This is a genomic window from Micromonospora sp. NPDC049301, from assembly GCF_040678715.1.
In the GTDB taxonomy this organism is placed as follows: Bacteria; Actinomycetota; Actinomycetes; order Mycobacteriales; family Micromonosporaceae; genus Micromonospora.
In genome coordinates, this window is record NZ_JBFAQO010000014.1 from 1 (window position 1) to 55,613 (window position 55,613).

57 protein-coding genes and 1 riboswitch (1 of these 58 running past the window's edge) are annotated in these 55,613 nt (G+C 73.6%); of the genes, 9 read left to right on the plus strand and 48 right to left on the minus strand.

From position 1 onward, the window contains the following. Positions 1–563 precede the first annotated feature (563 nt). A complete protein-coding gene (gene tyrS / locus AB0K07_RS28335) occupies positions 564–1,856 on the minus strand; it encodes a tyrosine--tRNA ligase (protein WP_363759831.1) in 1,293 nt (430 codons plus the stop codon). Between the two features lie 106 nt (positions 1,857–1,962). Here tyrS and AB0K07_RS28340 point away from each other — a divergent pair, with 106 nt between their 5' ends. Beyond that, positions 1,963–2,346, plus strand: coding sequence for a PaaI family thioesterase (locus AB0K07_RS28340; RefSeq protein ID WP_363760067.1), 384 nt, complete (start codon positions 1,963–1,965; stop codon positions 2,344–2,346). 42 nt (positions 2,347–2,388) lie between these two features. Here AB0K07_RS28340 and AB0K07_RS28345 read toward each other — a convergent pair whose 3' ends face one another. The 3 genes from AB0K07_RS28345 to AB0K07_RS28355 form a co-directional block, all read right to left on the minus strand. After that, complete coding sequence (locus tag AB0K07_RS28345; protein ID WP_363759834.1) at positions 2,389–3,714, minus strand: hemolysin family protein; 1,326 nt, start codon at positions 3,712–3,714, stop codon at positions 2,389–2,391. 125 nt (positions 3,715–3,839) lie between these two features. Then, the gene (locus tag AB0K07_RS28350) at positions 3,840–4,469 is read right to left on the minus strand and encodes a hypothetical protein (protein WP_363759837.1); all 630 of its coding nucleotides are present in this window, start codon (positions 4,467–4,469) and stop codon (positions 3,840–3,842) included. 9 nt (positions 4,470–4,478) lie between these two features. Then, positions 4,479–4,979: a GNAT family N-acetyltransferase gene (locus AB0K07_RS28355; protein WP_363759840.1), complete on the minus strand. Its 501-nt coding sequence runs from the start codon at positions 4,977–4,979 to the stop codon at positions 4,479–4,481. Positions 4,980–5,102: 123 nt separating this feature from the next. Here AB0K07_RS28355 and AB0K07_RS28360 point away from each other — a divergent pair, with 123 nt between their 5' ends. Continuing rightward, positions 5,103–5,990, plus strand: coding sequence for a universal stress protein (locus tag AB0K07_RS28360; protein WP_363759843.1), 888 nt, complete (start codon positions 5,103–5,105; stop codon positions 5,988–5,990). On the opposite strand, the gene AB0K07_RS28365 is transcribed toward AB0K07_RS28360, so the two are convergent. Both AB0K07_RS28365 and AB0K07_RS28370 read right to left on the minus strand, forming a co-directional pair. Beyond that, positions 5,920–6,618, minus strand: a complete 699-nt coding sequence (locus tag AB0K07_RS28365) for an FMN reductase (protein ID WP_363759846.1) — start codon at positions 6,616–6,618, stop codon at positions 5,920–5,922. The two genes, AB0K07_RS28360 and AB0K07_RS28365, sit on opposite strands and share 71 nt — an antisense overlap. Beyond that, complete coding sequence (locus tag AB0K07_RS28370; protein ID WP_363759849.1) at positions 6,615–7,754, minus strand: LLM class flavin-dependent oxidoreductase; 1,140 nt, start codon at positions 7,752–7,754, stop codon at positions 6,615–6,617. Before AB0K07_RS28370 ends, AB0K07_RS28365 begins: the two co-directional genes overlap by 4 nt. A gap of 179 nt (positions 7,755–7,933) precedes the next feature. Here AB0K07_RS28370 and AB0K07_RS28375 point away from each other — a divergent pair, with 179 nt between their 5' ends. After that, complete coding sequence (locus AB0K07_RS28375) at positions 7,934–8,332, plus strand: DUF3224 domain-containing protein (RefSeq protein WP_363759852.1); 399 nt, start codon at positions 7,934–7,936, stop codon at positions 8,330–8,332. Between the two features lie 19 nt (positions 8,333–8,351). Here AB0K07_RS28375 and AB0K07_RS28380 read toward each other — a convergent pair whose 3' ends face one another. The 3 genes from AB0K07_RS28380 to AB0K07_RS28390 all read right to left on the minus strand — a co-directional run bounded on the left by AB0K07_RS28380 (position 8,352) and on the right by AB0K07_RS28390 (position 10,440). Next, positions 8,352–8,627, minus strand: a complete 276-nt coding sequence (locus AB0K07_RS28380) for a ubiquitin-like small modifier protein 1 (protein ID WP_363759855.1) — start codon at positions 8,625–8,627, stop codon at positions 8,352–8,354. A gap of 1 nt (position 8,628) precedes the next feature. Continuing rightward, on the minus strand, positions 8,629–9,714 hold the full coding sequence (locus AB0K07_RS28385; protein WP_363759858.1) for an exo-alpha-sialidase: 1,086 nt from the start codon (positions 9,712–9,714) through the stop codon (positions 8,629–8,631). Positions 9,715–9,801: 87 nt separating this feature from the next. After that, the gene (locus AB0K07_RS28390; protein ID WP_363759861.1) at positions 9,802–10,440 is read right to left on the minus strand and encodes a DNA-3-methyladenine glycosylase; all 639 of its coding nucleotides are present in this window, start codon (positions 10,438–10,440) and stop codon (positions 9,802–9,804) included. A 78-nt stretch (positions 10,441–10,518) separates the two neighbouring features. On the opposite strand from AB0K07_RS28390, the gene AB0K07_RS28395 reads away from it, so the two are divergent. Then, a complete protein-coding gene (locus AB0K07_RS28395) occupies positions 10,519–10,944 on the plus strand; it encodes a DNA-binding protein (RefSeq protein ID WP_363759864.1) in 426 nt (141 codons plus the stop codon). A gap of 100 nt (positions 10,945–11,044) precedes the next feature. Further along, positions 11,045–11,398: an MmcQ/YjbR family DNA-binding protein gene (locus AB0K07_RS28400; RefSeq protein WP_363759867.1), complete on the plus strand. Its 354-nt coding sequence runs from the start codon at positions 11,045–11,047 to the stop codon at positions 11,396–11,398. 46 nt (positions 11,399–11,444) lie between these two features. On the opposite strand, the gene argH is transcribed toward AB0K07_RS28400, so the two are convergent. From argH to AB0K07_RS28455, 11 genes are all read right to left on the minus strand, one after another. After that, complete coding sequence (gene argH, locus AB0K07_RS28405) at positions 11,445–12,908, minus strand: argininosuccinate lyase (protein WP_363760070.1); 1,464 nt, start codon at positions 12,906–12,908, stop codon at positions 11,445–11,447. An 8-nt stretch (positions 12,909–12,916) separates the two neighbouring features. Further along, complete coding sequence (locus AB0K07_RS28410; RefSeq protein WP_363759870.1) at positions 12,917–14,128, minus strand: argininosuccinate synthase; 1,212 nt, start codon at positions 14,126–14,128, stop codon at positions 12,917–12,919. Beyond that, complete coding sequence (locus AB0K07_RS28415; protein WP_363759873.1) at positions 14,125–14,640, minus strand: arginine repressor; 516 nt, start codon at positions 14,638–14,640, stop codon at positions 14,125–14,127. Before AB0K07_RS28415 ends, AB0K07_RS28410 begins: the two co-directional genes overlap by 4 nt. Beyond that, the gene (gene argF, locus AB0K07_RS28420) at positions 14,637–15,581 is read right to left on the minus strand and encodes an ornithine carbamoyltransferase (RefSeq protein WP_363759876.1); all 945 of its coding nucleotides are present in this window, start codon (positions 15,579–15,581) and stop codon (positions 14,637–14,639) included. Before argF ends, AB0K07_RS28415 begins: the two co-directional genes overlap by 4 nt. Further along, complete coding sequence (locus tag AB0K07_RS28425) at positions 15,578–16,837, minus strand: acetylornithine transaminase (RefSeq protein ID WP_363759879.1); 1,260 nt, start codon at positions 16,835–16,837, stop codon at positions 15,578–15,580. The genes argF and AB0K07_RS28425 overlap by 4 nt, the downstream gene beginning before the upstream one ends. Continuing rightward, positions 16,834–17,721, minus strand: a complete 888-nt coding sequence (gene argB, locus AB0K07_RS28430) for an acetylglutamate kinase (protein WP_363759882.1) — start codon at positions 17,719–17,721, stop codon at positions 16,834–16,836. Before argB ends, AB0K07_RS28425 begins: the two co-directional genes overlap by 4 nt. Next, positions 17,718–18,890, minus strand: coding sequence for a bifunctional glutamate N-acetyltransferase/amino-acid acetyltransferase ArgJ (gene argJ, locus AB0K07_RS28435; RefSeq protein WP_363759885.1), 1,173 nt, complete (start codon positions 18,888–18,890; stop codon positions 17,718–17,720). The genes argB and argJ overlap by 4 nt, the downstream gene beginning before the upstream one ends. Next, a complete protein-coding gene (gene argC, locus AB0K07_RS28440; protein WP_363759888.1) occupies positions 18,887–19,888 on the minus strand; it encodes an N-acetyl-gamma-glutamyl-phosphate reductase in 1,002 nt (333 codons plus the stop codon). Before argC ends, argJ begins: the two co-directional genes overlap by 4 nt. A 167-nt stretch (positions 19,889–20,055) precedes the next feature. Then, positions 20,056–21,081, minus strand: coding sequence for an NAD-dependent epimerase/dehydratase family protein (locus AB0K07_RS28445; protein ID WP_363759891.1), 1,026 nt, complete (start codon positions 21,079–21,081; stop codon positions 20,056–20,058). An 8-nt stretch (positions 21,082–21,089) separates the two neighbouring features. Next, the gene (locus tag AB0K07_RS28450; protein WP_363759894.1) at positions 21,090–21,884 is read right to left on the minus strand and encodes a glycosyltransferase family 2 protein; all 795 of its coding nucleotides are present in this window, start codon (positions 21,882–21,884) and stop codon (positions 21,090–21,092) included. Further along, positions 21,881–23,092, minus strand: coding sequence for a nucleotide sugar dehydrogenase (locus AB0K07_RS28455; protein ID WP_363759896.1), 1,212 nt, complete (start codon positions 23,090–23,092; stop codon positions 21,881–21,883). The genes AB0K07_RS28450 and AB0K07_RS28455 overlap by 4 nt, the downstream gene beginning before the upstream one ends. A gap of 318 nt (positions 23,093–23,410) precedes the next feature. Between AB0K07_RS28455 and AB0K07_RS28460 the strand changes: the two genes are divergently transcribed. Further along, positions 23,411–25,246 (plus strand): BTAD domain-containing putative transcriptional regulator, encoded by a 1,836-nt coding sequence (locus AB0K07_RS28460; RefSeq protein ID WP_363759899.1) that lies wholly within the window; start codon positions 23,411–23,413, stop codon positions 25,244–25,246. Here AB0K07_RS28460 and AB0K07_RS28465 read toward each other — a convergent pair. From AB0K07_RS28465 to AB0K07_RS28475, 3 genes are read right to left on the minus strand one after another with little or no spacing between them, the layout of a single operon-like run. Then, the gene (locus AB0K07_RS28465; protein ID WP_363759902.1) at positions 25,216–27,060 is read right to left on the minus strand and encodes an ABC transporter ATP-binding protein; all 1,845 of its coding nucleotides are present in this window, start codon (positions 27,058–27,060) and stop codon (positions 25,216–25,218) included. The two genes, AB0K07_RS28460 and AB0K07_RS28465, sit on opposite strands and share 31 nt — an antisense overlap. Beyond that, positions 27,057–27,596 (minus strand): hypothetical protein, encoded by a 540-nt coding sequence (locus tag AB0K07_RS28470; RefSeq protein ID WP_363759905.1) that lies wholly within the window; start codon positions 27,594–27,596, stop codon positions 27,057–27,059. Before AB0K07_RS28470 ends, AB0K07_RS28465 begins: the two co-directional genes overlap by 4 nt. A gap of 37 nt (positions 27,597–27,633) precedes the next feature. Continuing rightward, entirely contained in the window at positions 27,634–28,188 is a 555-nt protein-coding gene (locus AB0K07_RS28475) for a MauE/DoxX family redox-associated membrane protein (protein WP_363759908.1), read from the minus strand. Positions 28,189–28,342: 154 nt separating this feature from the next. Between AB0K07_RS28475 and AB0K07_RS28480 the strand changes: the two genes are divergently transcribed. After that, a complete protein-coding gene (locus AB0K07_RS28480) occupies positions 28,343–28,558 on the plus strand; it encodes a hypothetical protein (protein WP_089016564.1) in 216 nt (71 codons plus the stop codon). Between the two features lie 71 nt (positions 28,559–28,629). Here AB0K07_RS28480 and AB0K07_RS28485 read toward each other — a convergent pair whose 3' ends face one another. The 17 genes from AB0K07_RS28485 to rpe all read right to left on the minus strand — a co-directional run bounded on the left by AB0K07_RS28485 (position 28,630) and on the right by rpe (position 44,330). Further along, positions 28,630–29,097 (minus strand): S26 family signal peptidase, encoded by a 468-nt coding sequence (locus AB0K07_RS28485; protein ID WP_363759911.1) that lies wholly within the window; start codon positions 29,095–29,097, stop codon positions 28,630–28,632. Positions 29,098–29,106: 9 nt separating this feature from the next. Further along, on the minus strand, positions 29,107–31,653 hold the full coding sequence (pheT, locus tag AB0K07_RS28490) for a phenylalanine--tRNA ligase subunit beta (protein WP_363759914.1): 2,547 nt from the start codon (positions 31,651–31,653) through the stop codon (positions 29,107–29,109). Positions 31,654–31,693: 40 nt separating this feature from the next. After that, positions 31,694–32,761, minus strand: coding sequence for a phenylalanine--tRNA ligase subunit alpha (gene pheS, locus AB0K07_RS28495; protein WP_363759917.1), 1,068 nt, complete (start codon positions 32,759–32,761; stop codon positions 31,694–31,696). A 217-nt stretch (positions 32,762–32,978) separates the two neighbouring features. Beyond that, entirely contained in the window at positions 32,979–33,830 is an 852-nt protein-coding gene (locus AB0K07_RS28500) for an RNA methyltransferase (RefSeq protein WP_363759920.1), read from the minus strand. 29 nt (positions 33,831–33,859) lie between these two features. Continuing rightward, entirely contained in the window at positions 33,860–34,252 is a 393-nt protein-coding gene (rplT, locus tag AB0K07_RS28505; RefSeq protein ID WP_030335718.1) for a 50S ribosomal protein L20, read from the minus strand. 32 nt (positions 34,253–34,284) lie between these two features. Continuing rightward, on the minus strand, positions 34,285–34,479 hold the full coding sequence (gene rpmI, locus AB0K07_RS28510; RefSeq protein ID WP_363759923.1) for a 50S ribosomal protein L35: 195 nt from the start codon (positions 34,477–34,479) through the stop codon (positions 34,285–34,287). Between the two features lie 20 nt (positions 34,480–34,499). Next, positions 34,500–35,150, minus strand: coding sequence for a translation initiation factor IF-3 (gene infC / locus AB0K07_RS28515; protein WP_363759926.1), 651 nt, complete (start codon positions 35,148–35,150; stop codon positions 34,500–34,502). 863 nt (positions 35,151–36,013) lie between these two features. After that, entirely contained in the window at positions 36,014–36,487 is a 474-nt protein-coding gene (locus AB0K07_RS28520) for a PH domain-containing protein (protein WP_363760073.1), read from the minus strand. 399 nt (positions 36,488–36,886) lie between these two features. Further along, entirely contained in the window at positions 36,887–37,732 is an 846-nt protein-coding gene (gene hisG / locus AB0K07_RS28525) for an ATP phosphoribosyltransferase (protein ID WP_363759929.1), read from the minus strand. Between the two features lie 46 nt (positions 37,733–37,778). Further along, positions 37,779–38,060, minus strand: a complete 282-nt coding sequence (locus tag AB0K07_RS28530) for a phosphoribosyl-ATP diphosphatase (RefSeq protein WP_197701276.1) — start codon at positions 38,058–38,060, stop codon at positions 37,779–37,781. A gap of 8 nt (positions 38,061–38,068) precedes the next feature. Further along, entirely contained in the window at positions 38,069–38,566 is a 498-nt protein-coding gene (gene ribH, locus AB0K07_RS28535; protein WP_363760076.1) for a 6,7-dimethyl-8-ribityllumazine synthase, read from the minus strand. Between the two features lie 2 nt (positions 38,567–38,568). Beyond that, complete coding sequence (locus AB0K07_RS28540) at positions 38,569–39,834, minus strand: bifunctional 3,4-dihydroxy-2-butanone-4-phosphate synthase/GTP cyclohydrolase II (RefSeq protein WP_363759932.1); 1,266 nt, start codon at positions 39,832–39,834, stop codon at positions 38,569–38,571. Positions 39,835–39,880: 46 nt separating this feature from the next. Beyond that, a complete protein-coding gene (gene pnuC, locus AB0K07_RS28545; protein WP_363759935.1) occupies positions 39,881–40,570 on the minus strand; it encodes a nicotinamide riboside transporter PnuC in 690 nt (229 codons plus the stop codon). Then, the gene (locus tag AB0K07_RS28550) at positions 40,570–41,217 is read right to left on the minus strand and encodes a riboflavin synthase (RefSeq protein WP_363759938.1); all 648 of its coding nucleotides are present in this window, start codon (positions 41,215–41,217) and stop codon (positions 40,570–40,572) included. Before AB0K07_RS28550 ends, pnuC begins: the two co-directional genes overlap by 1 nt. 1 nt (position 41,218) lies before the next feature. Then, a complete protein-coding gene (gene ribD, locus AB0K07_RS28555) occupies positions 41,219–42,280 on the minus strand; it encodes a bifunctional diaminohydroxyphosphoribosylaminopyrimidine deaminase/5-amino-6-(5-phosphoribosylamino)uracil reductase RibD (protein ID WP_363759941.1) in 1,062 nt (353 codons plus the stop codon). Between the two features lie 162 nt (positions 42,281–42,442). Then, positions 42,443–42,613: riboswitch (FMN riboswitch) on the minus strand. A gap of 78 nt (positions 42,614–42,691) precedes the next feature. Further along, positions 42,692–43,648, minus strand: a complete 957-nt coding sequence (locus AB0K07_RS28560) for a response regulator (protein WP_363759944.1) — start codon at positions 43,646–43,648, stop codon at positions 42,692–42,694. A 1-nt stretch (position 43,649) separates the two neighbouring features. Next, positions 43,650–44,330: a ribulose-phosphate 3-epimerase gene (gene rpe, locus AB0K07_RS28565; RefSeq protein ID WP_363759947.1), complete on the minus strand. Its 681-nt coding sequence runs from the start codon at positions 44,328–44,330 to the stop codon at positions 43,650–43,652. 254 nt (positions 44,331–44,584) lie between these two features. Between rpe and AB0K07_RS28570 the strand changes: the two genes are divergently transcribed. Together AB0K07_RS28570 and AB0K07_RS28575 are read left to right on the plus strand one after the other, a co-directional pair. Further along, positions 44,585–45,475: a septum formation family protein gene (locus tag AB0K07_RS28570; RefSeq protein ID WP_363759950.1), complete on the plus strand. Its 891-nt coding sequence runs from the start codon at positions 44,585–44,587 to the stop codon at positions 45,473–45,475. Positions 45,476–45,560: 85 nt separating this feature from the next. Beyond that, positions 45,561–46,451: a septum formation family protein gene (locus AB0K07_RS28575; RefSeq protein WP_363759953.1), complete on the plus strand. Its 891-nt coding sequence runs from the start codon at positions 45,561–45,563 to the stop codon at positions 46,449–46,451. Between the two features lie 70 nt (positions 46,452–46,521). Here AB0K07_RS28575 and AB0K07_RS28580 read toward each other — a convergent pair whose 3' ends face one another. The 8 genes from AB0K07_RS28580 to coaBC form a co-directional block, all read right to left on the minus strand. Further along, a complete protein-coding gene (locus AB0K07_RS28580; RefSeq protein ID WP_363760079.1) occupies positions 46,522–48,000 on the minus strand; it encodes a transcription antitermination factor NusB in 1,479 nt (492 codons plus the stop codon). Further along, a complete protein-coding gene (gene fmt / locus AB0K07_RS28585) occupies positions 47,955–48,881 on the minus strand; it encodes a methionyl-tRNA formyltransferase (RefSeq protein ID WP_363759956.1) in 927 nt (308 codons plus the stop codon). The genes AB0K07_RS28580 and fmt overlap by 46 nt, the downstream gene beginning before the upstream one ends. Positions 48,882–48,886: 5 nt before the next feature. After that, the gene (gene def / locus AB0K07_RS28590) at positions 48,887–49,447 is read right to left on the minus strand and encodes a peptide deformylase (RefSeq protein WP_363759959.1); all 561 of its coding nucleotides are present in this window, start codon (positions 49,445–49,447) and stop codon (positions 48,887–48,889) included. Positions 49,448–49,492: 45 nt separating this feature from the next. After that, on the minus strand, positions 49,493–50,764 hold the full coding sequence (locus AB0K07_RS28595; protein WP_363759962.1) for a cytochrome P450: 1,272 nt from the start codon (positions 50,762–50,764) through the stop codon (positions 49,493–49,495). Between the two features lie 163 nt (positions 50,765–50,927). Beyond that, positions 50,928–51,911, minus strand: a complete 984-nt coding sequence (locus tag AB0K07_RS28600; RefSeq protein WP_363759964.1) for an AAA family ATPase — start codon at positions 51,909–51,911, stop codon at positions 50,928–50,930. Between the two features lie 245 nt (positions 51,912–52,156). Next, positions 52,157–54,079: a primosomal protein N' gene (locus tag AB0K07_RS28605; RefSeq protein WP_363759967.1), complete on the minus strand. Its 1,923-nt coding sequence runs from the start codon at positions 54,077–54,079 to the stop codon at positions 52,157–52,159. Positions 54,080–54,138: 59 nt separating this feature from the next. After that, positions 54,139–55,332 carry a methionine adenosyltransferase gene (gene metK, locus AB0K07_RS28610; protein ID WP_363759970.1) on the minus strand — a complete coding sequence of 398 codons (1,194 nt, stop codon included), beginning with the start codon at positions 55,330–55,332 and terminating at the stop codon, positions 54,139–54,141. An 87-nt stretch (positions 55,333–55,419) separates the two neighbouring features. Continuing rightward, positions 55,420–55,613, minus strand: the 3' portion of a protein-coding gene (gene coaBC, locus AB0K07_RS28615) for a bifunctional phosphopantothenoylcysteine decarboxylase/phosphopantothenate--cysteine ligase CoaBC (RefSeq protein WP_363759973.1). 1,015 nt of this gene lie beyond the right edge of the window; 194 of the gene's 1,209 nt are visible here — the last part of the coding sequence; the start codon falls outside the window, past its right edge; it ends in the stop codon at positions 55,420–55,422.

Genomic DNA, 55,613 nt, shown 5'->3' on the forward strand with positions numbered 1-55,613 from the left:
GTCCGGGGTATAAATCATAATTGGCACTGGCTTATCAAGCACCCTGTTGAGTTCTCAAAGAACAACCACACACCGATCAAAAGCCCCACACCGTGGGGCCCCATCTCGGGGCTTTCCGTTCTGGTGCCTGACGCTCACTGGCGCCAGGCACTTTTACTACGTTACCCGCGGGTTTTCGCCGTGTCAAACCGGTGTTTCCCGGTCCGTCGTGCGTCACCCCGTATTGCGGGCACCATGTCGCGATCGGCTTGCGCCGCTCTCGTCACGGATTTGGCAGGCCGGCCGTTGCGGTGTCCCGCAAGCTCGCCCGGTGCCCTGCCGGTCGTCAACCTTACCCGGTCGGTTCCGCCTCGCCAAATCCGCCTTGCGGCGAATCCGGGGGCACCACCCGGTACCGGGTCCGAGAAGCACAACTGCTCCGACCCGGTGGTCATTCCCGCGCTCCGGCCTTCAGGCTTTCGCCTGTTTCGTCCGTTCCGCGCTGGCAGAGAGAAAGTTACGCGTCCGGCGGGATGATCGTCAAATCCGCCGGACGCGTCCCCCGTCACATCGTCGACAGGCAACTATTCGCGCAGCTCAACGCCCGCAAAGGAGCGCTTGCCGCGGCGCAGCACCAGATACCGTCCGTGCAGCAGGTCGTCCGGTGACACCGTGGCGTCCACCTCGGCCACCCGGTTGTTGTTGACGTAGGCGCCACCCTCGGCGATCACGCGACGGGCTTCCTTGACGCTGGGCACCAGGCCGGAGTCGCGCAGCAGGCCCGCCACGTCCGGCAGGTCGCCGGCGAGCTGCACCAGGCCCGCCTCGGCCAGCGCCGCGCGCAGCGTCTCCGGGGACAGGTCGTCCAGTGAGCCCCGACCGAACAGCGCCTGGCTGGCGGCGATGGCCTGCCGGGTCTCCTCCGGCCCGTGCACCAGGGTCGTCAGCTCCTCGGCGAGCGCCCGCTGTGCCAGCCGGGCCGCTGGCCGTTCGGCGGTCGCCTTCGCCAGCTCCTCCAACTCGTCGCGCGACCGGAAGCTGAAGTACCGCAGGTAGCGGTCGACCTCCCGGTCGTCGACGTTCAGCCAGAACTGGTAGAACGCGTACGGGCTGGTCAACATGGGGTCGAGCCAGACGGCGCCGCCCTCGGTCTTGCCGAACTTCGTGCCGTCCGACTTGGTGACCAGGGGCGTGGTGAACGCCTGCACCGGCCCCGCGCCGCGTCGTCGTACGTAGTCGACGCCGGCGGTGATGTTTCCCCACTGGTCGGAACCGCCGAACTGGAGCTGACAGCCATGCCGGCGGTGCAGCTCGAAGAAGTCGTTGGCCTGCAACAGCTGGTAGCTGAACTCGGTGAAGCTGATCCCCGTCTCCAACCGGGCCCGCACCACCTCCCGCGCCAGCATCTTGTTCACCGGGAAGTGCTTGCCCACGTCGCGGAGGAACTCGACCACCGACATCTCGCCGGTCCAGTCCAGGTTGTTCACCAGTCGCGCCGCGTTGTCGCCGGTGTACGACACGAACGGGGCCAACTGCTCGCGGATCCGCGCGACCCAGCCGGCGATCACCTCGGGCGGGTTGAGCGTCCGCTCGGCGCTCTCCTTCGGGTCACCGATCTGCCCGGTCGCCCCGCCGACCAGCAGCAACGGGCGGTGGCCCGCGAGTTGCAGCCGGCGGGCCATGGTGACCTGCATGAGGTGGCCGACGTGCAGGCTCGGCGCGGTGGGGTCGAAGCCCACGTAATAGGTGGCGGCGGCCCCGCCGTCGAGCAGCTGGCGCAGCTCGTCGAGGCCGGTCGAGTCCTGGATCAGGCCACGCCAGAGCAGGTCGTCGGTCAGGGAGTCCCGCCCGGGCGGCGGGGGGCTGCTGTCGGTCACGGTCGCCAATTCTCCCCCATCGCCGGCACCGACCCGTACCGGGTTTGCCGGGAACCGCCCCGGCTAGGCTTACGACTTGTTGATCGAGGAGGGGTTTGTCGTGGAGATGCCTGACCTGACCGGTGGCTTCGTCGCCCTGCTCGGCCTGACGTTCGAGGAGGCGACCGCCGACCGGGTCGTCATCAGCTGGCGCGTCCGGCCCGAGCTGCACCAGCCGTTCGGCATCCAGCACGGCGGGGTGTACTGCTCGGTGGTGGAGACCGCAGCCAGCGTCGGCGGCTCGCTCTGGCTGGCCGACCGGGGCACCGTCGTCGGCGTCAGCAACCAGACGGACTTCCTGCGGGCGGTCCGGGAGGGCGAGCTGACGGCAGTCGGCACGCCGGTGCACCGGGGCCGCAGCCAACAGCTCTGGCAGGTGGAGATCACCGACGCCGACCAGCGGCTGGTCGGCCGCGGTCAGGTCCGGTTGCAGAACCTCTCCCCCGCCTGACCCGGCACACCCGCGTGTCGCGGCGAGCCCCGGCGCACCGGATCAGCTGCGCGCCTCGTCCAGCACCGGCTCGACGTCCTGGTCGGCGTCAGCCTCGTCGGGGGCTCGGCTCAGCCGTACCTCGGTGATCGCCCGGTGGTCGATGCCGGCCACCACCAGCACCCAGCCGTCCAGGGTGACGTCCTCCCCCACGACGGTGGGGATGTGACCGAGTCGGGCCAGCACCAACCCGGCGACGGTGGTGTAGTCGCCGGCCGGCCGGGACGGCAGCTCGACGCCGATGTCGGGCAGGTCGTGCACCGGGAAGGTGCCGGGCAGCATCAGCGCGCCGTCGGGGTCGCGGCGCACCGAGTACCCGTCCCGGTCGGTCTCGTCGTAGATCTCCCCGACGATCTCCTCCAGGATGTCCTCCAGCGTGACGATGCCGTCGACGGCGCCCCGCTCGTCCACCACCAGCGCGATGTGCTGGCGTTCGGCCTTGAACTGACGCAGCGCGTCCACCACCGGCAGCGAGTCGGGCAGCAGCATCGGAGGGCGGGCGATCTCGTCGACCGGCCGGTCGTCCGGCACCCCCACCAGGTCACGCAGGTGGATCACGCCGACGGTGTCGTCCAGGCCGCCGTGGCGCACCACGGGCGCCCGGGAGTGCCCGGTGGCGGCCAGCACCAACCGCGCGGACTCCGCGGTGGTCCCGCTGTCGAGCGTGAAGACCCGCAACCGGGGTACGAGGACCGCCCGCAACCGCCGGTCGGCGATCTCCACGGCGCCGGCGATGATGGTCCGCTGCTCCTTGGTGAAGCCGTGGTTGCCGGCGACGATGTCGCGCAGCTCGTCCGGGCCGATCTCGTCCGGCTCGTGTTTCGGGTTGAGCCCGACCAGACGGACCACGAGGTCGCTGGTGGCGCCGAGCGCCCAGACGGCCGGTCGGGTCACGGTGGCGAGCAGGTCGAGCGGGCGGGCCACCAGCAGCGCCCACCGCTCGGCGGACTGCATGGCGATCCGCTTGGGCGCCAGCTCGCCGAAGACCAGGGTGACGAAGGTCAACGCGAGCGTGACCACCACGATGGCCACCGTCTCGGCGGCGCCCCCGAAGACCCCGAGCAGCGGCACGAGGGGCTTGGCGAGCGAGACCGCCGCGGCGGCGGAGGCCAGGAAACCGGCCAGGGTGATGCCGATCTGAATGGTGGCCAGGAACCGGTTCGGGTCCTTGGCCAGCCGGGCCAGCACCCGGCCGCCCCGGCTGCTGCGCTCCAACCGTTGGATCTGGCTGTCCCGCAACGACACCAACGCCATCTCACTGCCGGCGAACAGCGCGTTGATGACGACCAGGACTCCGACCAGAGCCAGTTGGCTCCCGTAGCTCTGCACGCCTGGTTCGCTCCCTCGTGGTGGTGGCACCGGCCGGTGCGCGCGGGCTCACCGGTCGGCGGCCCCGCCCGGCGTACGCGTGTCTGTGCCCCGTCCACCGGCGGCCGAATCCTGCCGCGGCGACGCTACGCGGATGACGCCGGCAGGTCGAGGACGTACGAGTCGCCCTCGGGGCGGAAGCCGAGCCGGTGGTAGTAGGGGGCGACCATCCCGGGCGGGCTGACCACCCGGTGGAAGCCCCGCTCGGTGAAGAGGCGGCTGCGCCGGTAGACGAACTCGCCGGGCGTGAAGTCGCGGAACTTCGGGGTCACGTAGTCCAGGTCGATCTGGGCGACTCCGGACGCCTCGGCGTGCGACAGCACCACCCCGACCACCTCATCGGCCGTGACCACCAGGAACGCGGAGCGTCCCGGGGCAGCCGGGTCCCAGTGGAAGTCGGGATTGAATCGGGCGATGTCCGGCGCGTGCACCCGCAGGGTGTGCGCCAGGAACTGGTCGCCGACGCCGACCTCCACCACCTGGTAGGTCTGCTCGTCGTGCCGGGTGGCGAGCATCCCGCGCAGGTACCAGATGTTGATCACCGCGAGGACGATGTTGAGCCCGACCATGGGCCAGACCTCGAGCGCGGCGTTGTAGCCGATCAGCACGAGACAGCCGACGAGGTTGAGCGCGCGCAGCCGCAGGATGCGCGACTGCAGCAGCGACCAGACCAGCACCGCGGAGCCGGCCCAGCCGACGAGATCCAACCAGTTCACCCCGCGAGACTAGTGCCCGCCCTGCTCAGGGCCATGGGCGGGCAGCTCCAGCAACCACTCCTCGACCTCGGCGCCGCGGCCGTTGGCGTACCCCGAGTCCTCGCCGACCACCACGAAGCCGCACTTGGCGAGCACCGCGAGGGACGCGGCGTTGTCCTTGGCGGCGCGGGCGTGCACCGGCCGGGGCAGCTCCCGCAGCAGGGCGGCCAGGGCAGCCGTGGCGTAACCCCGGCCCCAACGCGCCGGATCGATCCAGTAGCTGACCTCGGTTCGGTCGCCGACCGGAAAGGCGGTGACGTGGCCGACGACCTCGCCGACGACCTCGACGGTGCGGACCAGGTTCGCCGGGTCGGTCAGCACCCGCGCCCAGTGCCGGGCGAACTCGCGGTGGTCGGACGGGTCGACGGGGCCGAACGCGGCCATCCGGTTGGCCTCCGGATCCTGCTGGTGCAGGAAGAACTCGACGAGGTCGTCCTCGCGGACCGGGCGCAGCTGCACGTCGGAGGTCATCCGACGAGGGTACGCAGTGACCGGGACGCTCCGGCGCCGGGCGGGACAGGGCGCGGCCCCGCCCTCGGCAAATGCCGGCGTTCTCCGCCGGGTGCGTCGACAATGACCTGACCGACCGAGGGAGTGCCGATGAACCGACCTGTCGTGGTGGGTGTGGACGGATCGCCGTCCAGCCTCGTCGCCGCGGAGCATGCCGCCCACGCCGCCCTGCTCCGGACCCGGCCGCTGCTCCTGGTGCACGGCTACCTGCACCCGCTCGGTTACGGCGTGCCGCTCAACCCGTACGACCTCGGGGTGCCGGCGCCCTCCGAGGAGGCGCAGAAGATGTTGGAGCGGACGGCGGCCGACCTGACCGACCGCTGGCCCGGTCTCACCGTCGAGGTGCGCCAGGTCGCCGGCGGCCCCGGCGCCACGATGGTGGAGGCGTCCCGCGGGGCCGAGCTCGTCGTGGTGGGCAGTCGAGGGCTGGGCGGGTTCGCCGGGTTGCTGCTCGGCTCGGTCGGCGGGCAGGTCGCCGCGCACGCGCACTGCCCGGTTTTGGTGGTGCGCCCGGACGAGCAGCCGATCCCGGTGGACGCGCCGGTGCTGGTGGGCGTGGACGGGTCCGAGTCCGCCCGCCTCGCGGTGGAGTACGGCGCCGACGAGGCGGCGCGCCGCGACGTCCCGCTGCTGCTGGTGCACGTCGGCCCGCTGGACGGCGACCGGCCGGTGCCGGAGGAGGTGGAGGAGTCGCAGGCCGCGTACCAGGCCGAGGCGGTGCGGTTGCTGGCCGACGCGTCCGCCGCCGTCCGGGAGGAGCACCCCGGCCTGGTGGTGCGGGAACATCCGGTCCGCGCGGCCGGGCCGGCCCGGGGGCTCGTCGAGGCCAGCGGCACGGCGTCGCTGCTGGTCGTGGGCACCCGGGGCCGGCACGGATTCGCCGGGCTGCTGCTCGGCTCGGTCAGCCAGGCGGCGATCCAGCACGCGCACTGTCCGGTGCTGGTGGCGCATCCGTACGACCGGGCGAAGTGACCGGGGCGTCGTCGGCCCGGCCGAGCATCTGCAGGAAGTCGGTGGTGAGGGCGAACGGGTCGGCGGGACCGGCAGCGGGCAGACGGCGCTCGACCTGGTCGGCCAGCTCCCCGGCGGCACGCCTGATCCGGCCCCGCAGCGCGCCGTCGGCGTTGCCACCGGACCAGTCCTCCGGCGCGGCGAAGACCGCGGTGGGGACCACCACCGCCCGCAGGTGGCTGAACATCGGGCGCACGGCGTGCTCCAGGGCCAGCGAGTGCCGGGCGGTGCCGCCGGTGGCCCCGATCAGCACCGGCCGGTCGACCAGCGACTCGGCCTCCAGCACGTCGAAGAAGGACTTGAACAGCCCGTTGTACGACGCGTTGAAGATCGGGGTGACGGCGATGATGCCGTCCGCCCCGGTCACCGTGTCGAGGACCGCCCGCAGGGCGGCCGGCGGGAACCCGGTGAGCAGGTTGTTCGTCACGTCGTGGGCGTACTCGCGCAGGTCGACGACGCGCAGTTCCACCTCGGCGCCGCGCCGGACCAGCTCGTCGCGGGTCGCCGCGGCGAGTTGGTCGGCGAGCAGCCGGGTCGACGAGGGCTGACTCAGTCCCGCGGAGACCACGGCCAGGGTGCGGCGGGTCACTTGGCCACCTCCGGCGCCTTGCCCGTGACGTCGTCGACGGCGTGGACGGTGCTGTCCTTGGCGCCGCCCGCCCGGGCGACCAGCGAGGCGTGGGTGGGCGCCTCCGGGACGTGCGTCGGGCGCAGCGCGGCGAACTCCTTGCGCAGTACCGGAACGACCTCCTCGCCGAGCAGGTCGAGCTGCTCGAGCACCGTCTTCAGCGGCAGACCGGCGTGGTCCATCAGGAACAGCTGCCGCTGGTAGTCACCGACGTAGTCGCGGAAGCTCAGGGTGCGGTCGATGACCTGCTGCGGGCTGCCCACGGTCAGCGGGGTCTCCCGGCTGAACTCCTCCAGCGAGGGCCCGTGCCCGTAGACGGGGGCGTTGTCGAAGTACGGCCGGAACTCCCGGACGGCGTCCTGGGAGTTGCGCCGCATGAACACCTGCCCGCCGAGGCCGACGATGGCCTGGTCGGCGGAGCCGTGGCCGTAGTGCGCGTACCGCTCCCGGTAGAGCCCGACCATCCGCTGGGTGTGCTCCTTGGGCCAGAAGATGTGGTTGGCGAAGAAGCCGTCACCGTAGTATGCGGCCTGCTCGGCGATCTCGGGGCTGCGGATCGAGCCGTGCCAGACGAACGGGGGAACACCGTCGAGCGGGCGCGGCGTCGAGGTGAACGACTGCAGCGGGGTGCGGTGCCGGCCCTTCCAGTCGACCACGTCCTCGCGCCACAGCCGGTGCAGCAGGTCGTAGTTCTCGATGGCCAGCGGGATGCCGGCGCGGATGTCCTTGCCGAACCACGGGTACACCGGGCCGGTGTTGCCGCGGCCCATCATCAGGTCCACCCGGCCGTCGGCGAGATGCTGGAGCATCGCGTAGTCCTCGGCGATCTTCACCGGGTCGTTCGTGGTGATCAGCGTGGTCGCGGTGGACAGCAGCAGCCGCTCGGTACGCGCCGCGATGTGGCCGAGCATCGTGGTCGGCGACGAGGGCACGAACGGCGGGTTGTGGTGCTCGCCCGTGGCAAAGACGTCCAGGCCGACCTCTTCGGCCTTCAGCGCGATGGCGACCATCGCCTTGATCCGCTCATGCTCGGTCGGCTCTCGCCCGGTGGTCGGGTCGACCGTGACGTCACCAACGGTGAAGACTCCGAACTGCATGACCAGCTCCTCGCATGTTTACCGGATCCGTCGTGGTACCCGGACGCAGCGCTCAACCTATTTGACGCGTCAAATATTTCATCGGCAGATACTCTTCTGATGGCGTGGGTCACGCACCGCCGGACGCGCCCGGCGAACCTGACGGAAGATGTCAGTCACGCTGGGACAGGATGACGGACATGACCGATCGCGCCGAAGGCACCTTCACGCTGGACACCTGGGACCAGGAACCGTACGACGAGGCCGAGGGCACCACGCTGGCCGAGGCCCGGATCAGCAAGACGTTCTCCGGCGATCTGGTCGGCACCAGCCGCACCCGCATCCTGATGTGCCGCACGCCCGTGGAGACGTCGGCGGCGTACGTGGGGTTCGAGCGGTTCACCGGCTCGCTCGCCGGTCGGGTCGGCGGGTTCGTGCTGCACCACACCGCGGGCAGCGACGGCGACGGCTCGGCCCTGTCCTGGACGGTGGTGCCGGACTCGGGCACCGGCGAGCTGCGCGGCCTGCGCGGCAGCGGGCAGATCATCGGTGGCCCGGACGGTGGCCACGCCTACCTGCTCGACTACGACCTGCCGTGACCGCCGCCCGACGACCGGCTCAGCCGCCCGCGACCGAGGGCAGCACCTGCACCTCGGCGTCGTCACCCACCGGAGTGGCCAGACCGCCGGAGTGCCGGCAGTCCTCCCCGTCGACGTAGACGTTGACGTAGCGGCGCAGTTCGCCGCGCTCGTCGCGAATCCGCCGGGCCAGCCGCGGATGGTCGGCGGCCAGCTCGTCGAGGACCGCCCGCAGCGTCCCGCCGGCGGTGACACTCAGCCGGCTGGCACCGCCGGCCTCGCCGCGCAGCGGGCCGGGCAGCAGCACGGTGACCACGTCACACCGCCGCGGCCCGGACGCAGAGCACGTCGGGCAGGTGCGCCGCCACCAACGACCAGGAGTCGCCCTCGTCGCGGCTGGCGTAGACCTCGCCGGAGCGGGTGCCGAAGTAGACCCCGCCCGGGGTCGCGTCGTCGGCGCACATCGCGTCGCGCAGCACCGCCGGGTAGAACGGGCCCTCGGGCAGCCCCACCGACAGCGGCTCCCACTTGCCGCCGGCGTCGCCGGAGCGGAACACCCGGCAGCGGTGATCGGTGGGGAACCGCTCGCTGTCGGCCACCAGCGGGAACGTCCACACCGTGCCGCCGCGCCCGGGGTGGGACACCATCGGGAAGCCGAAGTCGCTGGGCAGCCCGTCGGCGATCGAGGACCAGGTGCGGCCGTCGTCGTCGGAGCGGTAGACGCCGTGGTGGTTCTGCGCGTACAGCCGGTCGGGGTTGCCGGCGTCGCGGGCGACCTTGTGGACGCACTGGCCGAACTCCGGCCACTCGTCGGGCATGAAGTAGGCGCGGATGCCGGTGTTGCCCGGTGACCAGCTCGCCCCGGCGTCCTCCGAGCGGTAGACCCCGCCGGTGGACATGGCGACCAGCAACCGGGCCGGGTCGCGCGGGTGCGGCAGCACGGTGTGCACGGCCTGGCCGCCGAACCCGGCCCCCCACTCGGGGCGGTGCGGGTGGTCCCAGAGTGAACGGACCAGCTCGAAGCTGCGGCCGCCGTCGGTGGAACGGAACAGCGCCGAGGGCTCGGTGCCCGCCCAGACCACGTCCGGCTCGTCGGGGCCGGCCGGCATCAGCTGCCAGACCCGGCCGAGGCTGGCGCCGGTGTCGGTCGGGAAGGCGACCGGGGCCTCGTCGGGCTCGTCCCAGGAGGCGCCGAGGTCGTCGCTGGTGGCGACGCTGGGCCCGAAGTGTGAGCTGGTGACCCCGGCGAGCAGCCGCGGGGTGGGGCGGCGGGTGTCGACCGCGACCGCGTAGACACCGGTCATCGGGAAGTGCGGGCCGGTGATCTCCCAGCTGCGCCGGTCGTCGGCGCTGGTGGCGAGAAACAAACCCTTGGCCGTGCCGATCGCGAGCAGCGTTGCCATGACGTCCTCCGAAGCGTCGGCGAGCAGGTGCGGTGATTATGGCCACACCCCCCGACACATTCGCCAGGGCACACGCCGTGGGGTCGCTCAGCGCCGCGTGCGGGGCACGTGCCGGCGGTACGCGCTGACCGTCGGGTCGCCGTCGAGCCAGAACCGCCACGGCAGGTCGTGCGCTCCGGTCACACCGACCCGTGGACCGGCGGCCACCGCCTCCGCCGGCACCGGCACCGCCGGGGGACGCAACCGGACCGGCCCGTCGCCGAGCAGGTACCCGCCGTACGCGGCGCGGTCGATGCCGAGCGTGGCGCAGAGCCGGGCCGGCCCCCGGGCCAGGTCCACGTCCCGACGCACGGCGGGTCGGCGGGCCCGTGCCGTGGCCAGCCCGTCGACCACCGCGCCGGCGCGCAGCAGCACCGCCGAGGCCTCCCCCTCGACCCCGGTCACCACGTTCATGCACCAGTGCATCCCGTACGTGAAGTAGACGTAGGTGTACCCGGCAGGCCCGAACATCACGGCGTTGCGCGGGGTACGCCCCCGGTGCGCGTGCGAGGCCGGATCCCCGGCGGTGCCGGCGTACGCCTCGACCTCGGTGATCCGGACGGTGACCCCGCCGGCGTGCAGCAGGCAGCCGAGCAGCCCGCGCGCGGCCGGCAGCAGCGGGCCGGCGAGCAGATCGGCGAGCGCCGTGCGGTCGTCGGCGGCCAGGTCGCCGGGCAGGAGGTCCATGACCCCGACGGTACCCAGCCCGCCGCCCCGCTTCAACGTTTTGTTGACAATCGTTCGTTGATGGGTTGGGATCGGGGTATGACGACCGACGACCTGTTCACCGCGCCGGACCCGGCCCGGGCCCGCGCCCACCGCACCCACGAGGCGTTGCAGCGGATCAGCGATCGGCACGCCGGCACCGACGCCCGACGAGGGCGCTGGGCACACCCGTACGTGCTCGACCCGTGGGAGGCGGTGGCCCTGGTCACCGCGCTGGCCGCGGGCGGGGCCGAGCGGGAGCCCACGGAGGAGCCGGTCGACGGCGCCGACCTCACCGCCGCGCTGACCCTGCTGCCGCACGTCCGCGCGGAGCTGGACGCCCTGGAGGCGGGGCTGTTGACGCTGGCCCGCGATCGGGGGCTGACCTGGCAGGCCATCGCGTACGGGCTGGGTCTGGGCAGCGCGCAGGCCGCGCGGCAGCGCTACGAGCGGGTCGCCGCCCGCTCCGCCGAGCAGACCGGCTGACTCCGGCCCACATCCCCGGAGGTGGCGACCCGACCGGCACGGCGCGCCGACCAGCGCCCGGGCGGGCAGACTGTGCGCACGACGATTCCGGGAGGCACGTATGGAGCGCGCGGAGATGCTGGCGTACTGCCTGGCCAAGCCGGGGGCGTGGCTGGACCGGCCGTGGGAGGGCGACGAGGTGGTGAAGGTGGGCAGCCGGATCTTCGCCTTCCTCGGCAACGGCGAGGCGAGCCCGACGATCGGTGTGAAGTGCGGCGCGACCCGGGAGGTCGCCGACGAGTGGCTGCACCGGCACCCCGACGACGCCCGGGTGATGGCCTACATCGGCCGGTCGGGGTGGAACACGCTGCGCCTGGACGGCGGGATCGACGAGGAGGAGCTCGTGGAGGCCGTCGACGCGTCGTACGACATGGTGGTCGCCAAGCTCCCGAAGCGGGAGCGCCCGACGGCCTGAACCGGCCGCGGCGCCGGAAGCGGGCAGCTCCGGCGCCACGGCGAGGTCAGCGCGGGACGACCCGCTCGGTGGCCCACTCCCGCCAGCCCACCAGCCGGTCCGCGGCGGCGGCGAGCTGGTCGGCGACCGGCCCGGGGCCGGTCGAGCCGGGGGTGGTCCGGGCCGCGAGAGCCGAACGGACCGAGAGCACGTCGCGCACCGACGGGTCGAGATGCTCGCTGACCGCGGCCAGGTCGGCGTCCGAGACCTCCTCCAGCTCGCACTCCCGGGCCGCGCAGAGCGCCACGAGCCGACCGGTGATCTCGTGTGCGTCGCGGAACGGCACGCCCTTGCGGACGAGCCAGTCGGCGACCTCGGTGGCCAGCGAGAAGCCGACCGGGGCTGCGGCCACGAGGCGGTCGACCCGGACGGTCATCGTGGAGATCATCCCCGCGAGGGCCGGGAGCAGCAGCTCCAGGGTGTCGACCGCGTCGAAGGCCGGCTCCTTGTCCTCCTGCATGTCCCGGTCGTAGGTCATCGGCAGACCCTTGAGCATGGTCAGTACGGTCATCAGCCCGCCGACGAGCCGGCCGGACTTGCCCCGGGCCAGCTCGGCGATGTCCGCGTTCTTCTTCTGCGGCATGATCGACGAGCCGGTCGCGAACGCGTCGTCCAGCTCCACCCAGCCGAACTCGTGCGAGGTCCAGAGCACCACCTCCTCGCCGAGCCGGGACAGGTGCACCCCGATCATGGCGGTGGTGAAGAGGAACTCGGCGACGAAGTCCCGGTCGGCGACGGCGTCCATCGAGTTGGCGAACGACGTGCGGAAGCCCAGCTCCTTCGCCACGGCCACCGGGTCCAGCGGGAGCCCGGAGCCGGCCAGCGCGCCCGCGCCGAGCGGGCTGATCGCCGCGCGGTGGTCCCAGTCGCGCAGCCGCTCCAGGTCGCGCAGCAGCGGCTGCACGTGGGCGAGCAGCCAGTGCCCGAAGGTGACCGGTTGGGCGTGCTGGAGGTGGGTCATGCCCGGCGCGGCGGTGTCGACGTGCCGCTCGGCCTGCTCGACCAGCGCCTCGGCCAGCTCCACCAGCCGGCTGGCCACACCCCGGGCGTGGTCGCGCAGGTAGAGCCGCAGGTCCGTGGCGACCTGGTCGTTGCGGGACCGGCCGGCGCGCAGCTTGCCGCCGAGGCTGCCCAGCCGCTCCAGCAGCCCGCGCTCCAGCGCGGTGTGCACGTCCTCGTCGTCGACGGTGGGACGGAACGACCCGGAGGCGCAGGCGGCCTCCAGGTCGTCCAGGGCGGCCAGGATCCGGCCCAGCTCCTCGGGGTCGAGCAGGCCGGCGCCGGCGAGCACCCGGGCGTGCGCCCGGGAACCGGCGATGTCGTACGGGGCCAGGCGCCAGTCGAACTGCACGCTCACCGACAGCCGGGCGAGCGCCTCGGCGGGGCCCCCGGCGAACCGGCCACCCCACAGGCTCGTCCGGTTGGTGGCGGCGCTGTTCTCGGTCAGGCTCTTGTCGTCCACGCCGCCCATTGTGGTGGTCACCGGCCGGAGCCGCCCAGCCGGGCGTTCCGCGCGGCGGCCATCCGGCTCGGCAGGCCCCACAGCTGCACGAACCCCTTGGCCAGCGACTGGTCGAAGGTGTCGCCGGTGTCGTAGGTGGCCATCCCGAAGTCGTAGAGGCTCGCCTCGGAGCGCCGACCGGTGACGGTCGCCCGGCCGCCGTGCAGGGTCATCCGCACCTCGCCGCTCACGTGCCGCTGCGCGTCGTCGATGAAGGCGTCGAGCGAGTCCTTCAGCGGCGAGAACCACAGGCCGTCGTAGACCAGCTCACCCCAGCGCTGGTCGACGCTCTTCTTGAACCGGGCCAGGTCCCGCTCCACGGTGACCGCCTCCAGCTCCTGGTGGGCGGTGATCAGCGCGATCGCGCCGGGAGCCTCGTACACCTCGCGGCTCTTGATGCCGACCAGCCGGTCCTCGACCATGTCGAGCCGGCCGACACCCTGCGCGCCGGCGCGCCGGTTCAGTTCCAGGATCGCCTGGTACGGGGTGACCGTCTCACCGTCGATGGCCACCGGCACGCCGGCGTCGAAGGTGATCACGACCTCGTCGGCGTCGCGGTCCTGTGCCGGGTCGGAGGTGTACGAGTAGAGGTCCTCGATCGGGGCGTTCCAGATGTCCTCCAGGAAGCCGGTCTCCACCGCCCGGCCCCACAGGTTCTGATCGATGGAGTACGGCGACTTGGCCGACACGTCGATCGGCAGTCCCTTCTCCTCGGCGAACGCGATCGCCTTGTCTCGCGTCCAGGCGAAGTCCCGGGCCGGCGCGATGATCTTCAGGTCGGGGGCGAGCGCGTTCAGCCCGACCTCGAACCGGACCTGGTCGTTGCCCTTGCCGGTGCAGCCGTGCGAGACGATGGTCCCGCCGTGCTTGCGCGCCGCGGCCACCAGGTGCTTGACGATCAGCGGCCGGGACAGCGCCGAGACCAGCGGGTAGCGGTCCATGTAGAGGGCGTTGGCCCGGATGGCCGGCAGGCAGTAGTCGGCCGCGAACTCGTCACGCGCGTCGACCAGCTCGGACTCGGCGGCGCCGCAGTCCAGCGCGCGCTGCCGGATGGCGTCGAGGTCCTCGCCGCCCTGCCCGACGTCGACCGCTACCGCGATCACCTCGGCGCCGGTCTGCTCGGCCAGGTAGGGAATGGCGACGGAGGTGTCCAGCCCTCCGGAGTACGCCAGGACGACCCGCTCGGTCATTGTGTGGTGCTCCCTTCAACGTTGTCTTCCCGGCGGGCCCAGCCGGCGAGCTTCTCGCCGAGTGCGGCCCCGCCGACGGCCTCGCGGGCCACGACGAGGATGGTGTCGTCGCCGGCGATGGTGCCGACGATCTCGGGCAGGCCCGCTCGGTCCAACGCGCTGGCCAGGTAATGGGCTGCGCCCGGCGGGGTACGCAGCACGGCGATGTTGCCGCTGGAGTCGACCCCGTTGAGCAGCTCACGCAGCAGCCGCACCAGCCGGGCGGGGGCCGCCTCGGCGTCGCGCAGCGGCCGGTGGCCGTCCTCGGGGATCAGGTAGACCGCCGGCCCGTCGCCGCCGCGCACCTTGACCGCGCCCAGTTCCTCCAGGTCCCGCGAGAGGGTGGCCTGGGTGACTCCGACGCCGTCGGCGGCGAGCAGGTCGGCCAGCTCGGTCTGGGAACGGACGGCCTTGTCGCGGATCAGCTCCACGATCCGGGCGTGCCGGGCGGCGCGGGTCAGCGGGGCGGTCATCGGGACTCCCCGATCGCGGCCTCGGCGCCGACCAGGAACGTCAGCAGCGCCTTCTGGGCGTGCAGCCGGTTCTCCGCCTGGTCGAAGACCGCGCTCTGCGGGCCGTCGAGCACCTCGTCGGTGATCTCCTCGCCGCGGTGCGCGGGCAGGCAGTGCAGCACGATCGCGTCCGGCGCGGCCTGGCCGAGCAGTGCCTTGTTGACCTGGTACGGCAGGAACGGGGTGATCCGGTCCAGCCCGTCGTCCTCCTGCCCCATCGAGGTCCAGGTGTCGGTGGCCAGCACGTCGGCGTCGCGTACCGCCTGGCCCGGATCGGTCAGCACCCGCACCGACCCGCCGGTGCCGGCCGCGATCTGCGCCGCCCGCTCCAGCACGCTCGGGTCCGGTGCGAAGCCGGCCGGCCCGGCGATCCGCACATGCATTCCGGCCGTCGCCCCGGCCAGCAGGTACGACTGCGCCATGTTGTTCGCGCCGTCCCCCACGTAGGTCAGGGTGCGACCGGCCGTGCCGCCGCACCGCTCGCGGACGGTGAGCAGGTCGGCCAGCAGCTGGCAGGGGTGGAAGCCGTCGGTGAGGGCGTTGATCACCGGCACGCTCGCGCCCGCCGCGACCTCGGCGATCCGGTCGTCGCCGTGGGTGCGCAGCACGATGGCCGCGACGTAGCGGGACAGCACCCGGCCGGCGTCGGCCAGTGACTCGCCCCGGCCGAAGTGGGTGACCTGGGTGTCCACGACTAGGGGGTGCCCGCCCAGCTCGGCGATCCCGGCGTCGAACGAGATCCGGGTGCGCAGGCTCTGCTTGTCGAAGAGCACCGCCACCGAGCGCGGCCCGGACAGCGGCCGATGGCCGAACCGGTCGGTCTTCATCCGCGCGGCCAGGTCGAGCACCGTGGCCTGCTCGGCGGGCGAGAGATCGTCGTCGCGCAGAAAGTGCCGGCTCATGCGGTCGTTCCCGTCGTGGTCGGCGTCGTGGAGGGTTCGTGCACCTGGGCGGGCGGTTTGCCGCCGAGGTCTGCGCCGGTGGCGGCGGCCGGAGCCGTCGCGGCCAGGGCGGCGGGCAGCGCGGCGAGGAAGGCGTCCGCCTGGGCGGCGGTGAGGATCAGCGGCGGGACCAGCCGGACCACGCCCGGCTGCACCGGGTTGACCAGGAAACCGGCCTCGCGCAGCGCCTCGGTGAGCACCGGCGCCACCGGTGCGGTGAGCGCCACACCGAGCAGCAGACCGGCGCCGCGCACCCCGGCGACCAGCGGATGGTCCAGCGCCTCGATCCCGCGGCGCAGCCGCTCGCCGACCCGCTTCACGTGATCCAGCAGCCCCTCGTTGGCGATGGTCGCCACCACGGCGAGCGCGGCGGCGCAGCTGACCGGGTTGCCACCGAAGGTGGTGCCGTGCGAGCCGGGGGTGAGCAGGTCGGCGGCCCGTCCGAAGGCCAGCGTGGCGCCGAGCGGCAGCCCGCCGCCCAGCCCCTTGGCCAGGGTCACCACGTCCGGCTCCACGCCCTCGGCCTGGTGGGCGAACCAGTGCCCGGTGCGTCCGATGCCGGTCTGCACCTCGTCGAGCACCAGCAGAGCCCCGTGCCGGGTGGTGATCCGCCGCGCGGCGGCGAGGTAGCCGGCCGGCGGTACGACCACGCCGTTCTCGCCCTGGATCGGCTCCAGGATCACCATGGCGGTGGCGTCGGTGACCGCCGCCTCGAGGGCGGCGACGTCGCCGTAGTCGACGTGCGTCACCTCGCCCGGCAGCGGACGGAACGGATCGGCCTTGGCCGGCTGGCCGGTCAGCGCCAGGGCGCCCATCGTGCGGCCGTGGAAACCACCCCGGGTGGCCACCACGTGGCTGCGGCCGGTACGCCGGGAGAGCTTGAACGCCGCCTCGTTCGCCTCCGCGCCGGAGTTGGCGAAGAAGACCCGGCCGGGCCGGCCGGCGAGCGCCAGCAGCAGCTCGGCCAGCGCGACCGGTGGCTCGGCGACGTAGAGGTTGGAGACGTGCCCGAGGGTGGCGACCTGCTTCGAGACGGCGGCCACCACGGCCGGGTGGGCGTGGCCGAGGGCGTTGACCGCGATCCCGCCCACCAGGTCGAGGTACTTTCGGCCGGCGTCGTCGACCACGACGGCACCGGAGCCGGAGACCAGCGCCACCGGCGGCGTGCCGTAGTTGTCCATCATGGACTGCGACCAACGCTGCACCAGCGTGCTCATGACGGGATCACCATCGTTCCGAACCCTTCCGAGGTGAAGACCTCGAGCAACGTGGAGTGCGCCACCCGACCGTCGACGACGTGCGCGGCGGGCACTCCCCCGCGCACCGCCCGCAGGCAGGCCTCCATCTTCGGCACCATTCCCGACTCGAGGCTGGGCAGCAGCGTGGCGAGGTCGTCCGCGGCGATCTCGGAGACCAGGCTGGTGGTGTCCGGCCAGTCGGCGTACAGGCCGGCCACGTCGGTGAGGACGACCAGCTTGCGGGCCCGCAACGCGACGGCCAGAGCGGCGGCGGCGGTGTCCGCGTTGAGGTTGTGCAGCACCCCGTCGGCGTCCGGCGCGACCGTGGAGATCACCGGGATGCGGCCGGCCGCGATCAGGTCGGTCACCGCGGACACGTCCACCGACTCGACGTCGCCGACCTGGCCGACGTCGACCGGCAACCCGTCCACGTACGCCGGGCGGCGCACCGCGGTGAACAGTCGGGCGTCCTCGCCGGATAGGCCGACGGCGAACGGGCCGTGCGAGTTGATCAGCCCGACCAGTTCCCGGCCCACCTGCCCGACCAGCACCATCCGGACCACGTCCATCGCCTCGGCGGTGGTCACCCGCAGGCCGCCACGGAACTCGCTGGCGATGCCGAGCCGGCCCAGCATGGCGGAGATCTGCGGGCCGCCGCCGTGCACCACCACGGGCTTGAGACCGGCGTAGCGCAGGAAGACCATGTCGGCGGCGAACGCCCGCTGCAAGCCGGGGTCGGTCATGGCGTTGCCGCCGTACTTGACGACGACCGTGGAGCCGGAGAAGCGCGCCAGCCAGGGCAGCGCCTCGATCAGCGTCTCCGCCTTGACCTGTGCGCGGGTGAGGTCGGTGCTGAGGCTCATGTCGAGTACGCCGAGTTCTCGTGCACGTACGCGTGGGACAGGTCGTTGGTCCAGATCGTCGCGGCCGACGTGCCGGCGTGCAGGTCGATCCGGATGGTCACGTCCCGCCCGGTCAGGTCGACCTTCGAGCGGTCCTCGGCGGCGCCGCCGCGCCGGCACACCCACACCCCGTTGACGGCCACGTCCACCCCGTCCGGCTCGAACGCGGCGGCGGTGGTGCCGACCGCGGCGAGGATCCGGCCCCAGTTCGGGTCGTTGCCGAACAGCGCGGTCTTCACCAGGTTGTTGCGGGCCACCGAGCGGCCGACCTCCACGGCGTCGTCCTCGTCGGCGGCGCCGACCACGTCGATGGCGATCTGCTTGGTGGCGCCCTCGGCGTCGGCGACCAGCTGCTGGGCCAGGTCGTGGCAGGCGGCGGTGACCGCGGCGGCCAGCTCGGCCGGCGTCGGCTCGATGCCGCTCGCGCCGCTGGCGAGCAGCAGCACGGTGTCGTTGGTCGACATGCAGCCGTCGGAGTCGACCCGGTCGAAGCTGACCCGGGTGGCGGCGCGCAGTGCCTCGTCCAGCGTCGCCGGCCCGGCCACCGCGTCGGTGGTCAGCACGCAGAGCATGGTGGCCATTCCCGGCGCGAGCATTCCGGCGCCCTTGGCCATCCCGCCGACCGTCCAGCCGCTGCCCCGGGCCACCGTGGTCTTCGGTCGGGTGTCGGTGGTCATGATGGCCTCGGCGGCGGCCGGACCGCCGTCGCGCGACAGCCCCCGGATCGCCGAGCGGACACCGGGCAGCAGCTTCGGCATCGGCAGCCGCTCACCGATCAGCCCGGTCGAGCAGACCGCCACCTCCCCCGCGCCGAGCATCAGCCGCGGGCTGACCGAGGTCAGCGCGGCGGCGGTGTGCTCGGCGGTGGCGTGGGTGTCCTGGAAGCCGGCCGGGCCGGTGCAGGCGTTGGCGCCACCGGAGTTGAGCACCACCGCCCGGACCACGCCGCCGTTGACGACCTGCTGGGTCCAGAGCACCGGCGCGGCCTTGATCCGGTTGGTGGTGAAGACCCCGGCGACACCGGCGTCCGGGCCGTCGTTGACCACCAGCGCGACGTCGGCGCCGCCGCTGGCCTTCAGGCCGGCGGCCACCCCGGCCGCCCGGAACCCCCGTGGGGTGGTGACGCTCATGGGGTTACCCCCCAGACCGAGAGGCCGGTGGTCTCCGGCAGGCCGAGCATCAGGTTGGCGTTCTGGACGGCCTGACCGGCGGCGCCCTTGCCCAGGTTGTCCAGCGCGCTGAGCACGATCAGGCGGCCGGAGTCGACGTCGACGGTGGCCTGCAGGTGGCAGGAGTTGGAGCCCAGCGTGGCCGCGGTGTGTGGCCACCTGCCCTCGGGCAGCACGTGCACGAACGGCGCGTCCGCGTACGCCTGCGCCAGCACGTGCTGCGGATCGATGCCCTGCGCCGGCAGCGCGGTGACCGTGGCCAGGATGCCGCGCGGCATCGGCGCCAGGACCGGGGTGAGCGACAGGCCGGTCGCCCCGGACGCCTGCTTGATCTCCGGCACGTGTTGGTGGGTGCCGACCCGGTACGGCGACAGGTCCCCCATCACCTCGCTGGCCAGCAGGTGCGGCTTGGCCGCCCGTCCGGCGCCGGAGGTGCCGGAGGCGGCGACGACGACCACGTCGGCGGGGTTGGCCGCACCGGCCGCGATCAGCGGCGCGAGCGCCAGGATGATCGCGGCGGCGTAACAGCCCGTGTTCGCCACGCGGGTGGAGCCGGCGATCCGCTCCCGCTGGCCGGGCAGCTCGGGCAGGCCGTAGGTCCACTGGCCGGCGTGCGGGCCGCCGTAGTACTGCGCCCAGTGGTACGGGTCGGCGAGCCGGTGGTCGGCACCGACGTCGACGATCCGCACGTGGGGCGGGATCTGGGCGGCCAGCACCGCCGACTGGCCGTGCGGCAGCGCCAGGAAGACCAGGTCCGCGTCCGCGAGGGTCGTCGGGTCGGTCTCGCCGAGCACCAGGTCGAGCCCGGTGAGCTGCGGGTGCACCGCGTCGACGCGGTGCCCGGCCTGGCTGTGCGCGGTGGCAGCGACCAGGTCGAACTCCGGGTGCCCGGCGACCAGGCGCAGCAGCTCGCCCCCGGCGTAGCCGCTCGCTCCGGCGACCGCGACTCGGATTCCCATACTCACCTCCGCATGACTATGCAACGAAGGCTAGCAGTCATGATCGAGGCGCTGCAAGTTCATGCAGTCCACTGCATGGGAATGATGCGAGTGGCGCCGGACACACCTCCGGCCCGGTCGCGGGGCGACACGGGCCGGACGGCGGGGGTGGAAACGGGACGCGACGGTCAGAGGCGACCCTCCGCGACGGCCCGGCTCACCCAGGGGACGACCTCGTCGAGCATCACGTCCAGCGACGTGGTCGCGGTGAACCCGAGTACCTCACGGGCCTTGGTGACGTCCGGCACGCGCTTCTGCACGTCGTAGCGGAACGGCTCGTCGGAGACGTACCGGAACGGCACGTCCGGGCCCTTGATCTTGTGCCAGATCAGCTCCGCCAACGCGAGCACGCTGGTCGACTCCGCGGTCGACAGGTTGAAGTCCTCGTTGCGGGCGGCCGGGTGCTCGATCGCGGTGGCGATCCCCCGGGCCAGGTCGCCGCCGTACGTGTAGTGGCGCACCTGGTTGCCCTCACCCAGGATGTGCAGCGGGTCCTGCCCCTTGACGATCTTCTGCACCAGGTCCGGTACGACGTGCGACATGGCCAGCTTCACGTTGCCCGAGAGCACCTCCGCCTGGCCGAGCGCCCGCCCCTCGCCCACGCCCACGCAGTTGAACGGCCGGACGATCGTGTACGGCACCTGGTACTGCTCCCAGGCGGCGCGGGCGTAGTACTCCACGGCCAGCTTCTGGAACCCGTACGACGACAGTGGCGGTGGGACGCGCCGCTCGTCGCCCTCCCGGCTCGGCCACTGCTCGGTCGACTCGTAGACCATCGAGGAGGAGAGGTAGGTGACCTTGGCCAGCCGCCCGTCCCGGTGCGCACGGATCGCCGCGTCGCACGTCGCCGCCATGATCCGCTCGTTGGTGGCGAGCAGGTCGTAGGCGTACGCGTGGAAGTAGGAGATCCCGCCGATCATCGCCGCCCCGGCCACCAGGTGGTCGCAGCCGTCCAGCAGCTCGGTGAGCAGATCGACGTCGCGGGCGTCACCCTCCACGAAACGGTAGCGGGAATGGTCGTCGTAGCTGTGGGTCACCGGCCCGTACTTGGAGAAGTTGTCGACCCCGACCACCTCGTGACCCCGGTCCAACAGCTCCTCGACGAGGTAGCCGCCGATGAATCCGGCCGAACCAGTTACCAGGACCTTCGCCACGTGCGCTCCTAAACGGTTTTCTCGTACTCGGTGCTGTTGTCCTGCGGGTCGCGCGGGGCCGGCACGGCCGCCGCGACGGTGCCCGCGGCGAGCTTCTCCCGGCTCAGCCGCCGACCGTAGGCGAAGAAGTACCAGCGCAGGTAACCGGGGAGGAACCGGCCCAGGTCGAAGTGGGACTCGCCCAGTGGCCGGTCCAGCCAGATGGTCGGAATCTCGGCCACCGGCAGCCGCAGCCGGGTGGCCTTGGCCGTCAGCTCCAGGCCGATCTCGAAACCCGTCCGGGACTCGATGCCCACCTCCCGGACGAAGGCCGTGTCGTACGCCTTGAAGCTGTTGGTGGCGTCCCGGGTGCCGACCCGGGCGAAGGTGTAGAGGCTGCGCCCGGCCCACCGGGACATCATCCGCTTCAGCCGCGGCCCGCCCACCTGCTGCCCGCCCGGCATGTAACGGGAGGCGGCGGCCACCACCACACCCCGGTCCACCAGCCGGGCCAGTTCGTCGATCTGGCGCGGGTCGTCGCAGCCGTCGGCCATGGTCACCACCACGACGGGGGCCTGGGCCGCGTCCACGCCGAACCGGATCGCGTTCGCCGGCCCCCGGCCGTAGGTGTTGAGCACCGCCCGGACGCGCGGGTCCTGCCGGGCGATCTGCTCGGCGTACGGCACGGTGGTGTCCTCGGGCATGTCGTGCACGATGAGCACCTCGGCCGGGAGCAGCATCTCCCGCAGCATCCGCTCCAGGCAGCGGACGATCGCCTCGCCCTCGTTGTAGACCGGGACGACGACCGAGACACGCGGCGTCACACCCGCACCCCCTGCCCGGTCAGCCCCCACATGTCGATCAGTGGGATGTCGGTCTCCAGTCGGGCGTACTGCTCGTGCGGCGCGGCGATGACCAGCAGGTCGGCCCGGCGCAGCACCTCGTCCAGGTCGACGAAGCGCTCGTCGGCCACGTACGGGTCGGTGCAGAGCGTCTCCCGGGTCTTCAGCGCCAGGATCTTGCGCAGCTTGTACGCCAGGCTCTCGCGCGGGTCGTCGCTGCCGCCCTTGAACGCCATGCCGAGGATGCCGACCGTCATCTCGGACAGGTCGAACCGGTCCTCCAGACGGGACACCAGGTACAGCGGCAGCCCCTCGTTGATCAGCATGGCCGAGTGGCCGAGCACGAAGTTGTTCCGGTTGAACGCCGCGAGCTGCATGGTGTCCTTGAACAGGCACGGCCCGGCGGCGAAGCCGGGCATCGGCAGGTCCGCCGCGCGCGGGTAGTCGTACGCCACCGCGTGCCGGATCCGGGCGAAGTCGAGGCCGAAGTCGTTGGCCATCATCCAGAACTGGTTGGCGGTGGCGAACTTGATGTAGCGCCAGGTGTTGGTGAAGAGCTTGGCCAGCTCCGCCTCCTCCGGCTCCAGTGGCACGATCTCCTCGGTGAGGTGCCGGAAGAGCTTCTCCGCCCGGGCCAGCGCCGTCGGCGTCCGGGCCGCCACGATCTGCGGCAGCGTGAACAGCTCGGTCATCGCCCGCCCCTCGGCGATCCGCTCCGGGCAGAACGCCACGTCGGCGCGGATGCCCTTGCCGGTCAGCAGCTTCTCGGTCAGCGCGGTCACTCCCGGGTAGACGGTGCTGCGCAGCACCACGAGCTGCCCGTCGCGCAGGTGCTCGGCGCACCGCTCCAGGGCCCGGGGCACCGCGCCGAGGTCCGGATTGAGGTGCTCGTCGACCGGCGTGCCGACGACCACCACCAGGTGCTCGGAGCCGCCCACGCTGGCCGGGTCGGTGGTCGCCCGCAGCCGCCCGGCGGCGACCGCCTCGGCCAGCGGGTCCGCGGCGCCGGGCTCGGCGAACGGGAGCCGGGCCGCGTTCACCGTGGCCACCGCGTCGGCGTTGATGTCGTACAGGACCACGGAGAGGCCACGGGCGGCGAAGGCGATGCCCAGGGGCAGACCCACCCGACCGCAGCCGCCGACGATGCAGATGTCGGCTGTCGTGACCTGCGCGGCCCGATCCTCGGACATGGATCAACTCCCATGGGGGTGGTGGGGGTGTCTTCCGGTGGTCGCCGGAATCCAAGCAGGCTAACCGCTCGGAGGTGACTCGCGGGTAGCCGAACATGCTGTGGCTGGTGCCCTTTCGGCCGATGGGGTACGCGGTGAACCCGTCCGATGACGCTGCGCGACGGTGCGGGGCTTCTCAGGCGCCGCGCTCACCCGCGCGGGGCCATCGACGGATGCGCCGCCTCCGATCTCGACTGAGCTCCCAGTCAATCGACTAACATGACTGTCTGGCGGTGGGGCCGGCCCGTCCGGCCCATGGGGGCACCCGACGGAGGACGCATGGGCCTGTCGTTCGAGATCCTGGGTCCGGTCCGGGTACGCCGCGACGGCCAGCCCGTGCGGGTGCCGGCCGGCCGACCCACCGCTCTGCTGGTCACCCTGCTGCTGCACGCCGGCATGGCGGTCCCCGCCGAACGACTGCGCGAGGAGCTGTGGGGCGGGCGGGCGCCCGCCTCGGCCGTGGCGAACCTGCGCAGCCACGCCAGCCAACTGCGCCACCTGCTCGACTCCCCCGGCGAACCGGTCCGGCTGCCCGCCGAGCACGGTGGATACCTGCTCCGGGTCGAGCCGGGCGAGCTGGACGCCGCCGAGTTCGAACGGCTGGCCACCGAGGGGCACGCCGCCCGCATCGGCGGGGAGCCGGAGCTGGCGGCCACCCTGCTCGGCCGGGCGCTCGCACTCTGGTCGCCGACCGAGCCGCCACCGGCGTACGGGCCGGCGACCGCCGCCGCCTTCGACCGGCTGCGCGAGCGGCGGGCCGGCGCGCGGGAGACCTACGCGGCCTGCCGGCTGGACCTGGGCGACCCCGGCACGCCGGCGCTGCTGACGCTGCTCCGCGCGCACCTCACCGAGCATCCGCTGCGCGAGCCCGGGTGGGCGCTGCTGATGACCGCCCAGCAGCGCGCCGGTGACCCGGCCGGCGCCGTGCAGACCTACCGCGCGGCGTGCCGGGCACTCGCCGGCGAGCTGGGCGTGACACCCGGGCCGGAGCTGACCGAGCTGTACCGGTCGATCCGCCGGCACGCCCCCCGGCCGGCGACCCCGCCCCGGCGGCGCGGCGCCACGCGCACCCGGGCCCGCCCCGTCGAACCACCCCGGGTGCCACACGAGCTGCCCTGCCCCGCCGCGCCGTTCGTCGGCCGGCGGGCCGAACTGGCCCGGCTGCGCTGCGCGCTCGCCGAGGCCCGGCGACAGCCGGTCACGATCGCCGTCTATGGCATGGCCGGCACCGGCAAGTCGGCGCTGGCGCTGCGCGCCGCCGCGGAGGCGCTGGACGCCTTCCCCGACGGCCAGCTCCACCTCGACCTCGGCGGGTCGGTCGCCGACGTCCCACCGATGCCGTTGCAGGTGGCCACCCGGGCGCTGCGGGCCCTGCGCGGCGTCACCGGCGAGCCGGAGCCGACCAGCGTGGCGGAGGCGCGGGCCCGCGTCCGGTCCCTGCTGTTCGGCCGTCGGGTCCTGCTGGTGCTCGACAACGCCGCCGACGCCGCCCAGGTCGACGGCCTGCTGCCGGTGCGCGGCGGGTGCGCGCTGCTGGTCACCAGCCGCACCCCGGTCATCACCGGCGACGGCCGGGCGCTGCGCCTCGACCCGCTGCCGCCCACCGACGCGCTGGCGCTGCTGCGGGCCACCGCCGGAGACCGCCCGGTGGACGAGGAGCCGGAGGCCGCCTGCGCGGTGGTCGAGCTCTGCGAGCGGCTGCCGCTCGCGCTGCACACCGCGTCCGGTCGGCTGACCGAGGGGCCGCACTGGTCGCTGACCCGCCTGGCCCGGCGGCTGCGCGACGAGCGGTACCGGTTGGCCGAGACCGGGCTGCGGCCCCGGCTCAGCGCCAGCTACCGCCGGCTCGGCTCGGCGGCGCAGGTCTTCCGCCTCCTCGGCCGGGCCCATCCCGGGCCGGTCACCGCGGAGCTGGCCGCCGCCCTGACCGGGGCCCGGCCGGAGGACGCGGCGCGGGCGCTGGACCGGCTGGTCGCCGCGCAGCTCGCCGAGCCGGCCGGGCCGGGCCGGTTCCACATCGGCGAGCTGGTCCGGCTCTACGCCGCCGAACTCGCCGCCACCGAAGCGAACGGGCACGCCGCCGGTCAGACCGGGGCCGGGGTGTCCTCCCGGTAGCCGCGGGCCTGGAGAGTGAACAGCCGGGCGTACCCGCCGGCGGCGGCGAGCAGCTGCCCGTGGTCGCCGCGCTCGATGACCCGGCCGTCGGCGAGCACCACGATGGTGTCCGCGTCGCGTACCGCGTTGAGCCGGTGCGAGATGAGCAGACTGGTCCGGCCCCGGCGCAGCTCGCCCAGCCGGCGGTGCAGGTCGTGCTCCGCCTCGGCGTCCAGACCGGAGCTGGGCTCGTCGAGGATCAGCAGGTCCCGGTCGGCCCGCAGGAACCCCCGGGCCAGCGCCACCCGCTGCCACTGGCCGCCGGAGAGCACCACCCCGGTCTGCGGGTCGTCCCGGTCCGGGCCGTCGAAGAAGATCCGGGTCAGCAGCGTCTGGTAGCCGCGGGGCAGCGCCGTCAGCGCCTCGTCGATGCCGGCGTGCCGGGCGGCGGCCCGCAGCCGCTCCGGGTCGTCACGCGCGCTCAGGTCGCCCAGCGCGATGTTCTCCGCCGCGCTGAGGTCGTACGGCATGAAGTCCTGGAACACCGCGCCCAGCCGCTCCCGCAGCGCACCGGGATCGAGCTCACGCAGGTCGACGCCGTCCCACCGGATGCTGCCGCGTTCCGGGTCGTAGAACCGGCAGAGCAGCTTGACCAGGGTGCTCTTGCCGGCGCCGTTGAGCCCGACCAGCGCGGTGGTCGAGCCGGCCGGCAGGTGGAGGTCCACGCCGCGCAGCACCCACGGATGCCGCGGCGAGTAGCGGAACCACACGTCGCGCAGCTCGATGCCCTCGGTCAGCGGCGGGACCGGCCGGGGCGTGGCCGGCACCGGCAGGTCCGGTTCGACGTGCGCCACCTCGTCGTAGTGCTCGAAGAGCAGCAGCGCCTGGTGGATCGCGCCGAGCTGGCCGACCAGACTGCCCAGCGCGCCCTGCACCCCGGGCACGGCGGCCAGGTAGATCACCACGTCGCCGGGGGTCAGCCCACCGGCGCGCGCGACCGAGACGGTGTAGACCACGCCGATGCCGGCCACCGTCGCGCCGAGCAGGCCGAGGACGGCCTGGGCCCGCACCTCCCGACGGTCCAGCCGCTGCTCCACCCGGTGCATCGAGTGCAGCTCGTCGAGCATCCGGTCGCCGAAGAACCGGCCCAGACCGAACAGCCGCACCTCCTTCGCCGCCGGCACGCCCACCAGGAGCTGCGCGAAGAAGAGGTCCCGCCGCTGGAAGTGCTCCAGCCGCAGCACCATCGCCGCGCGGGCCCGGTTGAGCCGCAACTGCATCCAGAGGGTGGGCAGCGCGGCGACCAGCACCAGCACCCCGATCAGCGGGTTGAGCATCAGCAGGACGCCGAGGAAACCACCCATCGCCAGCACGCTCTGCACCGCGCCGAAGGCGTTGCCGGTCAGCTGGGTGGGGCCGAGGTGACCGGTCTGCTGGGCGGCCTGCAGCCGGTCCTGGAACTCCGGGTCCTCCAACCGGACCAACCCGATCAGGCGCTGCACTGCGTCGTACAGCCTGCGGCGCACCAGCCGGGACACGGCCCGCGACCGCTCCGCCGCCACGTAGGTGCGCAGGTGCGGCAGGACCGTGCCGAGCGCGGCGGCCACGGCCAGGCCGGCACCGAGCGCGGTCAGCGGGACGGCGGCCGAGCCACCACCGGTGAGCCCGTCCAGCAGCAGCTTGGTCAGCGCGGCGACGAGCACCGGGGTCAGCCCGGCCAGCACGGCCAGCACCAGGTCCGTGGCGGTGCCCACCGGGGCGGCCCGCCAGGTCAGGCCCAGGGCCGCCCGGGCGTGCCGGGCGGCCCGTCGCGGTGCCAGCCGGGGCCCGGTCACCGCGCCACCGGCAGGTCCAACCGGGCGATGCCGAACGCCGTCGACGCGACGATCCCGCGCTCGTCGAGCAGCCCGAACGCGGGGAACCCCTTGACCCCGAACGCGAGCGGCAGCGCACCGGTGCCGGGTTCGACGAAGACGGTCGCCAGACCGGTGAACTGCTCGGCGTACGGCTGGGTCTCCGGGCCCTTGCCGACCACCACGATCCAGACGTGCTCGGCGCCGCCGGGCATCGTCCGCGCCCGGTCGACGAGCAGTGGCAACTGCTCCTCGCAGTGCTCGCAGCTCGGCGAGAGGAACGCGACCAGGGTCATCGGCGGAAGGTCGGCCCGGCTGAGGATGCGACCGTCCACGGTGGTCGAGACGAAGTCGCCGGGGATCGAGCCGACCTCCAGCATCACCGCCGGAGGTTGGCCCTGCTGGTCGCTGAGCAGGTCGGTGTGTTCACGCAGCCGACGGATCACGCCGAGCAGCAGGATCAGGTTGAGCAGGCCGAGGGCGGCGACGAGGACGACGGCGACGGTCAGCAGCGCCATGAGGGCTCCTTCGGGGATGCGGGGTGCGGGACCGGGGTCATGGCCGGCCGGCCGGGCGGGACGCCCGGGACGGGGTGGGGGCGAAGAGGGTCACCAGGTCATCGAGGCGGACCACCACGGCGGTGAGCGGGACGGCGACGCCGACGGCGAACAGCACCTCCGGCGCCGACGGCGGCGGCCCGGTCGCGGTGGCCCAGCCGAGCAGGCCCAGCAGCGCCACCGCGGCGAGAGCGAGGTTGCGCCCGACGTGGCGGGCGCCGACCGGTGCGTCGCCGGCGCCGAAGCAGCGGCAGGCTGGCCGTGCGCCCCGGCGCAGCGCCCCGACGATCGCGGCGGTGAGCACACCCAGCAGCCCCGCGGCGAGCAGCAGCCCGGCGGGCACGGTACGGGGGACGGCGAGCAGCACGACCACGCCCGCCTCGGCGGCGACCGCGACGCGGGCCGCCGCAGGCACCCACCGGGAGGGCACACCGAACTGGCCGACCGACCCGACGAACTCCGCGAAGCCCGCCCGGGTCCGCAGCTTGCCGACGACCGCGACGAGGAACACCAGGGCCAGCAGCAGCCTCGCGGTCAGTTCCAGAACTCGCATCCGTACGCCACCTCCTTGCCGGAGGCACACGCTAGGAGCGACGGATACAGCACGGATACATCGACCACCGCCGTCGGGTGCGTCGGCTGTACCAGCGGTGTACCGGGCCGCCGTAGCGTCCCGGCAACGATCCGTATCGGGAGGAGGTGAACGGATGTTCCGTCGACTGGAAAGCCTGGGCGAGCGGATGCTCGGCGTGTTCGTGCCCAAGGTGACGGCAGCCGCCGGCTGTCCGCCGGACCCGTGGTGCGCGCTCTGTGGGACGTGCTACTTCAAGCGGTGCAGCCAGAACTTGGGCTGCCAGACGTTCTGCGGCAGCTGCGGCTACTACTGCAGCGCGGGCGCGAGCACGATGACCGCTCTCTGCTGAGGCGGTGACGGCGTGCCGCCCGGCCCTGAGCCGGACGGCACGCCGTCCTGTGTACCGGTTGCGTCGTCGGGTCAGTCCGCGCGCAGCCGCGGCCGGACCACCACCCCGAGCACGTCCGGCTCGGGGATGTAACCGCACTCACGGGAGTCGTAGCTCTGCGACGGGTTGTCGCCGAGCACCACCAGCCGTCCCGCCGGCACCACCCGCTCGCCGCCCTGGCGCAGCAGCGGCACCCGGTCCACCGGCACCGGATCGCCCGGCACCGCGTACGCCCGCTTGATCAGCAGGCCGGGTTCGACGGCGGCGTCCGGCCGCGTGGGATGGCCGGCGGTCATCCTGGCCGGGGCCACCACCACGACCACGTCGCCGGGGCGGACCCGGGCCAGCGGCAGCCGCCGGGCCAGCACCCGGTCACCGGAGCGCAGCGTCGGCTCCATGCTGCGGCCCACCACGGCGACCAGCAGCAGGTGCCGGCGCGCCCAGAGCAGGCCGGCGGTGGCCACCGCGAGCACGGCGGCCACCGCGAGCCATCCCAGCACCGGCACCCCTCAGGCGCCGCGCAGGACGGCGCCGAAACGCTCGGTCGCCACGGCCACCGCCGCGTCCCGGGCGGCCACCGCCTCCTCGACGGTGAGCGTCCGGTCCGGCGCGCGGAAGGTCAGCTTGTACGCCAGCGACCGGCGACCCGCGCCGAGCTGCTCACCGGAGTACACGTCGAACAGTCGCACGTCCTCCAGCAGCTCGCCGGCGCCCGCCTCCAGCGCCCGGCGAACCTGCTCCGCCGGCACCGAGTCGTCCACCACCAGCGCCACGTCGATCAGCGCCGGCGGGAAGCCGGAGACCGTCGGCGCGGGCGTCACCGGCGTGTTCGGCAGCGCGTCGAGGTCCAGCTCCATCGCGCAGGTGCGGCGGGGCAACTCCAGCGCCGCCACCACCGTCGGATGCAGCTCACCGGCGTGCCCGACGACCGTGCCGTCGACCCGCAGCTCGGCGCAGCGGCCCGGGTGCCACGGGGCGTACTCGGCCGCGCGCACCTCGACCCGCTCGTCGGGGATGCCGGCGGCGTCCAGCACGTCGCGGGCCGCCTCGATCGCGTCCGCCCAGCCGGCCGCCCGGCCGGGACCCCACCAGCCGGCCGGGTCGAGGTCACCGGTCAGCACCGCCGCGACGTGCACGGGCTGCTCCGGCACCACCGCGTCGGCGGCCGCGAACTGCTCGTCGGTGGGGCGCCGGTCCACTCCCATCGCCGGCGGGCTGCCGGCGCCGACGCGCGGGTGGAACACCGCCCCGATCTCGTAGAGCGCGAGGTCCCGGTGCCCCCGGCCGAGGTTGCGCTTGAGGATGCCGAGCAGCGGACCGAGCAGCGTGGTGCGCAGCAGCGGCTCCTCGTCGGACAGCGGGTTGGCCAGCCGTACCGCGGGCCGGCGCGGGTCGTCGGCCGGCAGGCCCAGCAGGTCGGCCAGCTCCGGTGACACGAACGGGTGCGCGAGCACCTCCACGTACCCTCGCTCCGCCAGCGACCAGGCGACCGCCCGGCGCCGACGCTGCCGGGGGGTCAACCCGCGGCCGGGCGGCGCGGCCGGCAGCACCGACGGCACCCGGTCGTACCCGTCCAGGCGGACGACCTCCTCGACCAGGTCGGCCGGGTCGGTCAGGTCGGGCCGCCAGCTCGGCGGGGTGACGCTGAGCGCCACCCCGGCGCCGCTCGCCACGCCGATCGCGCCCGGATCCTCGGCCAACCGGTCCGCGCCCTGCGCGACCGTGCAGCCGACCCGCTCCAGCAGGGCGACCACCCGCGGCGGCGGGTACTCGACCCCGACCCGCCGGGTGGGCAGGTCCGCCGGCAGGCTGATCGGGGTACGCGGACGGACGTGGTTGATGTCCAGGATCTCCGCGCCCGCGGTGCCGCCACCGTGCTCGGTGAGCAGCCGGACGGCCCGCTCCAGCGCGACCAGCGGCAGGGCCGGGTCGACGCCCCGCTCCCAGCGCTTCGCGGCCTCGCTGAACAGCTTGTGCCGCCGGGCGGTGCGCCCGACCATGGCCGGGTCCCAGTGCGCCGCCTCGAAGAGCACGGTGGTGGTGTCGGCGACGACCTCACTGGTCTCACCGCCCATCACCGCCGCGAGGGAGATCGGCCCGGTGTCGTCACAGATCACCATGTCGTCGCCGGAGAGCACCCGGTTGACACCGTCCAGTGTGGTCAGCTTCTCCCCCGGCTCGGCGCGGCGCACCACCAGCGGCCCGACGACGCGGTCGGCGTCGAAGGCGTGCATCGGCTGACCCAGCTCCAGCATCACGTAGTTGGTGATGTCGACCGGCAACGAGATGCTGCGGATGCCGGCGGTGACGAGCCGCTGCTGCATCCACGACGGCGTGGCCGCGGTCGGGTCGACGCCGCGCACCAGGCGGGCGGCGAAACGGTCGCAGCCGACCGGGTCGCGCACCTCCACCGGGTACGCCGGCGTCCGCGTGCCGGCCGGCGCGGGCACCAGCGCCGGGTCGCGCAACGGCACGTCGAAGGCGTGCGACAGCTCCCGGGCCAGGCCGCGCAGGCTCAGCGCGTACCCCCGGTCGGGGGTGATCTCCAGCTCCAGCACCACGTCGTCGAGGCCGACCACCGGCCGCGCGTCGTCGCCCGGCTTGGCCGCCACGTCCGGCGGCAGCACGATGATGCCGGAGTGGTCGTCGCCCAGGCCCAGCTCCTTCGCCGAGCAGATCATGCCGTTGGAGTTGTGCCCGTACGTCTTGCGGGCGCCGATGGCGAAGCCGCCGGGCAGCACGCCGCCGGGCAGGATCACCACGACCCGGTCGCCGACGGCGAAGTTGCGCGCCCCGCAGACGATCTCCTGCGGCTCGCCGGTGCCGTTGGCGTCACCCACGTCCACCCGGCAGAACCGGATCGGCTTCTTGAAGCCGGTGAGCTCCTCGATCTCGCGCACCTCGCCGACGACCAGCTGGCCGGTGACGGTCGCCCGCAGGTCCACGACGGACTCGACCTCGATGCCGAGGTCGATCAGGGCCTGCTCCAGGTCACCGGTGGGCAGGTCGGCGGGGAGGTCGACGTACTCCCGTAGCCAACTGACAGAAACTCGCATGACTTCAGACCACCGTTCCCGTGTCTCGTACCCGCATCGCCTACGCCCCGGTCCCGAGCGCGCGGCTGAACCGCACGTCGCCCTCGAAGAGATGGCGGATGTCGCTGACGCCGTGCCGGACCATCAGGGTCCGGTCGATGCCCATGCCGAAGGCGAACCCGGAGTAGACCTCCGGGTCCACGCCGCAGGCGCGCAGCACCCGCGGGTTGACCATCCCGCAGCCACCCCACTCGACCCACTGGGGGCCGTCGCGGTGCTCCGGGAACCAGACGTCGAACTCCGCCGACGGCTCGGTGAACGGGAAGTAGTGCGGCCGCCACCGGGTCTTCGCCTCCGGGCCGAAGATCGCCCGCGCGAAGTGGTCGAGGGTGCCACGCAGGTGCGCCATCGTGATGCCCTTGTCGACGACGAGGCCCTCGGCCTGGTGGAAGACCGGGCTGTGGGTGGCGTCGACCTCGTCGGTGCGGTAGACCCGCCCCGGGCAGATCACGTAGATCGGCGGGGTGCGGCTGAGCATGGTGCGGGTCTGCACGGTGGAGGTGTGCGTCCGCAGCACCAGGCCGGAGCCCTCCGGTGCGATGTGGAAGGTGTCCATCAGCCCGCGCGCCGGATGGTCGGCGGGGATGTTCAGCGCGTCGAAGTTGACCCACTCCAGGTCGACCTCGGGGCCCTCGGCCACCTCGTAGCCCATCCCGACGAAGAGGTCGCTGATCGACTCCATCAGGGTGCTCAGCGGGTGCCGGGCGCCACGCGGACGCCGGTCGTAGGGCAGGGTGACATCCACCCGCTCCTCGACCAGCACCCGCTCGGCCTGCTCGCGCTCCACGACCTCGGCGCGGTCGGCGTACGCGGTCTCGATCGCCCGGCGGGCCTCGTTGACACGCTTGCCGGCATCGGACTTGGCGGCCGGCGGCAGCGCGCCGATCTCCCGGCGGGCCAGCGAGACCGGAGACCGGTCACCGAGGTGCGCGGGGCGCAGCGCGGCCAGCGCGTCCGGGTCGACGGCCGCCGTGAACGCCTTCGTGGCGTCGGCGACGGCCTCGTCCAAGGCGGCCGGGTCGAGCAGGGCGACCTGCTTCGGGTCGTACGGATCGTTGCGGTAGCTCATGGCGTACGGGCACTCCCTCACGGCGGCGCCAGCCCTCACGGGCGGCTAAGCGAGTCTACGGACGCGCGGCTGCGCCGCAGCCCGCCGGTAGGAGTAGTGCAGGGAGCAGGTCAGGCCCGCCGCCCGCCGACACCGGCGGGCTGGCTAAACGAACGCCGTGGCGCGTTCATGAAGGACGCTCTCCCCTGCTGATCTGTCGCGCCGGGTGAGGCCACCGTCAGCGCTGTGCTCTCGCTGAAGCGTACAGGCAGACCGCGGCTGCCGCAGCCAGGTTCAGGCTCTCCGCGCGCCCGTGCAGCGGCACCCGGACCCGGGCGTCGGCCGCGGCGGCCAGCGCCTCCGGCAGCCCGTGCGCCTCGGAGCCGAACAGCCAGGCGGTGGGCTCGGCGAGCCGTCCCGAGTCGGCCAGATCGTCCAGGTCGCGGTCGCCGTAGCCGGTGGTGGCGAAGATCGACAGCCCGGCGGCACGCAGCGCTTCGACCGCCTCGACCGGGTCGGCGGAACGGACCACGTCGACGTGGAAGAGGCTGCCGGCGGAGGCCCGGACGCACTTGCCGTTGTACGGGTCGACGGCATCGCCGGCGAAGACCACGGCACCCGCCCCGGCGGCGTCGGCGGTGCGCAGCACGGTGCCGGCGTTGCCCGGGTCACGGATCTCGGCGAGCACCGCCACGAGGCGGGGGGCGCTGGCGAGGGCCTGCTCCAGGGGCACGTCCAGGTGCCGGCAGACGGCGACCAGCCCCTGCGGGGCGACGGTCTCGGCCAGCGCGGCGAGCGCCTCGTCGGTCACCTCGGACACCGGCACGTCGGCGCGGGCCGCGGCGGCGGCCAGCTCCGCGTACCGGTCGAGGGCGGTGGGCGTACCGAACAACTCGGTGACCACCCCCGGCCGCGCGAGGGCCTCGCGGACCGCCTGTGGGCCCTCGGCCAGGAATCGGCCGGCGGCCTCCCGGTCGCGGCGGCGCTGCAACCGGCGGGCGGCGACGACCCTGGGTGTACGCGGGGTGAAGGCCATGGTGTGGGGTCCTCCGGCACGATTGAGGCGCCCCCCGGACGGCGGTGCCGACACGGGAGACGCCTCGCTCTTGTGCGCGGGGATCAGGCGGCCTGGGCCGCCGCGCCGCCGGTGCCCTCGGCCGCGACCGCGGCACGGGCCAGCTCGACGATCGCCGCGAAGGCGGCGGCGTCGTTGACAGCCAGGTCGGCCAGGATCTTGCGGTCGACCTCGATGCCGGCCAGACGCAGGCCCTGGATCAGGCGGTTGTAGGTCATCCCGTTGGCCCGGGCGCCCGCGTTGATCCGCTGGATCCACAGCTGCCGGAAGTCGCCCTTGCGGTCACGACGGTCCCGGTAGGCGTACTGCATCGAGTGCAGCACCTGCTCCTTGGCCTTGCGGTACAGCCGGGAGCGCTGACCGCGGTAACCGCTCGCGGTCTCCAGCAGGGTACGACGCTTCTTCTGGGCGTTCACAGCCCGCTTGACGCGTGCCATCTCAACTCCTTCTTACGTAAAGGTGGCGCGCGTCAGCGGCCGAGCAGCTTCTTGATGCGCTTGACGTCGGCCTTGGCCAGCACGACCGTGCCGGTCAGCCGGCGGGTCTGGGTGGAGGACTTCTTCTCCAGGTTGTGGCGGAGGCCGGCCTGCTGGGCAACGATCTTGCCCTTGCCGGTCACCTTGACCCGCTTACCCATACCCGTGTGGCTCTTCATCTTCGGCATGTGGAACGTCTTCTCCCCTGTTACTCGCCGCTGGTGTCGGCGGCGGTGCCGGTGTCACCGGCTGCTGCGGTCTCGCCGGCCGCCGCGGTCTCATCGGCTGCCGGAGCGGCGGACTCGTCCGCGCCCCGCTCCCGAGGAGCACCGCGGGACGCCGTAGCGGCGACCGCGGAGGCCTTGACGGCCCGATGCGGAGCGAGAACCATGATCATGTTTCGGCCGTCCTGCTTCGGAGCGGCCTCGACGTAGCCCAGGTCCGTGATCTCGGATTCGAGCCGGCGCAGGAGCCGGTAACCCAGCTCCGGGCGGCTCTGCTCGCGACCGCGGAACATGATCGTCACCTTGACCTTGTCGCCCGCCTTGAGGAACCGCACCACGTGACCCTTCTTGGTCTCGTAGTCGTGCGGGTCGATCTTCGGCCGGAGCTTCATTTCCTTGATGACGGTCTGCTGCTGGTTACGCCGCGCTTCGCGCGCCTTCAGTGCGCTCTCGTACTTGAACTTGCCGAAGTCCATGAGCTTGCACACCGGCGGGCGCGCCATCGGCGCAACCTCGACCAGGTCCAGATCGACGTCCGCGGCCAGCTGAAGGGCGCGCTCCAGCGGGACGATGCCCACCTGCTCACCCTCGGGGCCGACCAGTCGGACCTCACGTGCCCGGATCTGCTCGTTCACGCGTGGTTCGACGCTGATGGGGCCTCCTCGAGTCGTTTCTGCTCTGTCGCCGACCCCCGCGGCTCCCGGGTGGGAACCGACCCGGAAAGCAGAAGGCCCCGGCGTATGCCAGGGCCCGCTCGACCGGTCGGCACGATCACAGGATCGCGCATCCGGAACCGGGACGTGCCCGGAACCGGGGACCGGACCCGGCCACCGTAGCGGCGACTCGGGTGGGAGCAGGCGCTCCGCTTTCGTGGCTGTCTGCTCGCACGCGGAGACAGCCTGGTCGACTCGACAACACTACACCCCCACCCCAGCCAACCCGAAACCGGACCCACGGGACCGACCGTGCGGGGCTGCTCGGGCCGCGCGGGCCGCGCGGGGCTGCTCGGGCCGCGCGGAGCTGCTCCGGCCGCGCGGAGCTGCTCCGGCCGCGCGGAGCTGCTCGGGCCGCGCGGGGCTGCTCGGGCCGGGGCGACGGGTGGACGCGGTGGGCGGGCGCGGGGCGAGCGGGGGCGCAGGGCGGGCTGCGCAGGGCGGGCGGGCGGGCCAAGATCCGCGCAGTTTCCCCGAAAGTGCTGTCTCACCGCGCGGGGAGGCAGCAGTTTCGGGGATGTTGTCCAGATCTTGGCGGCCGGGTGGGGCGGTGGCGGCGGCGCGATCGGGGCTGCGGGCGCCGGGCGCGAAGCGGGGCGAAGTGGGCGCGGCAGGCCAGACGGGGACGGCGGGCCAGGCAAGGACGCGCAGGGCGGACCAGGCGCAGGCGGGCAAGACGAGGTCAACGAATCGGGCGCGGGCGCCGCGGGGCGGGCCAGGCGAGGGCGGCGCGGGCGGCGCGGGCGCGGACCGCGCGGCGAGGTCGGTGGGCTGCGGGGGTGGGGTCAGCGGCCGGCAGCGCGCTCGGCGAGGCGGGACAGGCGCGCCTGGTGCAGTCGGCGCAGCGCGCGGACGCCGTCGACGGCCAGCTCCTTGTCGGCGGCCTGCAGGGCGACCATCGGCAGCAGGTCGTCGTCGTGCAGCTCCAGGCTGGCCCAGGGTGCGCCCCGGTCGAAGCGGACCCCCCGGACGACCTCCCAGGGCAGCGCGTACGAGCTGATGATGTTGCGCACCCGGATGCCGTGCGCGTCGGCCTCCACCCGGGGTCGGGTGAACAGCAGGAAGCCCAGCGCCCCGAAGACGCCCAGACCGAGCATGGCGATCTGATCGCCGCGCTGGAAGCTGCCGTAGCCGTTGCCGGTCGGGCCGCTCAGCGAGGTGGCCACCAGAGCGAACACGACCAGCAGCGCGACCGCCGAGGACCAGCAGACCACCCGGATGCGGCGGGGCTTCAGGCGGACCAGCTCCGTTTCACTCACCCTGCCAGTCTGCCACCCGCACCCGCCCGACCGACGCACCACCCGCCGTGCCACCGCCACCCCACCCGGACCGTCGACCACCACCGCCGCCACCCACTGCTGGGCGCGGCGCTCGTCGTCGCCGTCCGGCACCGGGTGCCCGGGGTGCGGACCGGCCACGCGCCCGAGCCCCACCGCGCCGAACCGCACGATGCCCACCCGACAAGCCCGGCAGCAGGCCGCATGATCGTGCTGGATCCAGGATGTAGTGGCCTCGGTGGCGCCCGAAGCCACTACATCCATGATCGAGCGCGATCTTCCACGTGCGGCCCGACAGGGCCGGACGGCGGGTGGCGCACGGCGGAAGGAGATCGACACCAGATCGGATCAAGCCGGGCGACGGGGTCGCGCAGGCAGCGGTCAGAGTCGGCAGGCGTGGATGTTGGTGACCAGGATGGCCCGGGCCCCCAGCTCGTACAGCTCGTCCATGATCCGGTGCACGTCGTCGCGGAGCACCATCGCCTGCACCGCCACCCATCCCTCGCGGTGCAGCGGCGACACGGTGGGCGACTCGATGCCGGGGGTGAGCCCGCTGGCCCGGTCCAGCAGGCCGGCCGGCACGTCGTAGGCGAGCATCACGTACCGACGGGCGACCAGCACACCGTGCAGGCGGCGCAGCAACTGCTCGGCCTGCGGGTGCGCCGACGCGCCGGCCCGGCGGACCAGCACCGCCGAGGAGCGCAGCAGCGGCTCGCCGAAGACCACGAGGCCCGCCTGGCGCAGGGTGGCGCCGGTCTCCACCACGTCGGCGACGACGTCGGCGACGCCCAGCCGTACGGCGTTCTCCACCGCGCCGTCGAGGCGGATCACGTCGGCCTTGACGCCCAGCTCGCCGAGGTGCCGCTCGACCAGCCCTGGGTACGCGGTGGCGATCCGGTGCCCGCCGAGGTCCTGTACGGAGGCGATGTCGTCGGGGCGGGCGGCGAAGCGGAAGGTGGCCCGGCCGAAGACCAGGTCGACGACCTCCTCCGCCGGCGCGGCCGAGTCGATCAGCAGGTCCCGGCCGGTGATCCCGAGGTCGAGATCACCGGAGCCGACGTAGGTGGCGATGTCCTTGGGACGCAGGTAGAAGAATTCGACGTCGTTGGCCTCGTCCCGGCAGACGAGGTCCTTGGGGTCGGTGCGCTGGCGGTAGCCCGCCTCGCGCAGCATCTGGGCGGCCGGTTCGGCCAGGGTGCCCTTGTTGGGAATGGCGACACGCAGCATGACGGAGTGCTCCTTCGATCCGGATGGCGATCAACGGGTGGGGCACTCACAGATGTCGGTAGACGTCCTTGAGTTCCAGACCGCTGGCCAGCATCAGCACCTGGACCTGGTAGAGCAGTTGGGAGATCTCCTCGGCGGTGCGCTGCGGCCCCTCGTGCTCGGCGGCCATCCACGACTCGGCCGCCTCCTCGACGACCTTCTTGCCGATGAAGTGCACCCCCTTGTCCAGGGCGGCGACGGTGCCCGAGCCCGGGGTGCCGGCGGCAGCCTTGGCCTGCAGCTCGGCGAACAACTCCTCGAACGTCTTCACGGAACGCGATTCTTCCAGCCGACCGGTCAGCCGCTGAAGCCGACCCGCTGGCCGTTGTGCGCCAACGTCCGGATGGCCAGCGCCGCGTCGAGCGCGGCGACGGTGGCCGACCAGCCCTTGTCCTCCGCCGACCCGGGCAGCCCGGCCCGGTCCCGCGCCTGCTCGATGGTCTCCACGGTGAGCACCCCGTGCGCGACCGGCTTGCCCTCGTCCAGCGCCACCCGCGTCAGGCCGTCGGTGACGGAACGGCAGACGTAGTCGAAGTGCGCGGTGGCGCCGCGGACCACCACGCCGAGCGCGACCACCACGTCGCAGCGCCGCGCGAGGGCCTGGGCGACCACCGGCAGCTCGACCGAGCCGGCGACCCGCGCCACCACGGAACGGGCGCCGCACGCCTCGGCGGCGGCCACCGCGCGCTCCAGCATGTGGTCGGTCAGCTCGCCGTGCCACCGGGCGGCCACCACCCCGACGGTCAGCCCCGCGGCGTCCACCGCGCCGACCCCCGGCTCACCGAATCCCGCCATCGTCATGCTCCGATCTCGTCGTTGGCGACCGGGCGCCCCAGCGGCGCCTCGCTCACCTCGTCCAACTCGTCCAGCAGGTGACCCATCCGGTCCCGCTTGGTGCGCAGGTAGCGCAGGTTCTCCGGGTGCGCGCCGGCCGGCAGCCCCTCCCGGCCGGTGATCGTCAGCCCGTACCCCTCCAGCCCGGCCCGCTTGGCCGGGTTGTTGGTCAGCAGCCGCATCGAGCGCACGCCCAGGTCGTAGAGGATCTGCGCGCCGGTGCCGTAGTCCCGGGCGTCGGCCGGCAGACCCAGGTCGAGGTTGGCGTCCACGGTGTCGCGGCCGAGGTCCTGCAACTGGTACGCCTGGAGCTTGTGCAGCAGCCCGATGCCGCGACCCTCGTGCCCGCGCACGTAGAGCACCACGCCCCGGCCCTCGCGCGCGACGCGGGCGAGCGAGGCGTCCAGCTGCGGCCCGCAGTCGCAGCGCAGCGAGCCGAACACGTCCCCGGTGAGGCACTCGGAGTGCACCCGCACCAGCACGTCCTGGCCGTCACCGAGGTCGCCCAGCACCATGGCGACGTGCTCGGCCGGGTCGTGCTCGGCGCGGTAGCCGAGCGCCCGGAACACCCCGTGACGGGTCGGCATCCGGGCTTCGGCGACCATTTCGACCTGCTTCTCGGTCCGCCGCCGGTGCGCGATCAGGTCGGCGATGGTGATCAGCGTGAGGCCGTGCTCGGCGGAGAACTTCTCCAGGTCCGGCAGGCGCATCATGGTGCCGTCGTCGTTGACGAGTTCGCACAGCACGCCCGCGGGTCGCAGCCCAGCGAGCCGGGTCAGGTCGACGGCCGCCTCGGTGTGCCCGGGCCGGCGCAGCACGCCGCCCTCGCGGGCCCGCAGCGGCACCACGTGCCCGGGCCGGGCCAGGTCCGTCGGGTCGGTGGCCGCGTCGGCGAGCAGCCGGATGGTGTGCGCGCGGTCGGCGGCCGAGATGCCGGTGCTGATGCCCTCCCGGGCGTCCACGGTCACCGTGTACGCGGTGCCGCGCCGGTCCTGGTTGGTGTGGTGCATCGGCGGCAGGTCGAGCCGGTCGGCCTCGCTCTCGGTCAGCGGCACGCAGATGTAGCCGGACGTGTACCGGACCATGAACGCGAGCAGCTCCGGTGTGGCCAGCTCGGCCGCGAAGATCAGGTCGCCCTCGTTCTCCCGGTCGGCGTCGTCGACCACGACGACCGGCCGTCCGGCCGCGATCTCGGCGACCGCCTGCTCGATGCTGGCGAAGGTGCTCATGCCGGCACCACGGCGCTGGACTTGATGATTCGCTCGCTGCGCTCGCTCATGCGACGGCCTCCGTGTAGGTGGGCGGGAGGGCGGCAACCGGCCGGGCGGCGCGCGACGTGCGCCACCAGGCTGCGAAGCCCCAGGCGCACAACGCGCCGTAGATCAGGTACATGGCCGCGGACGGATAGAACCCGCCGCGCAGCAGCAGTGGCACGCCGACGGCGTCGACCGCGATCCAGACCAGCCAGAACTCCACCCAGCCGCGGGCCATGCCGTAGGTGGCCAGCAGGCTGCCGGTGAGGATCCAGGCGTCGGGCAGCGGCCCCCAGGAACCCAGTGCGGCGAGCACCGGGTACGCCGCGGCGGTGCCGACGGCGGCGGCCAGCAGCATCGCCAGCCGTTCCCGGCCGGTGGCCCAGCGCGGGAGCACCGCGGCGTGCCCGGCGTCGGCGCGGCGGTTGCGTCGCCAGCGCCACCAGCCGTAGAGGCTGACCGCGAAGAAGAACACCTGCCGGCCGGCCTGCCCGTAGAGGTCGTGCTCCTGCGGGGTGGCGAACACCCCGCCGAGGAAGACGGTGAAGAGCAGCCCGTTGCCGATCATGCCGACCGGCCAGGCCCAGACCAGCCGCCGCAGGCCGAGGAGCGCGGAGACCAGCCCGAACACGTTGCCGACGATCTCCCGGACCAGCACCGTCGAGCCGCCGACCTGCACCTGGGCGTCGAGCAGCCAGCCGAGCGTGCCCATCAGACGGCCCCGCCTGTGCCGGTGGTCGCCCCGGACGCCGCGGCGTCGTCGGCCAGCCGGGCGCCGAGCAGCCGCTCGACGTACTTGGCCAGGACGTCGACCTCCAGGTTGACCGGGTCGCCGACGCCCCTCGCGCCGAGGGTGGTGAGCTTGAGGGTGGTCGGGATCAGCCCGACGGAGAACTCGTCGGCGCCCACCTCGGCGACGGTCAGCGAGACGCCGTCGATGGTGATCGAGCCCTTCTCCACCACGTACCGGGACAGCGCGGCGGGCAGCCGGAACCGCACCGTCTCCCACTGCTCGGCCGGCTCCCGGGAGATCAGCTCACCGACGCCGTCCACGTGCCCCTGCACCAGGTGCCCGCCGAGCCGGCTGCCCAGCGCGGCGGCCCGCTCCAGGTTGACCGGGTCGCCGGGGCGCAGCGCGCCCAGCGCGGAGCGGCGCAGCGTCTCCCCCATCACGTCGGCGGCGAAGACACCGTCCGCCGCGTCCACCACGGTCAGGCAGACGCCGTTGACCGCGATGGAGTCTCCGTGCCGGGCGTCGGAGGTGACCAGCGGGCCGCGTACGGCGACCAGCGCCGAATCGCCCGCGGTCGACTCCACGCGGACGACCTCGCCCAGCTCCTCGACAATGCCGGTGAACATGTCAGCCCTCCCTCTTCCGAGGCAACGCGGTGATCCGGAGATCCGGACCGACCTGCGTAACGTCGACGAACTCCAGATCGATGGCTTCAGCGATGGTCGTCACTCCGGCGTCGACCAGAGCGGTCGGGCCGGCGCCGAGCAGCCGGGGCGCGACGTACCCGACGATCTTGTCGACCAGGCCGGCGGCCAGGAACGCACCGGCCAGCTGGGGGCCACCCTCCAGCAGCACGGCGCGGACTCCGCGCTGGTGCAGCGCCGCGAGCAGCGCCGGCAGGTCGACCCGGCCGTCCGGGCCCGCGCCCACCTCGGCGGCGGTCGCGATCCAGGTCCGCGCGGCGCCGTCGCGGACCCGGGCGTCCGCCGGGGTACGCCCCGAGCTGTCCACCACCACCCGCAGCGGCTGCCGGATGGCCAGGCTGCCGTCGCGCAGGTTGCGGGCGGTCAGTCGGGGATCGTCGGCGAGCACGGTGCCGACCCCGGCGATGACCGCGTCGACGGTGCCGCGCAACGCGTGCACGTCGATCCGGGCCGCCTCCGAGGTGATCCACATGCTGGTGCCGTCCGCCGCCGCGGACCGGCCGTCCAGGGTGGCGGCGTACTTCCAGATCACGTACGGCCAGCCGCGACGCATCGAGGTCAGCCAGGCGACGTTGCCGGCCTCGGCCTCGTCTCCGCGTACGCCCAGATCCACCCGGACCCCGGCGGAGCGCAACGTGGCGGCGCCGCCGGTGGCCACCGGGTTCGGGTCGGGTACGGCGATCACCACGCGGCCCACGCCGGCCTGGACCAGCGCGGTGCTGCAGGGACCGGTGCGACCGGTGTGGTCACAGGGTTCCAGAGTGACCACGGCGGTGCCGCCACGGGCCCGCTCCCCGGCCTGAGCCAGCGCGACGATCTCAGCGTGCGGCCCGCCGGCGTAGGCGTGGAAGCCCTCGCCCACGACCGCGCCGTCCGCGTCCAGCAGCACGCAGCCGACCACTGGGTTGGGGCTGGTGGTGCCCAGCCCGCGCGCCGCCAGCTCGATCGCGCGTCGCATCGCCTCATCGACGGAGACGCTGGCCATCGCCCTGTCCCTGCCCTCTCACTCGCCGTTGCGCGCGCGGGCGGTCAGGGAGGCGGCATGGGCCGCAGGGCATGCGGCGGCGGATTCCGGGTACGGCACGGCCGCCCCGGGGGGTCGGGACGGCACGCTGAAGCCAGCGGCCGGCTCGGACCCGTCCGTCCCGCGCGCTGTCTCCCATCCGGACTGTCTGGGCGCGGACGAACCGCCCCCAACCGTCGGCCCCGGATTTTCACCAGGTCCACCGGACGGCAGAGCCGTCCGGGTCGCGGGCTGACCACGGTTGGACCGTGGATCACCGCCGGTTCGGAATTTCACCGAGTCCCGCCAGCGCGTGGTGGGTACTCCGGCAGTCTTACACGCCAACCGGGGGGCGCCGCCACAGAGGCGAGCTACTTCACAGCGGGACCATGCTCAGGTGACGCCGCGGCGCCGGTCCACCGCCACGTACGAACCCGGCTGGCTCTTGGCCACGGTCTTCATCTCGGAGGCCACCGCGATGGCCTCGAGCGGGTCGGTGAACCGCTTGCCCGCGTCGGAGAGGGAGACGCCGATGGAGAGGGTGACCAGGGCGGCCCGGCGGATGTTGCCGCGCCGGTCCTTCAGCTCGACGAAGCCGCGCTCCCGGTCGGTCGCGTCGTAGAGCGTGTCGGCGGCCTTCTCGAAGTCGACCACCGCCCGGGAGGTCAGTGGTCGGACCTGGTCCGGGGCGCAGACGATGACGAAGTCGTCGCCGCCGACGTGGCCCAGGAAGGCCGGTGGCAGGCCCACCGCCACCACCGCCCGGTGCAGGCTGCGGGCCAGCGCGGAGATGAAGTCGTCGCCGCGGACGAAGCCGTACCGGTCGTTGACGCTCTTGAACCGGTCGATGTCGATGTAGCCGACCGCGTAGTCCACCCCGTGCCGGACCCGGTCACTGATCTCCCGGCGGATCCGGCTGTTGCCGGGCAGCCCGGTCAGCGGGGAGACCTCCCGGAACTCCTTGTTGCGGCGCAGGGTCGACGAGACGCGGGCCACCAGCTCGGCGGTGTCGAACGGTTTGACCAGGTAGTCGTCCGCGCCGGCGCTGAGCCCGTGCACCTTGTCGACGGTCATCCCCTTGGCCGTCAGCATGATCACCGGCAGGGCGGAGGTCATCGGGTCGGCGCGCAGCCGACGGGTCAGCTCCAGCCCGTCGATGCGGGGCATCATCAGGTCGACCACGGCCAGGTCGGGCCGCTGCCGCTCGATGACCTCGAGGGCCTCCTGGCCGTCGCTGGCGTGGATCACCTCGAAGCCGTGCAGCCGCAGGTTGAACTCGACGAAACGGGCGATGTCCTCGTCGTCGTCGACAACGAGGATGATGTCCTTGCGGTCGCCCTCGGGCTCCATCTCAGGCTCCGGGAGCCGCGCGTTCCGCCAGCGAGCGCAGGTGGCGTACCGCCTCCGCCGGGTCGGCGGCACCGTAGACGGCGGTGCCGGCCACGAACGCGTCGGCGCCCGCGGCGGCCGCCTGCTCGATGGTGTCGGCGGCGATCCCACCGTCCACCTCGATGCGCAGCTCCAGGTGCCCGGCGTCGACGTGCCGGCGGGCGGCGCGGACCTTCTCCAGCAGCTGCGGGATGAACCGCTGCCCGCCGAAACCGGCCTTGATCGTCATGATCAGCAGGGTGTCGAAGCTGGGCAGCAGCTCCAGGTACGGCTCGATCGGGGTGTCCCGGTCGATGGCCAGCCCGGCCTTCGCGCCCGCGGAGCGCAGGTCCTTGGCCAGCGCCACCGGGTCGTCGCACGCCTCGGCGTGGAAGGTCACGTTGTACGCCCCGGCGTCGGCGTAGCCGGGGGCCCACCGGCGCGGGTCCTCGATCATCAGGTGCACGTCGAACGGCAGCGCGGTGACGGCGCGCAGGCTCTGCACCACGGGCAGACCGATGGTCAGGTTCGGCACGAAGTGGTTGTCCATCACGTCCACGTGCAACCAGTCCGCGGCGTCCTCGACGGCACGGACCTCTTCGGCGAGGTGGGCGAAATCGGCGGCCAGAATGCTCGGCGCGACGATCGGCGGCGGTACGGTCACGGGGCCAGTGTACGAACGCGGCCACCCGTCGCCCGCATCGCGGCACCACCGGGGACGCGCTGTGATCCAGCGGTGACCAGTGGTGCAGAATTGGTCGGTCCGGACCGCCGAATCCGGACGAACAGACATCAGCGGTTGGCCGATCGACGGAAACGCGACGACACTCCATCCGGGACGGTGCCGTAGGCTGCACGCCCGCCGGGGTCTCGCCGCGGGGCGCGGTGACCGGCCGCCAGCTCCCGGGAGGGCGGACGATGCGACGGTGGCTCGGAGCGCTGGCGCTGGCCGGCGTCACGACGATGCTGCTGGCCGGCTGCGGGCCGGCGCGAGGGGCCGACGGCGACCTCGTCGACGACTGGCCCGCGTTGCGGACACCGAGACCGTTCACCCCCGCCACCGACACCTGCCTGCCCCGGATCACCTCGATCGTGCAGGCCAGCACGTACGAGACGGTGGACTGCGCGCGCAGCCACCTGGCCGAGGCGATCCACGTCGGCACGTTCACCGGCCCCGACGCACTGTCCGAGACCCGCCCGGAGCCGGGTTCGTCGGCGCTGCGCACCGCCCGGGCCGAGTGTGACCAGCGGGCCCGGGAGGTGCTCGGCGGCGACTGGCACACGGCCCGGCTCGCCCTGTCCCTCTCGCTGCCCTCCGGGCCCGCCTGGTCCGGGGGTGCGCGCTGGTTCCGCTGCGACCTCAGCGAGACCGGCAGCATCGACAACACCCGGCCGGTGAACCGCACCGGCAGCCTGCGCGGCGCGTTGATCGGTGACACGCCGCTGACCCACCGCTGCTTCGATCCCAAGCTGATCGGCGACAACCTCAACTACATGGCGCCGGTGCTGTGCACGGAGCCGCACCGCGCCGAGTTCGTCGGCGTCTACGAGGAACGGGACCTGAGCTGGGCGGAGTTCACCCGCTCCGCCGAGCAGGCGCACGGGCGCTGCATGGCGTTGATCGCCGCGTACGCCGCCGTGCCGAACAACAGCGACCTGCCGTACCGGGCCGGGTCCATCTACTACCCACCGTCACAGCGGGAGTGGGAGGAGGGTGACCGTGGCGTGCGCTGTTTCCTGTGGAGCGACGACCGCAAACTCACCCGCTCGATGCGCAATGCCGGCCCGGAGGGACTACCCGCCATCTGAGCACCGGTGCCGTATGCTGCTGCGCCGTGGCGCTACCGACCGGCTGGGGGCCGGCGGAGACCACCAGCGGCGGGGAGGTCGGGGGATGCGACGATGGTTGGCGGCGGTTGCCGCGGGCGCGACGGTGGCCCTTGCTCTGGCCGGGTGCGGCGCACCCGCCGGAGTCGACCGGAACCTCACCGACGACTGGCCGGCCCCCGTCGCCGCGCAGCAGTTCGTTCCCGCCGCCGACGTGTGCCACCACTCGTCCCAGCAGGTCGGCTACCTGACCGGCTACAACCCGGTGGCGTGCGCCGAGTCGCACCGGGTGGAGACCATGCACGTCGGCACGCTCAGCGGCCCGGGCACCGACCGCGGCACTCCCCCACCGCCCGGCTCGGTCGGCATGCGGGCCGCGCAGGCCGCCTGCGACAAGGAGATCAGCAAGGCGGTGGGCGCCGACTGGCGCTCCGGGCGTCTCGGCCTGACCGTCGTGCTGCCCTCGGCGCCCGCCTGGGCCGGTGGTGCCCGCTGGTACCGCTGTGACGTCACCGAGATCGCCAGCATCGACGACACCGCCGTCGACCTGCGCACCGGCAGCCTGCGCGGAGCGCTGACCGGCGCGGCGCCGCTGGCGTACCGCTGCTTCAACCCCAAGCTGGTCAAGGACGACATCGAGGAGATGGTGCCGGTCTCCTGCACCAGCCGGCACCACGCCGAGTTCGTCGGGATCTGGCAGGCCCCGGACATCAGCTACGCCGAGTTCAACCGCACCACCAAGCGGACCCACCGGGCCTGCCAGACGGTGACCGCCCGGTACGCGAAGGTGCCGGACAACTCCCAGCTCGACTTCCGCGCCGGAACGATCTACTACCAGCCGTACGAGCAGGAGTGGAAGAACGGCAACCGTGGCGTGCAGTGCTTCCTGTGGATCAGCGACCGCAACCTGACCCGCTCGATGAAGGGCGCGGGCACCAAGGGCCTCCCGGTCACCTGACCCAGCGCACCGGCGAGCCAACACGGAAGGGCCCCTGTCGAGGGGCCCTTCCTTGTTGTCGAACGGCTGGTCAGCCTCGGCGCAGGACGGCGAGGAACATCGCGTCGGTGCCGTGCCGGTGCGGCCAGAGCTGCACGGTGGGACCGTCGCCCAGACCGGGCATGCCGGCCGGCAGCAACGGTCGGGCGTCGACGAAGTCCACCGGCACCCCGCTGCGGCGGGCCGCCTCGGTCACCGTCACGTGGGTCTCCACGGTGTGCGGCGAGCAGGTGACGTAGGCGACCAGCCCACCCGGACGGACCGCGCGCAGCGCCGCGCCGAGCAGCTCCCGTTGCAGCCGGGTCAGCGGCGGCAGGTCGGAGGGCTGGCGACGCCAGCGCGACTCCGGCCGGCGGCGCAGCGACCCCAGCCCCGTGCACGGCGCGTCCACCAGCACCCGGTCGAAGTGCCCCTCCGGCAGCTTCGGGTCCGCGCCGACCTCACGGCCGTCGGTGGCCAGCACGGTCACCGGCAGACCCCGGGTCGCCTGGGACACCAGCCGGGCGCGGTGCTCCGCCACCTCGACCGCGGTCACCCGGGCGCCGCGCTGCGCGGCCAGCGCGCCGAGCAGCCCCGCCTTGCCGCCCGGACCGGCGCACAGGTCCAGCCAGCGCCCGTCCGGGCCGTCCAGCGGCGCGTCGGCGAGCGCGCTGGCCACCAGCTGGGAACCCTCGTCCTGGACGTGGGCGCGGCCGTCGACCACCGCCGGCACGTCGCCGGGCGCGCCGCCGGGCAGATAGACGGCGTACGGCGAGAACGCGCCGGGCGCCCCGCCGACCTGGTCGGCCAGCTCCACCGGGTCGATCAGGCCCGGCCGTGCGCACAGGTGCACCGGCGGGCGCTCATTGTCCTCGATCAGCAGCCGGGCCGTCTCGCCCAGGTCACCGTCGAGCGCCTCGGAGAAGGCCCGCACAATCCACTGCGGATGGCTGTACGCCAGCGCCAGGTGCCCCACCGGGTCGGTCTCCATCGGCGGGGCGAGCTTCGCCACCCAGCCGTCCGAGTCGAGGGTGGACACCTCGCGCAGCACCGCGTTGGCGAACCCGGTGGCGCCCGGCGCGACCGCGCGGACCAGGTCCACGGTCGACGAGACCGCGGCGTGCGCCGGCACCCGGGTGTGCAGCAGCTGGTACGCCCCGAGCCGCAGCGCGTCGCGCACCGGCGGGTCGATGCGGGCCACGTCCCGGCCGGCCGCCTCGGTCAGGATCGCGTCCAGGGTGCCCAGGTGGCGCAGGGTGCCGTAGGTCAGCTCGGTGGCGAAGGCCGCGTCCCGGCCGTACAGCCCCTCCTCGCGCAGGATGGTGGGCAGCACCAGGTTGGCGAACGCGTCGTCGCGGTGCACCGCGGCCACCGCCTCGTACGCCGCGCGGCGCGGGCGGTCCAGCGGCGGCCGGACCGGGCGGCGGTCACCACCGCGACCGGTCGACGGGCCACCGCGCGTCGGGCGCGTCCCCTCCGGGGCCGTCACGCGAACTCCTCGCCGGTGCTGACCCGGACGCCGCGCGCCCAGTCGGTCGCCGGCATGGCCCGTTTGCCCGCGGCCCGCACCTCGCCCAGCCGCACCGGCACGGTGGCCGTGCCGGCCAGCACGCGGGTCTTCTCCACCAGCAGCTCCCCCGGTTTCAGGTCGGGACCGTCGGCTGCCGCCACGACCGGGCCGAGCTTCACCCGCTCGCCCCGGAAGGTCGTCCAGGCGCCCGGGGCCGGGGTGCAGGCCCGGATCCGCCGGTCCACCGCGAAGGCCGGGTCGGTCCAGCGCACCCGGGCGTCCTCCACGGTCAGCTTCGGTGCCAGCGACACCCCGTCGGCCGGCTGCGGCTCGGCGCGGGCGGTGCCGTCGGCGATCGCGTCGAGCACCGCCACCAGCAGCCCGGCACCGGACTCGGCGAGCCGGTCCAGCAGGTCGCCGGAGGTGTCGCCCGGGTGGATCTCGTCGGTCAGGGTGCCGAAGACCGGGCCGGTGTCCAGGCCCTGCTCCAGCTGGAAGACGCTGGCCCCGGTCAGCTCGTCGCCGTGCAGCACCGCGTGCTGCACGGGCGCGGCGCCGCGCCAGGCGGGCAGCAGCGAGAAGTGCAGGTTGATCCAGCCGAACCGGGGGATCTCCAGCGCGGCCGGCGGGACCAGCGCGCCGTAGGCGACCACCGGCACGCAGTCCGGTGCCAGCTCGCGCAGCCGGTCGAGGAACTCCGGCTCACGGGGGCGGGCCGGGGTGAGCACCTCGACGCCGTGCTCGTCGGCCCACTCGCCGACCGGGGAACGGGACAGGCCGCGCCCGCGTCCGGCGGGCGCGTCCGGCCGGGTGACCACCGCGACGAGGTCGTGGCGGGAGGCGGCGACGGCGGCCAGGGCGGGGACGGCGACGGCCGGCGTACCGGCGAAGATCACACGCATCCGGGTCACCGACCCAGGCCGAAGGGGCTGCCCGCGCCGTGCGGGTTGACCTTGACCAGAGGCGGGGCGGACGCGTCGTACCACTCGGCCTGGCGGATCGCCTTCATCGCCTCCTTGCGACCGGCGGCGTCGAGCCGGTCCAGGAAGAGCACGCCGTCGAGGTGGTCGGTCTCGTGCTGCACGCAGCGGGCCATCAGCCCGGTGCCGACGATCTGCAGTGGGTCGCCGTAGCCGTTGAAGCCCTTGGCGATGACGTTCTGCCGGCGCTTGGTGTCGAAGTAGAGCCCGGGGATGGACAGGCAGCCCTCCGGGCCGTCCTGCTCCTCCTCGTCGGGGAATTCGAGCACCGGGTTGACGAGGTGACCGAGCACGTCGTCGACGTCGAAGGCGAACACGCGCAGGCCCACACCGAGCTGCGGCGCGGCCAGACCGGCGCCGTTCTGCTCACGCATCGTGTCGGTCAGATCGGCGATGAGCCTACGCAGCTCGACGTCGAAGTCGACCACCGGATCGGCCGGCGTGCGCAGCACCGGATCCCCAAACAGACGGATGGGCTGGACGGTCACGCGGGACGGCTCCTTCGTGGGTGGGACGAGCGGTGCCGTACCAGTCTACGGAGTGCCCGGGTGGGCGCCGGCCGGCGCACCTCGATCGGCCACCGCCGGTGTGCTCAGCGTCACCGGCAGGGACTCGTAGCCACGCAGGGTCAGCCGGGTCCGGTGCCGGGGCGCCTCGGCCAGGGCCAGCTCGGGCAGGCGGCGCAGCAGCAGCGGGAAGGCCAGCTGCGCCTCCAGCCGGGCGAGGCCGGCACCGAGGCAGTAGTGCGGGCCGGCGCCGAAGGAGAGCGGGTGCGCCTGGTCGCGCGCCGGGTCGAAGCGCTGCGGGTCGGGAAACCGGCGCGGGTCCCGGTTGGCCGCGCCGAGCAGCAGCAGGGCGGTGCTGCCGGCCGGCAGGTCCACCCCGCCGCAGCGCACGGGGGCGGTGGTGGTCCGGGTGGTCAGCTGCACCGGGGAGTCGTAGCGCAGCAGCTCCTCGACGTACGCCGGGGCGAGGTCGGGATCGGCGCGCAGCGCGGCGGCGGCCTCGGGGTGCCGCAGCAGCACCACCAGGCCGTTGCCGAGCAGGTTGGTGGTGGTCTCGAAGCCGGCGACCAGCAGCACCACCAGGTTGGCCAGCAGCTCGTCGCCGGTGAGCCGGTCGCCGTCGGCGTCGTGCACCTGGACCAGCGCCGTGGTCAGGTCGTCGGCGGGCGTCCGGCGGCGGGCGGCGACCAGCTCGGTGAAGTACGCGCGCAGCTCGGCGGCGCCGGCGTCGGCGACGGCCAGCTCCTCGGGGGTGATCTCCGGCTCCAGCACCCCGGTCAGGTCACCGGCCCAGCGGCGGAACAGCGGCCGGTCCGCCGCCGGCACCCCGAGCAGCGCACAGATCACCCCCACCGGCAGCGGGTACGCGAAGTCGGCCAGCACGTCGACCGGCGCGCCGCCGTCCCCGGCACGGTCCCGCATGCCGTCGAGCAGCTCCTCGGCCTGGGCGCGCACCACGTCGCGCATCCCGGCGATGCGACGCGGGCTGAACGCGCCGGCGGCGAGCCGGCGCATCCGGCTGTGGTCGGGCGGGTTGGTCCGCAGCATGGACCGGGCGATCGACGACACCGCCGGGCTCTCCCGCCAGTTCGGCCAGACCTGGTCGCGCAGCGCGTCGTCCAGGACGCCGAGGCGCGGGTCGCGCAGCAGCGCGTCGACCTCCGGGTAGCCGGTCACCACGTACAGGCCGGGCAGGGCCTGCACCACCGGCCCGTGCGCCCGCAACCGCTCGTACGTCGGGTACGGGTCGACCCGCCCCTGCGGCGACATGAGCAGTGTGAGCGCCTCGGCAGCCTCCATGGCCGGCCTCCCCGTCGATGCGTCGGAGGCTCCATCATGCCCACGCCGCCGACGCCTGGCATCCCGCGAAGCGGAGGAACCCAGGCCGAACCAGCCCGCGCCGGCCTCCGGCACGGCCCGCGTCTTCTCCGGCAGCGGCGCGCCGGGCGTGGGCCACCGAGGGTCAGGCGCTGGCGCCCGGGTCCCCCGCGAGGACCGCGTCGCCGCCGAGCAGCGCGGGCTCCGGCAGCGGCAGCTGGATCTTGTGGGCGGCCTCCCAGTCGTAGACCAGGCCGGGGCGCACCTGCGCGCGGAAGTAGTCGATCGCGCTCATCCCGCCCACCACCGGCTCGTCGACCTCCGCCACGAGCTGGGCGGGGACCAGGGTGAAGCCGTTCTGGAGGGCGGCGCTCAGGCGGCGGTGACCGTCGACGACGAAGAAGTACTCACCGGTGAACCCGATCTTCAGCGGCTCCAGCGCCTCGTCGCCGGCCTCGGCCACGTCGCCGACGAACTCGGAGTCCCACAGCCCGCGCAGGGTGGCGATGTCCTCGGTCGGGTAGACCCGGGCCGGGTCCAGCAGCAGCAGCGGCGGATCGTCGCGCAGCACCTCACCGCCGAGCTTCCCCTCGTACACGGCGACGATGTGCTCGACCACCTCGTCGGCGGAGGCCCGGGTGGTGTCGCAGATCAGGTCGTAGTTGCGCAGCCGGGCCTTGTCGACGCCGTACCGGATGATGAACCGGTTGCGCTCGCTCTCGCTGCGCTCGCGCAGCTTGGCCTTGGCCTCCTCCAGCGTGGCGTAGCTCTCCGCCGGGCCGGAGGGCCGGGCCAGCACCCGGCGGGCCGCCTCAGCCGGCTCGGTGATCATGTGCACCTTGAGCGCGTCGGTGAAGAAGTGCCACGCCAGCCGGGAGTCCATGATGAGGCGCTCGCCGGAGGCGGCGATGTCCCGCTGGAGCTGGTCGACGTAGCCGTCGACGGCCTGGTCGAGCTCGGCGTGCAGGTTGAGCTGCAGCGCGGTCATCTGTCGCTGCTGCGCCATCTCCCGGTAGAGGTCGCCCACGCTGACCCGGCGCATGCCGAGCCGCTTGGCGATCTCCACCGACACGGTGCTCTTGCCGCTGCCGAGGTCGCCGTTGAAGACGATCGAGTGTCGAACGGTCACGACTGGTCCACCCCTGATCACCGGCTGTTTGAGATCATCGACATAGCGTCCGACCGACGCGTTCCCGCCATCGTCGCTGCCATCCTGCGAAGGCTACAGCTCGGCGCGTCTGGCGCCGCGCCGTGACCTGGAGCCGTCGTGCGCCCGGGCATGACGGGCGATGCTACCACCCGGGCGCCACCGCTCTGCCGGACGCGGTGTGCGGGGCCACCGCCCCGGACCAGGTCCTCCGCCCGCCGGCGGGCTCAGAACAGGCTGAGCGGATCGACCTGGAGGCGGACCGGATCGGCGGCCTTGCGGGCGGCGCGCGCCCCCGCGGCCGAGTGCAGCGCCTCGGCCATCGCGGCGGCACGGGCCCGGGGCACCCGTACCAGCATCCGCTCGCGGCCCTCCTCGGCCGGCACCGGCCCGAGCACCTCGGCGTCGTCGGGCAGCCGGGCCGCGGCGAGCAGGTCGGCCACCGCCTCGGCGGGGCCGGTGACGCTGGCCATCCGCACCGCCGGCGGGAAGCCCAGCTCCCGGCGCTCGGCCAGTTCACGGCCGGCGAACCAGCCGGCGTCCCAGCGCAGCAGCGCCTGCACCGGTGCGAGCGCGCCGTCGGCGACCACCACCACCCGGCCGGCCGGGGCGGGGCGGGCCAGCGCCGCGGCGGCGAGCCAGCGGCGCAGCGCCTCCTCGCCGGCGCGGAGATCGGCCCGGGTCAGCAGCGCCCACGAGTCGAGCAGCAGCACCGCGCCGTAGCCGCCCTCGGCGACCGGCTCGGCGCCGGGCGTGGCGACCACCAGGGCCGCGCCGCCGGGCACATCGGTCAGCACCTCCTCCCGCCCCGAGGTGCGTACCGGCACGCCGGGGAACGCCCGGCCCAGTTCCTCGGCGGTACGCCGGGCGCCGGTCACCGCGGCCCGCAGCCGCCGCCCGCCGCACTGTGGGCAGGCGTACGCGGCGGCCACCCGGGCGCACCAGCGGCAGGCCGGCGTGCCCCCGGCCGAGGGCAGCGCGAGCGGGCCGGCGCAGTGCGTGCAGCGGGCCGGGGTGCGGCAGTCCGCGCAGGAGATCGAGGGCAGGTAGCCGCGCCGGGGCACCTGCACCAGCACCGGCAGGTCCGCCCGGATGGCGTCGCGGGCGGCCGTCCAGGCCAGGCTGGGCAGCCGGGCGGTGGCGGCGCCGGGGTCGCGGGCCAGTTGCGGGTCGTCGCCGGTCGGCGCGATGGCCGGGATACGCGCCCGCACGGTCGCCCGGTCGGCGACCACCTCGCGGGCCCAGCCGGTCTCGACCAGCAGCTGCCCCTCCGCGGTGCGGGCGTACCCGCCGACCAGCGCGCCGGCCTCGGCGAGCTGGGCGCGGGTGAGCAGCACGTCCCGGGCGTGCGGGTACGGGGCTCGGGGTTCGGCGTGCAGGTCGTCGCCGTCGTCCCACACGGCGACCAGGCCGAGCCGGTCCACCGGTGCGAACATCGCCGCGCGGGTACCGATCACCACCGGTACCTCCCCCCGCCGGGCGGCGAGGAACGCCCGGTAGCGCCGGGCCGGGCCGAGCGCGGCGGAGAGGGTGACGTGCCGCCCCGTGCCCAGCACCTCGGTCAGCGCGACGTCCAGCCGGTCGAGGTCGCGGGCGTCGGCCACCACGACGACCGCGCCCCGGCCCCCGGCGACGGTGGCGGCGACCGCGTCGGCGTAGCGGGCGGCCCAGTCCTCGCCGGGGAGCGCCGACCAGACCGCCCGGGGCGACCGGCCGTCGGTGAGCGCCCGCAGGAGGGCCGGACCGGTCGGGTAGTCCCGCCACCCGCGCGGGTCGACCGGGTCGACGGGTGCGGCGGCGGCGTCCGCGGGGGCGGGCGGGCCGCCGCGGGCCTCCTTCTCGACCCGGGCGTGCCGGGGCGGCACGGCGAGCCGGAGCACGTCGGCGAGGCTGCCCGCGTACCGGTCGGCGACCGCCCGGGCCAACCGGGCGACCTCGGGCGCCAGCACCGGCTCCGGCGAGACGACCTTCTCCAGGTACGCGAGCCGGCCGGTGTGCCCGGAGTCGTCGGCGCGGGCCAGCAGCCAGCCGTCGACGAGCTGCCCCGCGAAGCGCACCTTCACCCGGGTGCCGGGCACCGCCACCTCGTCCAGCTCGGCCGGGACCAGGTAGTCGAAGGGCCGGTCCAGGTGCGCCAGCGGAACATCCACGCAGACGCGCGCGACCGGCGACCCATCCGCGGGTCGCCGGTCGCTGCGCCTGGTGGCGGTCAGGCTCCCGCGGCCGACTTGAGGTCGGCGGCCCGGTCGGTGCTCTCCCAGGTCAGGTCCGGCAGCTCGCGGCCGAAGTGGCCGTACGCGGCGGTCTGCTGGTAGATCGGGCGGAGCAGGTTGAGGTCCCGGATGATCGCGGCCGGACGCAGGTCGAACACCTCGGTGACGGCCTCCTCGATCGAGGCGACCGGCACGGTCTCGGTGCCGAACGTCTCGATGAACAGGCTCACCGGGTGCGCCTTGCCGATCGCGTACGCGACCTGCGCCTCGCACCGCTCGGCGAGGCCGGCGGCGACCACGTTCTTGGCCACCCAGCGCATCGCGTACGCGGCCGAGCGGTCCACCTTGGACGGGTCCTTGCCGGAGAAGGCCCCACCGCCGTGCCGGGCGTACCCGCCGTAGGTGTCCACGATGATCTTGCGGCCGGTCAGCCCGGCGTCGCCCATCGGCCCGCCGATCTCGAACCGGCCGGTCGGGTTGACCAGCAGCCGGTAGCCGTCGGTGTCCAGACCGAGGCTCTCCAGCTCCGGAGCGATGACGTGGTCACGCACGTCCGGGGTGAGCAGCGACTCCAGCGAGATGTCGGCGGCGTGCTGGCTGGACACGACCACGGTGTTCAGCCGGACCGGGCGCAGCCCCTCGTACTCGATGGTCACCTGGGTCTTGCCGTCCGGGCGCAGGTACGGGATGGTGCCGTCCTTGCGCACGGTGGCGAGCCGCCGGGCCAGCCGGTGCGCGAGGGCGATCGGCAGCGGCATCAGCTCGGGTGTCTCCGAGCAGGCGAAGCCGAACATCATGCCCTGGTCACCGGCGCCCTGCGCGTCCAGCGCGCTCTCCGAGGCACCGGTGCGCAGCTCGAAGGCATTGTCCACGCCCTGCGCGATGTCCTCGGACTGGGCGCCGATGGAGACGCTGACCCCGCAGGAGGCGCCGTCGAAACCCTTCTTCGACGAGTCGTAGCCGATGTCGAGGATGGTCCGGCGGACGATCGTCGGGATGTCGGCGTACGCCTTGGTGGTCACCTCACCGGCGATGTGCACCTGCCCGGTGGTGATCATGGTCTCCACCGCCACCCGGCTGTGCGGATCCTCGGCGAGCAAGGCGTCGAGGATGGCATCGCTGATCTGGTCGGCGATCTTGTCCGGGTGGCCTTCCGTGACCGATTCGGACGTGAAGAGGCGGCGTGTCACGGCACTCCTAAGCGTGTGAGGTCGTTCCGCGGCAGTCTAGTCACCGCTGCGGAGGGTGTCGGGATCGGTCGCGCCCTGTTCCACCCGTCAGGAGCGGCCGGGCAGCCGCGCCACGACGAGGTCCCAGACGGAGTCGGCCACATCCTCCTTGGCCTGCTCCGGCAGCCGGCTGACCGAGCCGTCCGCGCCGATGACCGTCACGGTGTTGGTGTCGGCGCCGAAGACCAGGTCCGGACCGACCTCGTTGACCACGATCAGGTCGGCCCGCTTCCGGGCCAGTT

Coding starts and splice junctions, on each gene's coding strand:
- AB0K07_RS28340 (WP_363760067.1), top strand. CDS start 1,963: ATGCCTGACCTGACCGGTGGCTTCGTCGCCCTGCTCGGCCTGACGTTC.
- AB0K07_RS28355 (WP_363759840.1), bottom strand. CDS start 4,979: ATGACCTCCGACGTGCAGCTGCGCCCGGTCCGCGAGGACGACCTCGTC.
- AB0K07_RS28370 (WP_363759849.1), bottom strand. CDS start 7,754: ATGCAGTTCGGAGTCTTCACCGTTGGTGACGTCACGGTCGACCCGACC.
- AB0K07_RS28375 (WP_363759852.1), top strand. CDS start 7,934: ATGACCGATCGCGCCGAAGGCACCTTCACGCTGGACACCTGGGACCAG.
- AB0K07_RS28385 (WP_363759858.1), bottom strand. CDS start 9,714: ATGGCAACGCTGCTCGCGATCGGCACGGCCAAGGGTTTGTTTCTCGCC.
- AB0K07_RS28390 (WP_363759861.1), bottom strand. CDS start 10,440: ATGGACCTCCTGCCCGGCGACCTGGCCGCCGACGACCGCACGGCGCTC.
- AB0K07_RS28395 (WP_363759864.1), top strand. CDS start 10,519: ATGACGACCGACGACCTGTTCACCGCGCCGGACCCGGCCCGGGCCCGC.
- AB0K07_RS28400 (WP_363759867.1), top strand. CDS start 11,045: ATGGAGCGCGCGGAGATGCTGGCGTACTGCCTGGCCAAGCCGGGGGCG.
- argH (WP_363760070.1), bottom strand. CDS start 12,908: ATGGGCGGCGTGGACGACAAGAGCCTGACCGAGAACAGCGCCGCCACC.
- AB0K07_RS28410 (WP_363759870.1), bottom strand. CDS start 14,128: ATGACCGAGCGGGTCGTCCTGGCGTACTCCGGAGGGCTGGACACCTCC.
- AB0K07_RS28415 (WP_363759873.1), bottom strand. CDS start 14,640: ATGACCGCCCCGCTGACCCGCGCCGCCCGGCACGCCCGGATCGTGGAG.
- argF (WP_363759876.1), bottom strand. CDS start 15,581: ATGAGCCGGCACTTTCTGCGCGACGACGATCTCTCGCCCGCCGAGCAG.
- AB0K07_RS28425 (WP_363759879.1), bottom strand. CDS start 16,837: ATGAGCACGCTGGTGCAGCGTTGGTCGCAGTCCATGATGGACAACTAC.
- argB (WP_363759882.1), bottom strand. CDS start 17,721: ATGAGCCTCAGCACCGACCTCACCCGCGCACAGGTCAAGGCGGAGACG.
- argJ (WP_363759885.1), bottom strand. CDS start 18,890: ATGAGCGTCACCACCCCACGGGGGTTCCGGGCGGCCGGGGTGGCCGCC.
- argC (WP_363759888.1), bottom strand. CDS start 19,888: ATGGGAATCCGAGTCGCGGTCGCCGGAGCGAGCGGCTACGCCGGGGGC.
- AB0K07_RS28455 (WP_363759896.1), bottom strand. CDS start 23,092: ATGTCCGAGGATCGGGCCGCGCAGGTCACGACAGCCGACATCTGCATC.
- AB0K07_RS28460 (WP_363759899.1), top strand. CDS start 23,411: ATGGGCCTGTCGTTCGAGATCCTGGGTCCGGTCCGGGTACGCCGCGAC.
- AB0K07_RS28470 (WP_363759905.1), bottom strand. CDS start 27,596: ATGGCGCTGCTGACCGTCGCCGTCGTCCTCGTCGCCGCCCTCGGCCTG.
- AB0K07_RS28475 (WP_363759908.1), bottom strand. CDS start 28,188: ATGCGAGTTCTGGAACTGACCGCGAGGCTGCTGCTGGCCCTGGTGTTC.
- AB0K07_RS28480 (WP_089016564.1), top strand. CDS start 28,343: ATGTTCCGTCGACTGGAAAGCCTGGGCGAGCGGATGCTCGGCGTGTTC.
- pheT (WP_363759914.1), bottom strand. CDS start 31,653: ATGCGAGTTTCTGTCAGTTGGCTACGGGAGTACGTCGACCTCCCCGCC.
- pheS (WP_363759917.1), bottom strand. CDS start 32,761: ATGAGCTACCGCAACGATCCGTACGACCCGAAGCAGGTCGCCCTGCTC.
- rplT (WP_030335718.1), bottom strand. CDS start 34,252: ATGGCACGCGTCAAGCGGGCTGTGAACGCCCAGAAGAAGCGTCGTACC.
- rpmI (WP_363759923.1), bottom strand. CDS start 34,479: ATGCCGAAGATGAAGAGCCACACGGGTATGGGTAAGCGGGTCAAGGTG.
- hisG (WP_363759929.1), bottom strand. CDS start 37,732: ATGCTGCGTGTCGCCATTCCCAACAAGGGCACCCTGGCCGAACCGGCC.
- ribH (WP_363760076.1), bottom strand. CDS start 38,566: ATGGCGGGATTCGGTGAGCCGGGGGTCGGCGCGGTGGACGCCGCGGGG.
- AB0K07_RS28540 (WP_363759932.1), bottom strand. CDS start 39,834: ATGAGCACCTTCGCCAGCATCGAGCAGGCGGTCGCCGAGATCGCGGCC.
- pnuC (WP_363759935.1), bottom strand. CDS start 40,570: ATGGGCACGCTCGGCTGGCTGCTCGACGCCCAGGTGCAGGTCGGCGGC.
- AB0K07_RS28550 (WP_363759938.1), bottom strand. CDS start 41,217: ATGTTCACCGGCATTGTCGAGGAGCTGGGCGAGGTCGTCCGCGTGGAG.
- ribD (WP_363759941.1), bottom strand. CDS start 42,280: ATGGCCAGCGTCTCCGTCGATGAGGCGATGCGACGCGCGATCGAGCTG.
- AB0K07_RS28560 (WP_363759944.1), bottom strand. CDS start 43,648: ATGGAGCCCGAGGGCGACCGCAAGGACATCATCCTCGTTGTCGACGAC.
- AB0K07_RS28570 (WP_363759950.1), top strand. CDS start 44,585: ATGCGACGGTGGCTCGGAGCGCTGGCGCTGGCCGGCGTCACGACGATG.
- AB0K07_RS28575 (WP_363759953.1), top strand. CDS start 45,561: ATGCGACGATGGTTGGCGGCGGTTGCCGCGGGCGCGACGGTGGCCCTT.
- fmt (WP_363759956.1), bottom strand. CDS start 48,881: ATGCGTGTGATCTTCGCCGGTACGCCGGCCGTCGCCGTCCCCGCCCTG.
- AB0K07_RS28595 (WP_363759962.1), bottom strand. CDS start 50,764: ATGGAGGCTGCCGAGGCGCTCACACTGCTCATGTCGCCGCAGGGGCGG.